This window comes from Streptomyces sp. NPDC059564 (assembly GCF_042735575.1).
Lineage (GTDB): Bacteria > Actinomycetota > Actinomycetes > Streptomycetales > Streptomycetaceae > Streptomyces.
Genome location: NZ_JBHWBP010000009.1, coordinates 1 through 54,933, shown reverse-complemented (window position 1 = coordinate 54,933; position 54,933 = coordinate 1). Strand labels below are relative to the sequence as shown.

The window sequence follows — 54,933 nt, the reverse complement described above, 5'->3', positions numbered from 1 at the left end:
GGACCGCGTTTGACCTCGAGGCCAAGCTGGAGGCCCGGCTGGACCGCCAGCGGATCCTGGAGCGCGAGAACCCGCCACTGGTGTGGGTGGTGCTGAGTGAGGCTGCTCTGCACCAGGAGATCGGCGGTCGGGAGGTCATGCGGAACCAACTGGCCACCTTGTTGTCCCTGCGGGAACGGGATCAGCCGCAGGTGCAGATCCTGCCGTTCGAGGCGGGCGCCCACACCGGATTCGCGGGCGCGTTCACGATCCTGCGGTTCGACAAGGACGCGGACGTTCTCTACACCGAGGACTTCATGCACGGGTACAGGACGGCCAATCGGCAATCTCTCAAGGAGGGTTATGTCCGATACGATCACCTTCGGGCCGCTGCGCTCTCCATGGAGGAGCCGGCGGCACGGATCGTCCGCGTGACGGAGGAGCGCTATGGACACCAGCCGGAGCTTGTCGGGCGCGGTGGCGTAAGTCCTCGTACAGCACGGACATCGGGGGCGACTGCGTCGAGGTCGCCGCCCAGTACGTACGCGGTGGCGAAGATCGGCGGGATCCACTGTTCGACCTGGGTCAGCGGCAGGTACGTGCGCCAGTCGCGGCCCTGGCCCAGGACGGACCACTCCGCCTCCGAGTAGACGAAGGCGGGGAGCTTCTTCTCCAGCGCGCCGATCACGGCGTACTCGGCGGCATTGAGCTGCCGGTAGGGCCGCATCGTCACGAACCAGGTGAAGCACTGGGTCAAGAGGATGAGCAGCCCCGCCAAGGGCGCCAGGACCGACACGCCCTGCCAGCTGCCTCCGTTCAGGGCTGCCTGCCGCCGTGGCCACGGCGGCGGTGTTGATGGACAGGAAGAACGTGTTGGCGAGGCTGCGCCGGGCGCTGACCCGGACGGCCATCTCCACGTACGTCTTGTACTGCTCCACTTCTCCTCCCTGAGCCGCCGCTTCCGGCGTGCGCGGGGGGCCGGCCAATCCGGCAGCGCGGGCATCGCCGGCCAGCCCGGGGCGGGCTCGGCGGTCGCGGAGCGGCCCGAGCGGTCGGTGTACTCGCGGGCGGCGGCCAGGCGGAAGGCGTCGTAGACCTCGGGGCCGGAGTAGATCAGCAGGACCAGGCGGGTCGGCGGGAGGGTGCGCAGGGCCTCGGTGAACTCCCAGACCGTGCCGGGGCCGGGCGCGGCGGACAGTGCCACCACGTGGGCGTCCCGGATCAGCTCGCTCACCGTGCCCTGCCAGTCGTCGAGGGGGAGGTAGCCGCGTGCCGCGCCCAGCACGGGCAGCCGTTCGCCGGGCTGTCCGATGGCTACGACCCGGCCGAGGCGGTGGAACTGCCGGACCAGGAAGTCCTCCTCCGTCAGCCAGGGCAGCTCGTAGGGCGAGCGGAACAGCCAGCCGGGTGCCTCGGCGGGCGTCCTGGACATGCGCCCGTCGAAGAGGAAGGGGCGCAGGTAGAGGACGTACGTCGCACCGCGGAGCTGGGCGAACGAGGTGATGACGGGCGCGAGGTGCTGCCTGCCGCGCACGCGCAGACGGGACCCGACGCGGTAGGCCAGGCCGCCGGAGCCGATGACGGCGGCGGTGATCGCGATGCGCACTCCGAGGGGCATCCGCTCGGTGTCCCGTGCCGGGGAGGGCCAGGGGCGCAGGTGGCATTCGGGGTCGACGCAGGTCGCTCGGGGGCGGTCTAGTCGGTGTCGCCGTCGCCGCCGCTGCCGCGGATGCCTCGGCGGCGGCGCTTCGCGCCGCGGCGCAGCAGTTCGCCCGCGCCGAGGGTGGCCGCCGCCACGACGCGGACCCAGCGCGGTCCGCCACGCTGGGCCCACACCACGCAGGCGCAGCCGCCGAGGGCGAGCGCCAGCACGACGAGCAGTACCAGAACCGTCATGTTCCCCACCTCCGTGTTCGTACCCGTCCCCGGATTCTGTCAGGCCGGGACCACTCGGTGCCGTGTCGGCCGCCCTTGCCTTCATCCTGCAACCAATTGCCCTTATTCTGTGGCGGGTTCGAACGGCCGGGTGGTCGGTTCGGGCGACCACAGGGGATCACCGGGGGGCGGTCGGGATGAGCAGTGCGCTGAGTGACGACGACAACGTCGACGGGGGCATAAAGCCACTCGCGGCCGGGGATCCGAGCCGGATCGGGCCGTACCTGTTACTCGGGCGGCTCGGCGCCGGGGGCATGGGGCGGGTGTACCTGGCCCGGTCCGGGAGCGGGCGTACGGTCGCCGTGAAGGTGGTGCACGAGGAGCACGTCTCGAACGCGCAGTTCCGCGCCCGCTTCCGCCGCGAGATCGACGCCGCCCGGCGGGTCGGTGAGCGGTACACCGCACCCGTCCTCGAAGCGGACCCGGACGCCGACCGGCCCTGGGTGGCCACGGGGTACGTCCCCGGGCTCTCGCTGGAGCAGATCGTGCGCCGGCACGGCCCCTTGCCCGTGGACTCCGTGCACGCCCTCGCCGACGGGCTGCTGCGGGCGCTGAAGGACATCCACTCGGCCGGGATCGTGCACCGCGACCTGAAACCGTCGAACGTGATGCTGACCGTCGAGGGCACCCGCGTCATCGACTTCGGCATCTCGCGCGCCCTGGAGACCTCCGTCGAGTCGCTGCTCACCAGCACCGGCATGGTCGTCGGCTCGCCCGGGTTCATGTCGCCCGAGCAGGTCCGCGGGCAGCGCGCCGGGGCGAAGAGCGACGTGTTCACCCTCGGCTGCGTCCTGACGTACGCGGCCACGGGCGAGCTGCCGTTCGGGCACGGTGCCAGCAACCAGCACGCCGTGATGTTCCAGATCGTGGAGGGCGAGCCGGGTCTGGAGAAGGTCGGGGACGAGGCCCTGCGGGCGTTCATCCGGCGCTGCCTGATCAAGAGCGTTGACGAGCGGCCCGGTGTGGAGGAGCTGCTGGAGGATCCCGAGCGGGTCCGTCCGGAGAAGCTCGGCGGGGCGTGGCTGCCTCCCAAGGTGGTGGCGCGGCTGGCCGGGCAGGCGGCGCGGCTGCTCGACGCGGAGGCGGCGCCCGAGCGGGAGGGTGCGGGGGAGGGCGGCTCCGGGCCCGTCGACCGGGCGACGCTCGACCTGCGGCCGAAGGCCGGGTCCGATGAGCCGGTGGCCGGCCCGGTGGCCGGCCCGGTGGCCGGCCCGGCGGCCGGGGGCGCCACCTCCGGGGGTGAGCGGCGGGATCGGCGGCGTTGGACCGTCGCGGTGCCGGTCGTCCTCGTGTTCGCGGTCGGCGGCGGCACGGTGGCGCTGATCCAGCCCTTCGGCCATGGCGGCGGTGACGCCGGGCAGGCGTCGCCCCCGGCGGCGAGCGGTCCCGTGACCCCCGGCGGCGCGGGTGGCACCCCCTCGGGGGCGGGCGGTTCGCCGACCCCGGGTGCGCCCGGTTCCCCGGGCCCCGCCGCCCCGGGGCAGCCGCAGGGCCAGACCGGCGGGACTCCGGACCCGGGCGGCGCGGCCGCACAGGGCGGTGCCGCGCAGGGTGGCGCGGCGGCGGGTGGCGCGGCCGTGGGCGGCGCGGGAACGCCCGGCGGCGGCTCCGGCAACCCGGGCGGCTCCGGCAATCCCGGCGGGGCCGGCAGCCCGGGCGGAGCCGGTGGTACGGGAACCAGCCCGACCAAGGGCTCCGGCGCGGCCGCCGCGGGGGGCGCCGCCGGGGGAGCCCCGGGCGGCGGCTCGGGCGCGACTCCGGGCGGATCCGGTTCGCCCAGCGGCGGGGGCTCCTCCGGCGGTGACGCGGTCCCCTCCTACTTCGTGGGCTCCTGGTCCATCAAGGCCGACTTCAACATCGGCCAGCCGGACACGGTGACCTTCACCCGCTCCGGCGGCGTCCGCCTGATCGCCGACACCCAGGTGGGCCACTGCGAATACACGGCCAAGGTGGTGTCGGTGACCAACGGCGGCGCCCGGATCAACATCGGCGCGGGGACGGTGGACCAGGGCCGGACCACCAGCCAGCTCTGCGGTGGGCTGGACCCGTCGTTCTTCACGAGGAGCGATCCGAACGGCCTCCAGCACAACGTGGGCCCCGCGAGCGGCGACGGCTGGTACTACGAACGGTCCTGACCCGCGGGCTCACCCCACGTGCGCCGAGCGTGCCACCAACTCCAGATCACGTGCCCCACCAGAGCGAACGCAGCGGCAACGGCGGTGAACCGAACGGCACTCCAGGTAATGATGACAACCGAACTTGGTCCATGCGTCTCCCCGGTCAAGCGCATGGAGGTCTCGTAAAAGGCTATGAGCGGAATGAGCAGCCGAAAGAAGAGGCCGCCAACACCTGGCACTCGTGCCACGTTGCCCAAGAATCCAACAGGCGCCCCGAATGCAAACGCCAGCGTTCCCCACACCAGGATTCTAGAGAGCGTTCCTTCGCCTGAGGCGCCGGCCCCCAGTCCGTTCGGGGCGACGAGGATGAAATCTTTGAACAGGTAGTAAGCAGTCACCCCGATGGCCAGCCCGAAAGAGGAAAGAAGGGCTGATTCAATTTTAGATTGACGGAAATAGCCCACCAGGAATGCGAAACAGGCCCATGACCACCCGCCAGCGAAAACGGCATTCACGACCACGCTGACGGGATTGTCCCATTTTTCGGAAATGGGACCCAGCAGGCCGAGCGCCAGACCAGCTCCGAGTGGCACCGTCAGTGACGCGGTACGAGCGCGCGGAAAGTTTATGATTTCTCTTCCCCGTCCATAGTTGGGAACCGTCCGATTTTCTCACGTCGTATCCCCCTCCCCGACCCCCTCTGCGGGGTTTTCGGAGGAATCCTCGACGAAGGAATGGCGGCAGTCAATCCCATTAAGGGTTGCCGAAAATATTCTGGCCAGCATGGCGGGAAGGGGCTGAGTGTGTCGGCGACCACGCCCCGCTTCCTGCCGGCCATGTGGCGAAGTGGCCGTGGATCGTGTTCCAGTGTGGCCGACGGCCGAACCGGCCGATAAGCGGGCAATACTGGTGAGAACGACCTCTGGGGACGCGTTTCGTTTCTGACCTTCCGTCAGAATGGAACGTGTTCTACTCTGCCGCGCATGGGCATCGGAATCACGCAGGAACAGCGGGAGTTGGCCGACGCCGTGCGCGGCTGGGTGGCGCGGGCCGTACCGCCCGAGGAGGTGCGCAAGCTGCTCGACGTCCCGCCCCAGGCGGGGGCGCGGCCCGGCTACTGGGACGGGCTCGCCGCGGCCGGACTGCTGGCGCCCCACCTGGAGGGCGGGACGCTGCTGGATCTGGCCGTCGTGGTGGAGGAGGCCGCCCGGGCGGCGCTGCCCGGGCCCTTCCTGCCGAGCGCGCTGGCATCCGTACTCCTGGACCGGGCCGGGGCCCAGCCGCTCGACGGCCGGGTCGGGGCGGTCGCCCTCGGCCCCGGCAGCCTCACCGCCGTCGCCGTCGAAGGCGGCGGGTACCTGCTCGACGGGACCGCGCCGCCGGTGCTCGGCGCGGGAGAGGCCGACCTCGTGCTGCTCGCCGCCGAGGCCGCGCACGGCACCCGCTGGTTCGCCGTGGACGCCGCCACCCTGGACATCCGCACCCACGAGAGCGCCGACCCGACCCGTCCCACCGCCGAAGTGCGGGCCAGCGGCGCCGTCGTCCCGCCCGGCCGGCTGCTGGAGCTGGACGCCGCCCTGGTCCGGGACCTGGCCTGCGTGCTGTTCGCCGCCGACGCCTGCGGCACCGCCGCCTGGGCCGTGCACACCGCCGCCGAGTACGCGAAGGTGCGCGAGCAGTTCGGGCGGCCCATCGGACGGTTCCAGGGCGTCAAGCACCTGTGCGCCGACATGCTGGTCCGCCTGGAACAGGCCCGCGCCCTCGCCTGGGACGCGGCGAACAGCGCGGCCGACGGCGACGCCGACGGCGACGCCGACGGCGAAGCCCCGCCGGTGCGCTCGCTGGTCGCCGCGCTCGCCGCCGGAACGGCCCTCGACGCCGCCTACTCCTGCGCCAAGGACTGCATCCAGATCCTCGGCGGCATCGGCTTCACCTGGGAACACGACGCCCACGTCTACCTGCGCCGGGCCCTCGTAGCCCGCCAGCTCCTCGGCCCCGGCGACGGCCACCGCATCCGCGCCGTGCGCCTCGCGGCGGACGGCGCCCGGCGCGAGCTGCGCCTGGAGCTCCCCGAGGGCGCCGAGGCCCACCGGGCGGCCGCCCGCGCCGCCATCGAGGACGCGCGCGGCCTCGGCCCGGCCGCCGCCCGCCGGGTGCTGGCCCCGACCGGCTACGCGGCCCCGTACCTGCCCCGCCCCTACGGGCTCGGGGCCGGGCCCGTCGAACAGCTGGTGGTGCAGCAGGAGCTGAAGGAGGCCGGGGTCGTCCTCGCCGACCTCGGCATCGCCACCTGGGTCGTGCCCTCGCTGCTCGCCTACGGCACCGACGCGCAGCGCGAGGCCCACGTCCTGCCCACGCTGCGCGGGGACACGACCTGGTGCCAGCTCTTCTCCGAACCGGGCGCCGGCTCCGACCTGGCCTCCCTGCGGACGAAGGCCGAGCGGCTGGAGGACGGCTCCTGGAGGGTCAACGGACAGAAGGTGTGGACGAGTTCCGCGCACACCGCCGACTTCGGGATCCTGCTCGCCCGCACCGACCCGGACGCCCCCAAGCACAAGGGCCTCGGCTACTTCGTCGTCGACATGAAGAACACCCCCGGCATCGACGTCCGCCCCCTGAAGGAGATCACCGGGGAGGCCCTCTTCAACGAGGTGTACTTCGACGACGTCCTGCTGCCCGCCGACGCCCTCGTCGGGGCGCCCGACGGCGGCTGGAAGGTCGCCCGCAACACCCTCGGCAACGAACGCGTCCACATGGCCGACCAGATGACCTTCGACACCGGCCTGGAAGCGCTCATCGCCCGCTCCGCCGGCCTCGACGGCTCCTACCGGGCCCGCGTCGGCGCCCTGGCCGCCGAGGCCCACGCCCTCGCCTGCATCGGCCTGCGCACCACCCTCCAGCAGGTGTCCGGCCTGGAGCCGGGCGCGGGAGCCTCCGTACGCAAGCTCGTGCAGACCCCCCACCAGCAGCGGACCGCCGAGCTCGCGCTCGAACTGCTGGGACCGGCGGGCGCGGTGCGGGAGGGGGCGGGGGAGCGGGCCGTCCACGGCATGCTCATGTCCCGCTGCCTGACGATCGCCGGGGGCACCACACAGGTCCAGCTCAACGTCGTCGCCGAGCGGATCCTCGGCCTCCCCAGGGACTAGGAGTCAGCGGAATGAAGTCGTACATCGTGGGCGTCGGCATGACGAAGTTCGAGAAGCCGGAGTCGCGGGACTGGCAGTACTGGGACATGGTCAAGGAGGCGGGCACCGCGGCGCTCGCCGACGCGGGCGTCGACTACGGGCTGGTGGAACAGGTGCCCGTCGGCTACTGCTTCCAGGCCTCCACCGCCGGGCAGCGCGCGGCGTACGAACTGGGCCTGACCGGGGTCCCCGTCTACAACGTCAACAACAACTGCGCCACCGGCTCCACGGCCCTGATGATGGCCCGCCAGTTCGTCGAGGGCGGCCTCAACGACTGCGTCCTCGCCCTCGGCTTCGAGAAGATGAAGCGCGGCGCGCTGGGCGGCGGCGCCGACGGAGGGGACTTCAAGACCTCGCCCGTCGCCCGCCACTACGGGATCATGGCGGCCGCGCACGGCTTCGAGATGTCCCCGCCCACCGCGCAGATCTTCGGGAACGCGGCGCGCGAGCACATGGAGCGCTACGGGACCACGGCCGCCCAGCTGGCGGCGGTCGGCGCCAAGAACCACCGGCACTCCGCGAACAACCCGAACGCGCAGTTCCAGGACGTGTACACGGTCGAGGAGATCCTCGCCGCGAAGACCATCCACGACCCGCTGACCAAACTCCAGTGCTCGCCCACCTCCGACGGCGCGGCGGCCGCCCTCGTCGTCTCCGAGCGGTTCGTCGTCCGGCACGGACTGCACGACAAGGCGGTCGAGATCGTCGCCCAGGCCATGACCACCGACACCGCGGACAGCTTCGCCGGCTCCTGCATCGACGTCGTCGGCAAGCCGATGACCGCGGCTGCCGCCCGGCAGGTCTACGAGGCCTCCGGGCTCGGCATCGAGGACGTCGACGTCGTCGAGCTGCACGACTGCTTCTCCGTCAACGAACTGCTGACCTACGAGGCCCTCGGCATGTGCGCCGACGGGGCCTCCGGCAAGCTCGTCGAGAGCGGCGCCACCACCTACGGCGGCCGCTGGGTGGTCAACCCGTCGGGCGGGCTGATCTCCAAGGGCCACCCCCTCGGCGCCACGGGCCTCGCCCAGGCCGCCGAACTGGTCTGGCAGCTGCGCGGCGAGGCCGGACCCCGCCAGGTCCCCGGCGCCGGGGTGGGACTGGCGCACAACATCGGGCTCGGCGGCGCGGCGGTGGTCACCCTGCTGCGCCGCTGACGGGCGGGCCCGCCCCGGCGGGGGCCGGGGCGGAGCCTCAGACGCGCACCAGCCGCGGCATCAGGCGCAGCGCGTTCTCCCGGTTGACGGCCCGGCGCAGCGCCGGGGTGAAGGCGGGGTCGGCGGCCAGGGCGGGCACCGCGACGTCCGTGACGACCGGGGCCGGGCAGGCCGGCCAGTCGCTGCCGAAGAGGATCCGGTCCGGGGACACCGTCGCCAGCAGGGTGCCCGCCGGGGAGAGCGGGCCGGCGGTGTCGTAGTAGAAGCGCCGCAGATGGTCCCGTACCGCCGCGGGCTCCACCGGCGGGTCGAAGGTGTGCGCGAAGGCCTCCATCCGGGTCGCGATCTGCGGGAGGAAGCCGCCGCCGTGCGGCAGGATCACCGACAGGTTCGGGAAGCGGTCCAGCGTCCGGGTGCGGATCATGTTCGCGGCGGCGCGGGTGGTGTCCAGGAGGAAGTCGCACAGGAAGTTCGGCAGCCCCGGCACGGTCACCGCCCCGGGCGGGCCGCCCGGCAGGTTGTGCGGATGCGTGTCGACGACCGCCGACCGCTCGTCGAGCTCGGCGAAGATCCCGTCGTAGGAGGGGTCCCCGAGGTAGACGCCCCCGTAGTTGGCGGTCACGTTCACCCCGACCGCGCCCAGCTCGTCCAGGCCGCGCCGGAGCGTCCACGACGACACCTCCAGGTCGTCCAGGAACAGCGGGGCGTGGAAGAAGAACCGGCCCGGATGCGCCTCGCAGGCCTCCACCGCCGCCCGCAGCGTCACCGTGACCGCCTCGCGCAGCTGGGCGGAGCTCTCGTAGCGGGCGGGCAGCATCGGCTTGAGCACGGCGGTGGCGATCCCGGCCCGGTCCATCAGCCCCAGGGCGGTCTCCGCGTCCCAGCGCGCCCACGGCGGCAGCGCCTTCGGGTTCACCAGCCCCTGCTTCTCGGCCCACTCGCGCCAGGCCGGTGCGCAGAAGTGGTGGTGGACGTCGATCACCGCCCGGCTGCCGTCGTCCTCCCCGCCCGCCGCGTTCTCGCCCGGCACATCCGGCCGTACCGTTCCGCCAGCGGTGATACCGCTCGCACCGTATTCCGGCATACGCGCATTCCCCTTCGTCGGGCCGCGGACTGGGATCACCGCACACCCTAGGGCGGGCTCCCGCCGCAGTGCGCCGGACATTCCCCGGAGGGGCCCGCAGACTCCGAACGGGTCAATGCGGTTTTGCTTTCGGCGCCCGGAGGGAAAGGAGCCGAACGTCAATTCCGGGACATCCGAAAGGTCTGGCCGCGTGACGACTGAACCGACTGCGGCGGTGAACGACGGCCTCGCGCTGGAAGAAGCGGTGAAGGCGGCGACCCTGAGCACGCCGGAATACCGGCAGTGCCCCCATCCGTACTACCGGGTCCTGCGCGAACAGGCCCCCATCGCCCGGCTGACCCCCCGCCACGGCGTGGACACGTACCTCATCACCCGCTACGAGGACGCCCACGCGGCCCTGGCCGATCCGCGCATCGGCAAGGACATGCACGAGGCCATCGACCTCTACCACGCGCTGTTCGGGGACGCGTGCGAGACGCTCGACGACAACCTCCTCTTCTCGGACCCGCCCCGGCACACCCGGCTGCGCCACATCGCGAAGACGGCCTTCACCCCGCGCCACGTCCGGGACCTGCGCCCGCACATCGAGGAGCTCGCGAACGAGCTGCTGGACCGGTGCCCGACCGACGCGCCCGTCGACCTGATGAAGGCCTTCGCGCTCCCGCTGCCCGTCCAGGTCATCTGCGAGCTGCTGGGCATCGTCGGGAACGAACGCACCGAGGTCCTGAAGTGGTTCTCCGTGGTGACGCGCTCCCGGTTCAGCAAGGACATGAAGGACGACCTGGTCCAGGCCGAACACTGGCTGCGGGACTACTTCACCGACCACATCCGGCGCACCCGTGAAAACCCCACGGACGACTTCCTCACCATGCTGGTGCAGACGCCGCACGAGGAAGAGCCGCTGTCCGACGACGAACTCGTGTCGATGATGTGGGTGCTGCTCTTCGCCGGGCACAAGACGACGACCCTGCAGATCGGGAACTGCGTCTTCAACCTGCTCACCCACCCCGAACAGCTCAGGGCCCTGAAGGAGAACCGCGAACTCCTGCCGCAGGCGATCGAAGAACTCGTCCGCTACGAAGGCTCCGTGGAAACCTCCACCTTCCGTTACGCGCTGGAGGACGTGGAAATCGGCGGCACGGTCATTCCGCAGGGCGCGATCGTGCAGATCGCCCTGACCTCCGCCAATCGCGACCCGGAGAAGTTCCCCGACCCTGACACCCTCGACATCACGCGCGAACACCTCCAGCGCAGCCACGTCGGCTTCGGTTTCGGCCCGCACTTCTGCCTGGGCGCCCCGCTGGCCCGGCTGGAGCTGGAGATCTGCCTGACGGCGCTGCTCGACCGCTTCCCCGACATGGTCCTGGCGATGCCGGAGTCGGAGGCGGGGGACTGGCTCAAGGGGCCGTTCCCGGCCTTCCGGGGGCTGGAGAAGCTGCCGGTGGCGCTGGATCCGTCGCGGACGGTGGACGACTGGACGTCGTAGGGGACGGGGGAGTTCGCAGGGCCTCGTAGGGCCTCGTAGGGCCTCGTGGGACCTCGTAGGGCCCCGTGGGACTTCTCGTGGCACCCAGCCCTCCGCCGGTCGCCGGCGGAGGGCTTCGCCGTCGCCGCGCTACGGGCCCGCGAGCGCCGGGTCCACCACCGTCTCGCCCGTGGACGCCCGGCGCAGGCACTCCGCCAGCTCCTCGACCGGGCCGTCCCGCAGGACCAGCCCCGCCGCGCCCGCCGCCAGGGCCGCCTCCCGCAGTCCCGGATGCGCCGAACCCGTGGCGAGGAGCACCCGGCACTCCGGGTCCTCGGCCAGCAGGGCCGTCACCGTGGCGAGCTCCTCCACCAGCGCCACCGCCGGCCGGGCCAGCGTAGAGGTCACCACCTCGATGTCCGGCTGCAGGCCCAGCCGGATCGCGAGGGCCGGGTTCGGCGGGTCCAGCAGGACGCGCAGGGAACGGGCGGGCCGGTGCGTCACGGGCATTTCGTCCACCGGCGCAGCGTAACCGCCACCGCCCTGGTCAGGGAGCAACACGCCACCTCGTGAGTGGGTCTGACGTGAAGTCAGGAGTCTTCCCAAGTGATCGGGCGTGCGTTATACATGCCTTCGACCGGCCCGCTAGAACGCGTTCTAGAACCGGTTCCGCGTACGACCTCGGTGCGGCTGACGGTGCGGACGGCCGCACCGAGGTCTTCCAAGGCAGCGGTGCTCGCGCAGGCCGCGGCGCCCCGAGACAGGGAGCAGCTTCCCCATGCCGATCGATGCCGCCAAGGCCCTCGCCGCCGAACCCCGCCAGGGGGAGATCGGCTGGGACCACAAGGACATCCAGCTCTACCACCTCGGCCTCGGCGCCGGGCGTCCGGCCACCGACCCCGACGAGCTGCGCTACACCCTGGAGTCCAGGCTCCACGTGCTCCCCAGCTTCGCGACCGTCGCCGGCGCCGGCATGGCCATGCTCGGCGGCCTCGCCGCCCCCGGCATCGACGTCAACCTCGCCAACGTCCTGCACGGCGGCCACTCCATCGAGCTGCACCGCCCGATCCCCGTCAAGGGGCACGCCACCTCCACCTCCAAGGTCGCCGCCGTCTACGACAAGGGCAAGGCGGCCGTGATCGTGCTGCGTTCCGAGGTCGCGGACGCCGACGGACCGCTGTGGACCAGCGACGCGCAGCTCTTCGTGCGCGGGGAAGGCGGTTTCGGCGGCGAGCGCGGCCCCTCCGTCAAGAGCGAGCTGCCGCAGAGGGCCCCCGATCGCGTCGAGGAGCGCGCCATCCGCGAGGAACAGGCCCTCCTCTACCGGCTCTCCGGCGACTGGAACCCCCTGCACGCCGACCCGGAGTTCGCCAAGCTCGCCGGCTTCGACCGGCCGATCCTGCACGGCCTGTGCTCGTACGGGATGACCCTCAAGGCCGTCGTCGACACCGCACTCGGCGGCGACGTCTCCCGGGTCCGCGCCTACCGCACGCGCTTCGCCGGGATCGTCTTCCCCGGCGAGACGCTGCGCATCCGGATGTGGCAGGAGACCGGCCGCGTCCTGGTCGCGGTGACCGCCGTCGACCGCGACGACGCGCCGGTCCTCGCCGACACCGTCGTCGAACACGCGTAGCTCGGCACGCGTAGCTCAGCACGCGTAGGTCAGCACGCGCAAGACAGTCCGCCCACCGAAGGAGCCGCACCGTGCGCGCAGCACTGCAGAGCGAGATAGGCCAGGACAAGCTCGAGGTCGTCGACGACATGGAGGCCGTGGGCCTGGGCCCCGGCAAGGTCAAGATCCGCATCAGGGCCACCGGCCTGTGCCACTCCGACCTGTCCGCGATGAGCGGCGTACTGCCCCAGCCCGCACCCTTCATCCCCGGCCACGAGGGCTCCGGGGTGATCGCCGACGTCGGTGACGGGGTCACGCACCTGGGGCAGGGCGACCGGGTCCTCGTCTGCTGGCTGCCGCCCTGCGGGCACTGCGCGGCCTGCAAGCGCGGCCAGGGCCACCTCTGTCTGGAGAGCCTCGTCAACGCGGGCACCCCCAACTTCCGGCGCGCGGGCGGGGACATCTTCGGCTTCGCCGCCACCGGCACCTTCGCCGAGGAACTCGTCGTCGACGCCAAGTGCGCCGTCCCGATCCCCGACGACGTGCCCTTCGACATCGCCGCCCTCATCGGCTGCGGAGTCACCACCGGACTCGGCGCGGCCATCAACACCGCCAAGGTGGAGGCCGGGTCCTCGGTCGCCGTCATCGGCTGCGGCGGCGTCGGCATCTCCGTCATCCAGGGCGCCAAGCTGCAGGGCGCCGCGCAGATCATCGCCATCGACACCGTCGAGTCGCGGCGCGGGGCGGCCCTGCGCTTCGGCGCGACGGAGGCCGTGGCCCCGGACGCCTTCGACGATGCCAAGAACCGGATCACCGCCGGGGAGGGCTTCGACTACGTCTTCGAGGTCGTCGGCAAGTCCGTCACCGCGCAGACCGCGTACAAGATGACCCGGCGCGGCGGCAGCGTCGTCATCGTCGGCGCGGGCGCCCTCGACGACACCTTCCAGATCGACATGTTCTCGCTGTTCTTCGACGAGAAGAAGATCCTGCCGTCGATGTACGGCGGCGGGGACGTGCTCCGTTCCTACGAGCGCACCATCGCCCTGTGGCGGGCCGGCCGGGTCGACCTGGCGAGCCTGATCACCCACCGGGTGCGGCTCTCCGAGATCAACGACGCCCTCGACCAGATGCGTACGGGTGTCGCGCTGCGCACCTGCATCGAAATCTGACTCCGACCCGCTCTGAGAGGAAACCGGTAGATGTCACTGCCACTTGAGGGGCTCAGCGCCATCGTCACCGGCGCGGGCCGCGGGCTCGGCCGGGCCGAGGCGCTCGAACTGGCCCGCCTCGGCGCGAGCGTGGTCGTCAACGACTTCGGGCAGCCCGGCCGCGACGGCTCGGGGGAGGCCTCGGCCGCCCCGGCGGAGGAGGTGGCCGCCGAGATCCGCGCGGCGGGCGGGCAGGCGGTGGCGCACCTCGGTGACGTGGCCGACTTCGAGCAGGCGCGGGAGCTGGTCGCCCTGGCGGTCGCCCGCTTCGGCAGGCTGGACGTCCTGGTCAACAACGCCGGGATCCTGCGGGACCGGATGGTCTTCTCGATGTCGGAGGAGGAGTGGGACTCGGTGATCCGGGTCCACCTCAAGGGCCACTTCAACACCACGCACTTCGCCTCCGCGCACTGGCGGGAGCGGTCCAAGGCGGCGGGCGGCCCGGTCTACGGCCGCATCGTCAACACCTCCTCCGAGGCCTTCCTCGGCGGCTCGGCCGGCCAGCCCAACTACGCGGCCGCCAAGGGCGGCATCGTGGGCCTGACCACCTCGACCGCCCTGGCCCTGGCCAAGTACGGGGTCACGGCGAACGCCATCTGCCCGCGCGCCCGCACCCGGATGACCGAGGACGTGTTCGCGGGCTTCCAGGTGCCGGAGGAGGGCAAGCTCGACGCCCTCGCCCCCGAGCACGTCGCCCCGCTCGTCGGCTACCTGGCCTCGCCCGCCTCGGCGAAGGCCAACGGGCAGCTCTTCGTCGTGCACGGCGGGATCGTGGCCGTGATGGAACGGCCCAGGGTGGCGGCCAAGTTCGACACGGCGAAGGAGGCCTTCTCGTACGAGGAACTGGACGGCCTCCTCACCCCGCACTACGACTCCCGCCCCCCGAACGAAACCTTCGCGGCGGCCGAGGTCCTGGGCCTCAAGCACGACTGACCCCCGCGGGGGTGACGCCGTACGGGCGGGTGCGGTGGGGCCGGAGTCGGATTCCGGTCCGCCCCGCACCCGCCGTCGGGGTGTGGGACGTGGGGCGTTGCTACATGCCCTTCCCCGCCGGATTGAGGAGGAGGGCCACGTAGCGGCTGCCCTCGTTGAAGTCGTGCAGCGGGAGTCCCCCGAGATCGAAGGTGCCCGGGTTGGAGGTGCCGTTGGCCCGGTACATGTAGTTCGACACCTGGCCCCAGTCGTTCTCCTCGGCGGCCTCCTGCTCGCTGACCGTGTCGGCGCCTCCGATACCGCTGCGCACCCGGTTCTCGATGTTGCGGAACCGGGCGGCTTCCGCTACCGCTCCGATCGCCGTCAACAGGTCGGCGTGGATCTCACCGCCGGGGCGCCGGGCGTAGTTCGCGAGGTTCCGCATGTGCTGGACGAAGCCGTGCTGGGTGATCCACAGCCGGCGGGAGTTCGGGTCGGAGTAGCCCAGGCCGCCGCCGCCGTAATGGCTGCTGTAGGTCAGCGTGGTGGCGTTGCGGCCGAGGGCCGAGCCGAGGTTGAAGTCGTTGAACTGCACGACGTTCCCGGCGTTGCCCGTGGAGAAGCCGCGCAGGTACAGGTTGTTCGCCGTCAGGTAGAGGGTGAGGCGCACGTCGTCCGGCAGTACGGCGTTCACCGCGATGATGTCGGTGCTGGCCCTCGTCTGCAGGACCGACCAGTCGCTGCGGCCGGGCAGGGGCTCCCCGGTCGCTCTGCGGAGGTTCCAGATCATGCGCGAGTACTCGCTGCGGAGGGTGTCGGGGTTCTCGGAGTTGACGTTCCATTCGACGTCGCGGACCGTGACCCGGGCGGCGGCCGCCGAAGCGGTCTGGGGGGATTCGGCCGCCTGGGCCGGGGGCAGGGCCACGCCCAGCATGGGCAGGCACAGCAGTGCCATGGTGAGGGGCTTGCGCATGGGGATGTTCCTTACGGGAGGGGTCGCGCGGTTCGGTTCGGAGGCCCGGGAGGGTCGGGTCAGTTCACGGTGAAGACGACCTCGGCGTTCTTGCCGCCACCGCCCGCCGTCGCGCAGGAGTGGGTCGCGGGGACCTCGCAGGCGTAGGAGTTGCTGCCGGAGAAGGGGTTGTTCCAGCGGAAGACGACCTTGCCGCCGCCCGCCAGGACGTATTCGGCCGAGCCCTCCGTGCCGGTCATGAACCCCTCGGACTCGGTCTGCCAGTCGGCGCGGGCGTTCGGGTTGATGAGCGACGGGGGCAGGCTGTCGCCGCTCCAGATGCCCCACTTCAGCTCCGCCCCGGTCCGGGCCAGCAGCGTCCCCGACCCGTTCACGACCTTGACGCGGACGCTGCGGACGGGCGTGACCGCGCTGACGCTCTGCGAGGCGGCCTTCGCCATCCGGTCGCGGGGTCCGCCCGAGAGGGTGAAGCTGACCGAGGCGTTGTTCCCGCTCCCGCCGCTCCAGTTGCACGAGTACCCGGAGGGGGCGTCGCAGCTGTAGGAGTTGCTGCCGCTGAAGGGGTTGTCCCAGCGGAGCGTCACCTCATCGTTGGTTCCGGTGATCTTGTACGTGGTGTGGCCCTGGGTGCCGGTGGCGAACCCGCAGGACTCGCTGGTCCACGAGGTGGCGACGCCCCGGGCGATGTAGTCCGGCGGCAGGCTGTTGGTGGACCAGCAGCCGTGGTCCAGGCCGGACCGCAGGCGCGTCAGGTGCTGGGTGGTGCTGTTGGTCAGCGCCACGGCGGTGCTGCGGGCGGGCTGCCCCGACGCGCTGACGGGGGCGGGGGCGGGGGCGGCCTGTGCGGCCGGGGCGAGGGCGGTCGCGCCCCCGGCCAGCGAGGCGATGGCGGCGGCCGTGGCGGCCCAGCGGGACGCGGAACGCCGGGTGAATGTCGTGAGCATGACAGAAACTCCCTTGGGGGTGGGGGTCGTCGGAGGGGTGCGCGTGTGTGGGTGTGCGGGCGGGTCAGTCGACGTAGTAGAGCTCGAAGCGGTCGCCCCAGGTGGGGTTGCATTCGTAGCGGCTGTACAGCCCCAGACCGATGCTGAGCGAACCGGCCTGGACGCACTGATCGGAATTCGCGTACGACCCGCCGTAGACCCGGTAGCCGGCCGCCTGCGCGCTCCCGGCGCCGGCGGCGAGCACCGCCACGGCGCTCGCCGCGCACAGGCCGGCCGCCAGCAGCCGCCGAGTACCCTTGCCGCATCTGTTGAACGTCACGGTGTTTCCTTCCACTTGATGGGGTTCGTGCACGTGTGCAACGGAGACCGAGGTCGGGCCCACACCACCCAACCGGCGGCGGATGGAGTCCGCCGCCCCCTCACCCGGTCTCCCGGGCGGCTCAGTTGAGCGGCCTGCCGGGGCACATCCCCTCGCCCCAGGCCGTCGTCACGGCACACTGGTCTCCGTCTCGCCCTCCCCAGGAGGCGCTCGCGGCCGACGTCCTGTCGGGGGCGCCGCCGCCGCCGTACGCGGCTGCGCCGTACGACCCGAGGCCCGCGCCCAGTACCAGTGCGACCAGTGCTCGTACCGCGACCAAACGCATAGCGTCAACTCCTAGCCATAAGGGAGGGTTTCGGCCGAACCTCTCGGCCGATGCCACCACCCTGGCAGTCGGTGGCTCTTGCCGACAGATCCGCAGTGGATCATGTGTGTGCCATGCACGTTTAGGAGGCAACGCCATGGAGTCGAAGGCAGGAGCCGACGCCGGAGGCTGCATTCCCGGTCTCGACAGTGCGGCGGTCACGCTCTACCGCTGGACGATCGTGCACGAGCTCCTCGCGCCGGCCACCCTGGCGCGGGCGGCGGCGGAGACCGGCTTGAGCGAACAGGCGTGCCGCGAAGCGGTGCGGACCCTCACCGAGGCCTGTCTCTTCAAGCAACTGCCCGACGGCGAAGGGCAGGAGCCCTCGGGCTGGCAGCCGGTGAGCCCGCAGGCCGCCGCCGCGCGGCTGCTGTCCGACAGCGACGCCGCGCTGCGCGCGCACGAGGAGGTCCTGCGGGAACAGCGTCAGCGCATCCAGGACCAGCGCGAAGGGCTGGCCGCGCTCCTTCCCGTCTACCTCCAGGCGCGCCAGCACGCCTTCCCCCAGGGCACCATCGACCACCTGCCGGACCAGTTCGCCGTCCGGGCGCTGCTGTGCGACGTCATCGATTCGTGCCGCAGCGAGGTCCTCGTCTCCAAACACGGCGGCGCGTTCCCGCCCGCGGCGCTGCGGGAGGCGCTGCCCCGCGACGTGGCGCTGCTCGGCCGCGGCATCCGCATGCGCAGCCTCTACCAGCACGCCACCCGCTTCGACCAGGCCACCCGCAGCCATGCCACGCAGCTCATCGAGGCCGGTGCGGAGATCCGCACCCTCCCCGAAGTCCTGCCGCAGATGATCGTGGTGGACTCGGCGCTGGCGCTGCTTCCCGCCCGGTCCGGTGGAGCCCTGCTCATCCGCGAACCCGACCTGCTCGCCTACCTGCTGGACGTCTTCGAACGCGACTGGCAGCAAGCGACCCCCTTCGCCACCGGCCCGCAGGCCGCGCACGACATCTCCGAGACCATGAAGCAGAGCATCCTGCTCCTGCTCACCAAGGGGCTCAAGGACGACTCCATCGCACGCCGTCTCGGCATCTCCCTGCGCACCTGCCGTCGCCACGTCTCCGAAATCCTGGACGGCCTCGACGCGCGCAGCCGCTTCCAGGCCGGTGTCATCGCCGAGCGGCAGGGTCTGACCGGCTACTGCGTCCCGGACGAGACCGCTCGTCCGGGGCCGGAGTCCGGGCCCGGGCCGGAGTCCGGGCCCGGGCCGGAGTCCGGGCCCGGGGCGGAGTCCGGAGCCGAGCCGGAGCGGGAGCCGGGGGCGGAGCCCGGGCCGGAGCCCGCCGGGGAGTCCGGGGCCGCGCCCCGCTGCGCCGGCTGCGGCGGCGCACTGGCCGTCCCCGCCCGTCGTGAGGCCCGCCCGGCCGGCCGCCCCGCCCGGTACTGCTCGCCCCCTTGCCGTTCCCGGGCCTACCGCGCCCGGGTGAAGGACCGGACCGCGCGTCCCGAAGACGCCGCCCTGGCCTGAGCGCCGTCACGAAACGCGTCGGGCGTCACGAAACCCCGGTGGCTCCGGCTCAGCCCAGCGGGGCTTGTTGCAGGGGGACCGGGCGCAGGGGCGGGTGTGGCTGGGGGGCCATGGATGCGGGCGGGTCGATGCGGACCGGCGGGGGCGGGGCCTCCGGCTGGTGCAGGCCGACCAGTCCGCAGGGCACCTCCGGGGTGGCGTACGGGAGGTGCAGGCGGCCCTCCGCGGTCCACAGGCCGGTGCCGAGCCAGCCCACCGGGGTGCCGAGCCGGAACACGTGCCGGTCGGCGGGGCGCCACAGGGCGAGGCCCGTCCCACCGACGCGCAGCGCGACCCCGCAGGTCTCCGGCATCAGGGCCTGGCCCGGCTGCACCGCGAAGGGGTGCGCGTCGTCCAGCCGCAGGCACTCCGGGAAGCGCACCGGGCGGGCACTGCCCAGCACCCCCCAGCCGAGCCGGGGCTCGCCCGGGGCGTCGGAGCGGATCAGCAGCAGCCCGCTGTCCGGGGCGGCGAGCAGGAGCCGGTCGTCGCTGTCCTCGGCGATCTGGAGCAGCGGGCTGACCTCGCCACCCCGCTCCAGGTCCACGGCGACGGCCTTGGTGCGGCCGTCCAGCTCGCGGTCCAGCGCCAGCAGCCGGCCGACCCGGTCCAGCCAGACCCCGCCGGAGCAGCGGCCCGCCAGCACGGCCACCCGGCGCGGCCCGCCGGGAACCCCGGCCACCTGCCAGACGGTGCTCTGCCCGGGGCCCACGGCCAGGGCGTAGGCCCCGTGTCCGTCGGGGGACGGCGGCAGCAGGCGGACCCGTACGCCCTCCTCGGCGCCCACCGAGCCCAGCTGCAGCTCCCCGGTGCGGGGGCCGGCGGCGGCGCCCGAGGGGTAGAGCAGCGCGAAGGCGTGCCGGTCGGCGACCCGGCGGTGGATCAGCACCCGCCCGTCGGTCAGCGCCAGCACCTCGCTGTCGGCCTCCTCCGGCTGCGCGAGCGGCAACGGCACCGCGTACGGCTCGGGCCCCCCCAACGTCCACCGCTCGGGGTACCGCGCCTCCCCCACCCCGGCCAGCCGCGCGGCATACGCCCCGTCGGCGGCGATCGTGAACGGGGCGGTCGTCGTGATCTCGATGGCGCAGACAGTCATCCGGGCCGTCACCTCCGGGTCAGGAAGCTAGTTTTCGTGGTCCCCGGTGGCCCGCACGACTCGGCTCGCTTCACACGTACGGGTGGCCCCGGGCCGGTTCGGCTGTGGGGGAGGGCGGGATTGTGCTGTTGCATATCGGGGCGTTTGGGGTAAGGGGGCGGTCGGCCCTGCCGGCTCGCAGCCCACACGAGGCGAAGGAGCCCCCTGAAAAAGGGACGGTAGCCTTGGCCTGTGCCCCGTCTCTCTGAAGTCATCGCCGCGCTGGACGCTCTCTGGCCCCCCTCGCGGGCCGAGGAGTGGGACGCCGTCGGCACCGTCTGTGGCGACCCCGACGCCGAGGTCACCCGGGTGCTGTTCGCCGTGGACCCCGTACAGGAGATCGTCGACGAGGCGGTGAAGCTGGGCGCCGACCTGCTCGTCACCCACCACCCCCTCTATCTCCGCGGCACCACCACCGTCGAAGCCGGCACCTTCAAGGGCCGCGTCGTGCACACGCTGATCAAGAACGACATCGCGCTGCACGTCGCCCACACCAACGCCGACAGCGCCGACCCCGGGGTCTCCGACGCCCTCGCCGGAGCCCTCGACCTGCGCGTCACCGGCCCCCTCGTGCCCGACCCCACCGACCCGGCCGGCCGCCGGGGCCTCGGCCGGATCTGCGAGCTGGACCACCCCGAGACCCTGCGCGAGTTCGCGGCCCGCGCCGCCGGCCGGCTGCCGTCGACCGCCCAGGGCATCCGCTTCGCCGGCGACCCGGACGCGTTGATCCGTACCGTGGCCGTCAGCGGCGGCTCCGGCGACAGCCTCTTCGCGCAGGTCCGCGCCGCGGGCGTGGACGCGTACCTCACCGCCGACCTGCGCCACCACCCGGTGTCCGAGGCCCGCGGGCAGAGCTCGCTCGCCCTCGTCGACGCCGCCCACTGGGCCACCGAGTGGCCCTGGTGCGAGCAGGCCGCCGCGCAGCTCGACGCGATCTCCGAGCGCCACGGCTGGGGTCTGCGGACCCACGTCTCGCGCACGGTCACCGACCCGTGGACGGCGCACGCGCCGTCCGTCACCTCCCCCTCTATCTCTGGAGCCCCCAACTGAACGCCGAGCCCGCCGACCAGATCCGACTTCTCGACGTCCAGGCCCTGGACGTCCGGCTGTCTCAGCTCGCCCACAAGCGCAAGTCGCTCCCCGAGCACACCGAGGTCGACTCCCTGACCAAGGACCTCAGCCAGCAGCGCGACCTGCTCGTCGCCGCGCAGACGCAGGCCAGCGACGCCGCCCGCGAGCAGACCAAGGCGGAGCAGGACGTCGACCAGGTCCGTCAGCGCGCCGCGCGCGACCAGGCGCGGCTGGACTCCGGCGCCGGCATCTCGGCCCGGGACCTGGCGAACCTCCAGAGCGAGGTCGTCTCCCTCGCCAAGCGGCAGGGCGACCTGGAAGACGTGGTCCTGGAGGTCATGGAGCGCCTGGAGGCCGCGCAGGAGCGCGTCACCGGGCTGACGGAGCGCGTCGCCGCGCTGGAGGCCAAGCTCGTCGACGCCACCGCGCGCCGCGACGCCGCCGCCGGTGAGATCGACACCGAGGTCGCGAAGATCGGCAAGGACCGCGAGGTCATCGTCGGCTCCATGCCGGCCGACCTGATGGCCCTGTACGAGAAGATCCGCGTCAAGCAGGGCGGGGTCGGCGCCGCGCGCCTGTACCAGCGCCGCTGCGAGGGCTGCCGGCTGGAGCTCGACCTGGCCGAGGTCAACGAGATCAAGGCCGCGGCCCGCGACCAGGTCGTCCGGCACGAGAACTGCGGCCGCATCCTGGTCCGTACGGCGGACTCGGGCATCTGATGCCGCGTTTCGTCGTGGAGGCGGACGGCGGATCCCGGGGCAACCCGGGGCCCGCCGGCTACGGCGCGGTCGTCCTCGACCCGGCGACGGGGGAGACCCTGGCCGAACGCGCCGAGTTCATCGGCGTCGCGACGAACAACGTCGCCGAGTACAAGGGCCTCATCGCGGGCCTGAAGGCGGCGCGCGAGCTGGCGCCCGACGCGGTGGTGCTGGTCCGGATGGACTCCAAGCTCGTCGTGGAGCAGATGTCGGGCCGCTGGAAGATCAAGCACCCGGACATGAAGCCGCTCGCGGCGGAGGCGGCGAAGATCCTGCCGCGCGCGCAGATCACCTACGAGTGGATCCCGCGCGAGCGCAACAAGCACGCGGACCGGCTCGCCAACGAGGCGATGGACGCGGGCAAGCGCGGCGCCCAGTGGGAACCGTCCCGCTCGACGGCCTTCGCCCTGGCCGGGTCTTCCGGGGACGACCGCGCCCCGGCCGGACCCCCCGGTGACGCGGCCAAGGGTGCCGCGGCGGTCCGCGCCGCGCTGGCCTCCGGCGGTTCTGCGGGGGCCCGCGCGGCCGACGCTGCGGACGTCCGCGCCGCCTCTGCGGCGGCCGGGGCCGACACGCTGTTCGGCGACGCCGTCGCCTCCGGCGGTGGTACGGGGTCCCGTGCCGCCGATGCTGCGGCCGACCCGGCCGCCTCCGCGCTGTCCGGCGGTGCCGCCGGGGTCCGTGCGGCCGGTGCGGCCGGATCCGCCGGCGTACCGGCCGGGGCGGCGCGTCCCGCGGGGGCTTCCGCCGGGTGGGGGCCCGACATGGGGGCGCCCGCCACCTTCGTGTTGCTGCGGCACGGGGAGACCGCGCTGACGCCGCAGAAGCGGTTCTCCGGGAGTGGGGGCACCGACCCCGAGCTGTCCCCGGCCGGCCGTCGGCAGGCCGCCGCCGTCGCCGAGGCGCTGGCCGCGCGGGGCACCGTACAGGCCGTCGTCAGCTCCCCGCTGCGCCGCTGCCGCGAGACCGCCCAGGCCGTCGCCGACCGCCTCGGGCTGCCCGTGGCCATCGAAGAGGGCCTGCGCGAGACGGACTTCGGCGCCTGGGAGGGCCTGACCTTCGCCGAGGTGCGCGAGCGCTTCCCCGACGACCTCCAGGCCTGGCTGGACTCCCCGAAGGCGGCCCCCACCGGCGGCGGCGAGAGCTTCACCGCCGTCACCCGCCGGGTCTCGGCCGCCCGTGACCGGCTGCTGGCGGCCCACGCGGGCCGCACCGTACTGCTGGTCACGCACGTGACCCCGGTCAAGACGCTGGTCCGCCTCGCGCTCGGCGCGCCGCCGGAGGCCCTGTTCAAGATGGAGCTGTCCGCGGCCTCCCTCTCGGCGGTGGCCTACTACGCCGACGGCAACGCCTCGGTCCGGCTGCTCAACGACACCTCCCACCTGCGGTAGACGCGGACCCGGACACACGAAGGCCCCCATCACCCATAGGGCAGCGGGGGCCTTCGCGGTGCTGGTCAGGTTGATCCTCTTGAGGATCTTCGGATCGGCCGTTGCCCAGTAGGTGTACTGGTCCCAGGCGCGGCCGGAGAACACCGCCTTCACGCGGCGGACTCCTCGCCATCCGTCGTTTCGAGGAGCTCGCGGGCCTGTCCGTGGCCGGCGTCGAGTTCGGCGATGGACTCCATGAGGATCTGCGCGTTGCGCGGCGAGCGCAGGAGGTGAACCGTCTCCTGCCAGGACCGGAGGTCCTCGGCGGTCATCGGCATGGCTGACCTCCCGTACTCATGAGTCGTACGGATCTACCGTACAAGCCGTGTGCGCGCGGGGTGCGAGGGCGAAAAAAGAACCTCCCCGGATCCCGCGTACGCGCGGGTCGGAGAGGTGCAACAGACGAGCCGGCCTGTACGCCGGGTTCTTGAGCCGCCCCCGCTTTGACCAGCAAAAACAGGGCGCAGACCGGGTGTGACCTGCAAGGATGGGTCACAGAGGTGCACGGAGGGACACGGAGGGTCACACCCCCGAACGCCCCGGGGTCGTAGCTCACGCGGAAGGCGACGGAGTCGCTTCCCGGAAAGCAGAACAGGCCCTCGGCTTGGAAACCGAGAGCCCGTCTGAACTGCCGAGGGCGGAACTCCCCGACGTTCCACCCCTGAAGACTTAGGTCGGCCAGACGGGGCGGTACTCGGCACCGAAGAACCGAGCGCCTTCATGGTCGGACCGATCGAGAACGTCAGAGTCGATCATCAGCAATCGGAAAATCAACCGGAGGAAGCCGAGCGAGTGACTCGGTGCCAGCAGTGCAGCCCCTACGGGATGGCGTACGGCGAGGTGGGCTGGTGAATGGGAGAGCAACGGCGATTCCCCCGGCGACGACCACGCGGAGACGTCCAGTGCAGCCGCAACCACTTCGCCCATCATTCACCCAATCGAGTGAGTCAAGGTTGATCGATCCCGCTCAATCACTTGATCGTTTAGCGTGCGACACGCACGGCGATGGACCGTTGACAAGGGAGGGGCAACCCCATGGGGTACCTGCGTAAGAACAGTTTCCTGATCTTCTCGGACGAGGGCGCGCCGACGGAGGTGAAGGAGCTCGACCCGCAGAAGATTGCGGAGATCGAGGCCGCGCACGAGGCAGGCAAGAAGGAACGCGTCGACAGCCTGATCCGCCGGACCCTGAATGTCACCATTCCCACGGTGACGCCGGAGGGGGAGAGCGGCTACGAGGAGGCCGACGGGGAGCTGGAGGCCGAGCTGACAGAGCTGGACGAACTGTCTGGCGAGGAGATATTCCTGGAGGACCTGGACGAGGCCTTAGAGCTGTTCGCGGACAGCTTCCCCGCGCGTTCCGGCAAGGTCACCGAGGAGGATGTGAAGGCTGCCGAGGCGGCGGCCAGGGAGAAGGAGGCCGGGCCCGAAGGCCAGCTTCTGCGGAAGATCGTCCAGGGTGTGCAGGCCGTCGGCTCCGACGAGCCGACCCTCAGGAAGTACATCCGCGAGAACAGCAAGCTCAACGGACAGGGCGACTTCCACCTCCGCCAGTTCGCTTGGGCTGTCTTCGAGATCCAGACCTCCAAGGCCGCGCTCCCCGACACCCGCTACCGCCCGTACCGAACCGGCGAAGCCACCGTGCGGTTCAAGGACGGGGGCGCCTCGCGACTGGGCGTGAACGAGGTCGGCAGCCGCACGAAGTGGGACGGCTCGAAGGGGGAGTACGTCGACCTGGGCGAGACCGCGAAAATCCACTCGCAGGGCCCGACTCTGTGGGTGAAGGTCGCCGACGGCGCGTGGTCGAAAGACGGGAACTGGGGCGGGTACCTCCGGGTTACGTGCCGCACGGAGAACGGGCAGTGGATCGACTCCCGCGACGGATGGGTCAAGCTCGTGTCCGCCAAGGTCGACAAGGTCACGTTCTACGACATGGGCAACTACTACGAGATTTGGCAGAAGGACCGCGAGACCGGCCGTCCCCTGACCCTCACATCGGACGGTCTGCTGCGGTTCAACCACGGTGCCACCCCGGGCAAGTTCAACCTCCAGGACTCCACCTGGGACTGACGGAGCCGGAGGGCGCGTCGCAACAGAGCGGACGCTGCCCGGTGCAGCCCTGGCAGCACGAGAACCAGCCCCCGCCCCCGGCAGCAAGTCCGGACCAGGCGGGGGCTTTCTGCGTAGGTGGGCCGGGCGCGTGGTGACCCCCACGCCTAGAATCGGATCAGCGGACTTACATCCAGTAGTCATCCAAAATCATTCCCTGACATCGGATCCTGCACCGAGATGCCAGCGTCAGGAGAAGAAGTGCAGCGTCTCTTCCGCCCGCGTCACCGGAGCGGGATACCCGAGGCCCCGCCTTCGCCTTCCGGGATCCCTACGGCCCCTGGACGATCGCGGCCCGCTGTCCGTGGTGCTGCTCGCACCACCTTCACAGTGGCGGTGTCGGTCTGCCCCCCCTCTACCTGGATGGCGCAGTCCGGTGCAGCGGGCGCGGTTACTCCCTCATGCCGCCCGATCCCGCAGCGTCTTGACCATCACCGCGCACACGGGGGAGTCGTCGGAGGGATTGGTCTCGTCCCGCTTCTCGTAGCCCCACTTCTCGTACAGGGCTTGCACCTTCGGGTGCGTGGAGTCGACGAGGAGCGTCACGTAGTCGACATCGAACGATTCGACCAGCGCGTCATGTATCTGCTGCGCCCGGCCGGTGCCCTGCCACTGAGGCAGCACCATCAGCTCGGACAGGGCGAGGATCCGGCCGAGCACGCCCCGGGGCCGATCCGATCCCTTCCACCAGCCGCCCGGCTTGAACTTCGAGCCGTACGCGTATCCGACTGGGCCGCCGTCCTCCCACCCCGAGACGCAGCTCCAGTCCGCGCGCCCTGACCACGTGTCGACGAAGTACGAGAACCGCTCGCGCGAGGTGAACGGGTCGGGATCGTTGGCGTACACCTCGTCGTGAATGTCCAGGAGAAAGGAACGGACGTCCCGTGCGTCGGCGTGCGCGTACCACTTCAGGTCCATTGGCGTGACTCCTCAATCCAGCTCAGAACCTCGGGCGCCTTCGTGCCCGTGGCCGCGATGACTTGGCGCGTTCTGGCAAGCGTGTTCGTCGTGCGCTGCGACCCGGACTCAGGCAGCAGCATCCCGTAAGCCCGCCTTCCGGTTGCGCACGCCAGTTCCACCTCCCCCTGCCTCACCTGGGACAGCGAAAGGTGCGCCGTGAAGAGCGCCTTGTTGCGGACCATGTCGTCAGGGAGAGCGGCGAGGGTGCGGTGAAGGCAGGACTCGGCCCGCGCGTGATCGCCAAGCGCTGTCCAGACGTACGACGACAGGGCGCCGAACTCGGCTGGGCTGTAGAACGCGATCCACTCCGCCGACTGTTCGCCCCGAGCCCGGCCGAACGTCTTCTCCGCGAGGTTCAAGGCCCGCAGCGACTCCGCAGGCTGATGCAGCCTGGCCAGGGCGTTCGCGTGCCGCATGTACCCCAGCGACGCGTACAACGGGTCGCGCCGGGCCACCGAAGAGCTCTTCATCACCTCCGCGCTGGCCGCCGCCTCGGCGTGATTCTCCCGCTGGCTGGAGGCGAGCATCAGGTGGTCCCAGACCCGGTACATGGCCTCGCCGTCGCGCGCGAGACCCGCGAGGGTGAGGGCCTTGTCGAGGTGGGCGCGTGCACGCTGCGGGGCGCGTGCGTCGATGGCGGCGAAGGCGGCCAAGCACGTGACGTCGGAGGCGAGCCGGTACATCTGACGCCGGATGCGGTCCGAACCGCCGCCGCCGGCGAGCGATGACTGGATCCGCGCGGAAAGCTCGACGGTCTTGTTCTCCATGCGCAGCGTTCCGCCGAGCCGCGAGTCGTCGCGCAGCAGTTCCGTGTACTCCAGGCGAAACCTGTCGGCGTCGGACTGGCCCAGCCGCAAGGGGCGTGCAGGGATGGCAGCGGCAGTTCCGGTAGCTGCGAGAAGGAAGGTACGGCGGAGCACGGGGTCCTCCGGTGGTACGGCGGTACGTGGTGGGCTGAACCCTAAATCCGCGACCGTGCAGCCGAACACCGCTTCCAGTGCGACACATGTACGGCCGATCGGCCGCCGGGTCGTGCCGTTCAGCAGGTTCCTCACCGTCCGCGCGGACACATCGCCTGGCTTGCCGCCGAGCTTTTGGAGTGCGGCATTCATCTGACGTGCCAATTCGTCCTGGGTGAGGCCGAGTTCGCTCATCTGGGCTTTCAGGACGGCGTTCGCTGCCATGCGACAGAACGTAGCCGCACGGGCACTGTCCGCACCACCCGTCGGGTAATGCGGGCGCAAAGTTTTCCGGTCTGCTGCGGGCATCGCGACGGCAGTCTTTCCTGTTCGGGCACGCCTGGCGGTCGTTGACTGGTCACAGCACCTCGGAGCACCGACGAATCCGGGCAGTGCTCCCCCTCGCAGCGGGGCACCGACCGTCCCCTACGTCGCGCGGTGTTCCGCTGCACCCCTTCGGATAGGAGCGAGTGCCATGACCGAGCCCCTCCCTCACCGAACCCCTCTGACCCGACAGCTCGAAGACCAGCCCGACGAGCACATTCCGTGGGATGCCTTCGCTGTCGAGGCCGATGTCACCGGGGTATACGGCCAGCCGTCCGCGGCTCTGATGGCGAGAGCGAAACGCGGTTGGCGGAACCTCGGGGCCCTGCACGCCCGTGTCGACCCGGCCGGCGAGGACAGCACGGCCGAAGGAGGTCCGGTATGAGCAGGCGTCCCTCCTGGATTCGGGAAGGCGAACGCGTCCTGGACCCCGCCAGGGACTGCGAGGGGATCATTCAATTCGTCGGCGAGTGGGTTGATCCGATCACGCGGCGGACCATCCCCGAAGCGATCTTCTTGCGGCCCGAAGGCGGCGGCAGGGAATGGGTCGTCGTCGACCACCAGGCTCTGCGCCAGGCCGACGCCCGATGACCACGAGCGGCTTACGCGAGCGCGACCCGTGGGGCTGGCGCCAGCAGCTTGCCGTGGCGTCCTATGTGATCGCGGTCAGCGCCCTGGTCATCACGCTCGCCCTCGCCGGTAGCGCCGGCAGATAGCCCACAGACTCCCGCCTGGCACTTCCTACCGCATCACCACCCCGGGCGGGCGCACCACCCCTGCACCACCACCTGCACCACTCGCATGCACCGAAAGGAGCACCACCATGACCAGCATCACCCCGATCGACAACCTGACGCGGCGTCTGGACCACTCCGTCCCGGACGGCGACTTCGCCCCGGCCGCGGCCGTCGAGTCCCTGACGCGTCGGCTGGACCACTCCGTCCCGGACGGCATCTTCGAGCCGGAGGGGACCGAGGTCTGACCTCGGTACGGAACTGATGCCGCCTGGTTGACGGCATGGCGGGTCGGCTCGGGGTGCTCATCCTGGGCCGACCCGCCGCTATCTGCACACCGCAGCCGATGGGGAGGACCCAATGCAGACCGCCATTTCCACCCTCGTGACGTCAGGTTCCTTCTTCGATCTCGAAAGGAAGGAGCCGGCGCTGCTCCGTCTGCGCGAGGAGGGCGCTGAGCAGGCGCTTCCGTTCGCCCTGATGGAGCAGCTCGTGAAGTCCGGCGTCCCCTACGCCGAGCACGCCCGCCTCCTGCGCAGCGACAGCGTGCACGCGTCCGGAGTCAGCTTCGACTGGTTCGACGGCGAGCTGCCCCAACAGATCGCCGACGAGATCAACCTGGCGGACTACGAGATCGCCGAGCACACCGACGAACGCGTCACCGCGCTGACCGGGGCACTGGACCGGCTGGCTGCGGTCCACCCCGAAGGCTTCGCCCGCGTGCGGGAGTTCGTCCGGGGCCTGCTGTGGGTGGGCCTCAAGCCCGGCGTCCGCGCCTCGTCCCTGACCAGCTCCAGCGACCCGGCGCTGCCCTACGTCATCGTGTTCTCCGACAAGGCCCGGCACCACATCCCGCCGAACACCGTCAGCCCGGAGCCGTCCCAGCTGTTCCTGGCGGAGAACATCCTGCACGAGGCCGTCCACCAGTCGGTCAGCTTCCACATCCTCCAGCAGCAGGTCTTCGCCGACGGGTACTCCTCGAAGACCTCCCCCAAGATCGAGATCGCGTGGCGCGCGACGCAGGGGGTGGCACGCAACCAGTACTGGGAGGTGGACCGGGCTTTCCACGCGACCTGCGTCTACAACCAGCTGCTGCGGTTCCGCCGGACCGAAATCGACCGCGACGACCTGACCGCTGGCGAGCGTACGAGTTTCGAAGCCGCCTACGCCGACGGCATCCCGGCCGTCCGCTACCTCATGGACCAGCTCGACCTCCTGGGCGAGCACTTCACCGCGCACGGCAGGGAACTGCTGGCTGACCTGCGGCGCCAGACCGACCGGCTCTAGCCTCGGTGACCGGACCGGGAATCGGACAAGGAGGGGCGAGTGCTCCAGCACCTCATCACACAGGATGAAGACCTTCGCATGGTCCCCATCGACCACGATCAGCTGACCAGCGCCGTAGCGGAGACCCGCGAGGAACTCCGGACGCTCCCCGAGGGCACGGACGCCGCCAGGGCGCGGATCCTGGCCCGGTGGACCGGCATCGGCCTAATGACCCTGGGCGACTACGACAACGCGCTCGTGTTCCTGCGGCAGGCGCTCGACCTGGCCACGGCCAGTGGGAACACCGGAGCCGTCATCGCCACCGAACTCAACCTCGGCGACGCATACCGCTACGCCGGTGAGACGGAGCCCGCCGATGGGCTCTACCGCAGGGCCCTGGAAAGCGCCCGGAACCAGCACCCGGAGCTCGTGGATTTCGCCCTCCAGCACCTCGGCAAGCACCTCATGGAACAAGGAGACCTGGAGGCGGCGCGCACCCATCTGCGGGAAGCGCTGGAACTCCGGACCGCCAAGGGTGACGCCGGGCTGATCGAATCCACCAGGGCCGCACTCGACCGCGTCGAGCTGCTGATCGGGCAGACGGTCCCGATCACCGAGCAGCCGGCGTCCGAGCTGGCGCAGTGGAGTACACGGTGGACCGCGTGGCTCCAGTCCCGCACCATGGCCAGGAGCCGAGACAGGTGGGCTGAGGAGTTCCCCGATCTCCGCGACAGCGTTCGCGCTCTCACCGCGCACCAGCGCGTACAGCCCTGCCACCTGCGTGGTGGGGAGTTTCCCGTCGAGATGGTCTCCGCCATGGCGGAAGAGGCCGAGAAGGCCCTGGCCGCCAACGGCTATCTGCACAACGGGAAGTGGAACGCCGCTGTCGGGGACGCCGCGAACCTCTTCGCCGGCCAGGTTGATCTCGCCGCGGTCGTGGGGCGGTCCACCGGCCTTGCGGTCGAGCAGCCGCACACCGGCGTCTACATCGCCTACCTGAAGGAGGGACAGTTCCTCGACTTCCACGTTGATGAGTTCGGCTTCGGCGAGGCCAACCTGATTCTGTGCCTCAAGCACGAGCGCCTCACCGCGGCCCCCACGGTGAGCTGCACCGTTTTCATCACCGCCGACGGCTACCTCGAATGCGACCTCGCACCTGGAGACTGCGTCGTGTTCGACGGTGCGTTCACGCCGCACGGCCGGACGCCCCTCGGTGCCGGAGAGCGTGTCATCCTCGTCAGCTTCGGCTTCCGTGCAGGTGATGAGGCCACACGTTCGGCCGCATTCCTCCCACCGGCCCCACGCAAGCTGGAAGACCACCTTGAGACGGAGCGCACACCGTGAGCAAAGCCCGCCGCATCGCCTACTTCACCGACCCCTACGAGCACATCGTGCAGATCAGCGGCGTGGTCATCGTCGCCCAGGACCACGACGACCGCATCGCCCTGATCAGGCACAGGATCCCCCTGCACGGCGGCGTCCTGACCCTCCCCGGGGGCGGAATCGAGGACGGCGAGGACCCGCTGACCGCGGCGAAGCGGGAACTTGAAGAAGAAGCCGGGATCACCGCTGCCGTGTGGACATCCCTGGGTACTACGGTGCCCATGACCCGCAGCACCATGAAGCTCCACATGTACGCGGCCACCAACCTCTCTGCCGGCGTCCAAGCCCTCACCGCCACCGAGGCCGAGCAGGGCCGCACCGTCGAGTGGATGCCCCGCAAGGACGCCGTCCAGGCCGTGCTCGACGGACGTATCCAGCTCGCCGGAGCGGCGCTCGCGCTGCTGCTCGCCGACCGGATCTGAACCCGCACACGACGAAGCCCCCTCCGAGCACCAGGAGCTCGGGGGCTTCGTTGCGTGTCGGGCTACTCCTCCAACCACCATGGCTGCGCTGGGGGCGTGGGCGAAGGGTGGCGTCGAGCCGGGGCCCGAGGATTCCGCGTAGGGGAGTGGATCTCCCCAGATTCCGCCCAGAGGCCTGGGGGATCTTGAAAAAAGAGGCCCCTGAGCAGGTCAGGGGCCTATACAACAGACGAGCCGGCCTGTACGCCGGGTTCTGTCGCCCGGAGACCTCGCGGTCGCCGGGGAGACGGCCATCCATCTAGGGCCGGCGTTGCCACCGGCCTCGTGCGGTCTACCCGCGAACATCGGGCGGGCAGCCCTCGAGCGTTCGCGCAGACCCGTCCGGGGACGGATCCTCTTGACCTTGCTCCGGGTGGGGTTTACCTAGCCGCCTGAGTCACCTCAGGCGCTGGTGGTCTCTTACACCACCGTTTCACCCTTACCGGGAACCGAAGTCCCCGGCGGTCTGTTTTCTGTGGCACTGTCCCGCGGGTCACCCCGGGTGGCCGTTAGCCACCACCCTGCCCTGTGGAGCCCGGACGTTCCTCGGCGGGATCCGGGGACCCCGACGCGGCCGCCCGGCCGACTCGTCTGTCGTGGTGGCCATGTTACCCGCACCGTGTAAGCGCTTGACCTTGACGCAGCGGCAGGGTTTCTACTGGGGCCCATGCGGATCGGAGAGATCGCCGCGCTCGTCGGGGTCACGACCCGGGCGATCCGGCACTACCACCATGTCGGGCTGCTCCCGGAGCCGGAGCGGCGTCCCAACGGCTATCGCGCGTACAGCGTGCGCGACGCCGTCCTGCTGGCCCGGGTGCGGCGGCTCACCGAGCTCGGGCTGAGCCTCGACGAGGTGCGCGACGTGCTCGCGGACGACGCGGGGCGCGAGCTGGCCGAGGTACTGGCCGAACTCGACGCCGACCTCGCCCGCCAGGAGGCCGACCTCGCCGCCCGCCGACGGCGGCTCGCAGCGCTGCTCGCCGCCGGACCGGGCGACGGCGAGCCCGTCTCGCCGGGGCTGGCCGCGCTGCTGGCGAAGGCGCCGCCCACCACGTCCCCGGCCGCCGCCAAGGACCGCGAGCACCTCACCCTGCTCGACGCCACCGGCGCCGCCGGCGAAGAGCTCTACGCCGCGCTCGCCCCCGTGGCCGCCGACCCGGCCGTCCTCGCGCTGTACGAGCGGCTCGACGAGCTGGCCGGGGCCCCCGTCGACGACCCCCGCATCGGCCCCCTCGCCGACGCGCTGGTCGCGGCCGTCCCCGCCGGGGTCTTCGACGCGATCCCGGCCGACGGGCCGGTCGTGCCCGGCTTCCAGGAGGCGCTGCTCGCCGAATTCGCGCCCGCCCAGGCCGAGGTCGTCCGCCGCGTGATGGCGGCCTTCGTGGACCGGGGCCGGGCGTGAGCGCCCTGCGCGCGGCCCGGATCGCGGCCGCCGCGGTGATACCGGGCGAGCTGGTCCTCGTCCTCTGCCTCGCCGCCGGACCGCGGCCGCCCGGGTGGCTGCTGGCGGGCGCCGAGGTGCTGGTGCTCGGGGTGCTGCTGCTGGAGGCGCGGGTGCTGTGGTCCCTGTACGCGGCCGCCCGCGCGCGGGGCCTCGCCCGTCCGGCGGCCCGCCGGGACGCGGTCCGCGCCGCCGTACCGGAGCCCGTACGGCGGCTCCTGCTGCACGAGCTGCGGGCCGTCGGCTCGCTGGGCCGCTGGGTGCTGCGCCGCAGGCACGGGGTGCGCCCCGGGGACCTGGCCGGCGCGTACACCGGACCGCAGACGGCCATGATGTACGGGCTGCTCTTCGTGTCGGTGATCGAGACCGTCGGGCTGGCCGTGCTGATCCCCTGGCCGGCCGTGCACCGGGTGCTGCTCGTCCTCGACGTGTACGGGGTGCTGCTGGTGCTGGCGATGCACGCCGCCTGCGTGACCCGGCCGCACGTGGTGCGGCCCGACGGGACGCTGCGGATCCGCTACGGGGCCCTGTTCGACCTGACCGTCCCGCCGGACGCGGTGGCCTCGGTCCGGGTGGAGCGGCGCTACCCGGAGGGCCGGCTCGTCTCCCTGTCCGACGAGGGGGTGCTCGACCTGATCGTGGGCAGCCAGACCACGGTGACCCTGGAGCTGAACCGGCCGCTGGACTTCCGCAGGCCGCTCGGGGCCCGCGCGTCGGCCCGTACGATCCGCTTCCACGCGGACGACCCCCGCGCGCTGGTGAACGCGGTACGGCAACCCGCACCCCCGTGACGGGCTGCCGCACTGCGTGGGGACTCTCCGGGGGGAGGAGGAGTCGTACGCCGAGCGTGACAAGCGGGAACCGGCCTGTCTTGCAGAAAACGGCGGCGGGAACCGGTCGGTCAGCCCGTCTCGGGCGGGAGCAGCACGCTCGTGATCCGGCCCGGCATCCGGTCCAGCGCCGAACCCGGCGGCAGGCCGCCGCGCAGGGCCGCGAACCGGGCGGGCGGCAGCCCCGTCATGGCCTTCACGTCCCGGCCGAAGTGGGCCTGGTCGTGGTAGCCGCGGGCGGCCGCGACCTCGGCGGGGGCCACCCCGGCCGCGAGGGCGCGCAGCGCGTGCTGGAGCCGGAACACCCGGGCCACCGCCTTGGGCGGCAGTCCCACCTCCTCACGGAAACGGGCGCGCAGGTGGCGGGCGCTCCAGCCGGTGTCGACGGTCGCCCGCGCCAGGGCGCCCGGGCCGCTGTCGGTCCACAGCCGGGCCAGCGCCCCGCGCACGCCCGGGGTGACGTCCGGCCCCCGGTCCAGGCGGGCGGCGAAGACGGAGTCGAGGAGGTCGAAGCGCTCGTCCCAGCCGCCCAGGGACCGCAGCCGCTCGGGCAGGTGGCGGCCGACGGGCCCGAGCACCTCGCCGAGGTCCACGAGGCTGTCCTCGAAGTGCACCATCGGCACCCCGAAGAGCCGGTACGCGCCGAGCGGGCTCATGTTCACCTCCAGCCCGTGCACCGCGCCCGCGTGCACCCCGATCGCGGGGACCGTGCGGGGCCCGGCGACCAGGGCGCGGGAGACGACGGCGGGGCGCAGCCGGGCGGCGGCGAGCTCGCCGGTGCGGGTCACCCACAGGCCCTCGCTGAAGGTGAAGACGAGCGTGACGAAGCCGGTGGGCAGTTCCAGGCGCCGCCGGGGGGTGGGGAAGCGGGTGTGGAACCCGGTGTAGCCGGCCACGTGCGGCCGCAGCACGGCCGCAGGCCGCCGCGCCCCGCTCGCGGGTACGGCGGACGGCCGCGTGGACGTGTCGACGTGACCCATCTGCGCCGCCTCCCCCGGGTGCCGGTGCGCAGATGATGACAGCCGCCGGGCGGGGTGGCCAGGGACGACGCGGCCCGGCGGGACTAGGCCGGGGTGAAGAGGATCTTCGAGGTGCCCGGGTCGGCGTGGGTGAGGCGGACGCGGATGCGGTCGCCGAGGGGGAGCGGGGCGGCGGGGGACTCGACGCGGCCGACCACCGCCGGGTCCTCCAGGTGGACCGTGCCCACCGTCGGCTCCTGTTCCCTGACGTCGATGACCGTCGCCTCGAAGGTCTGCCCGACGCGGTCCTTGAGCAGGGCGGCCTCCACCAGGTCGACGCACTCCCGCTCCACGGTGTTGGCCAGCCGGGTGCCCTCCGCCATCTCGCGCGGCAGCGCGTCCAGCGCCCCGGTCACCCACGCCGGCGGCTCGGTCCCGGCGACGGCGGCCACGCACAGCTCGCCGGTGTACCGGTCGACGAGGCGGCGCAGCGGGGCGGTGCAGTGCGCGTACGGGGCCGCGACCGCCGCGTGCAGGGCGCGGTCCGGGGTCTGCCCGCCGGTGAAGACGGTGTACCCGGCGCCGCGCAGCAGGGCGGTGCACTCCTGGAGGAAGGCGGCGTGGGCCGGGAGGTGCGGGTCGAGGGAGCGCACGAGCCGGGCGTACGGGACGTGGTGCGGCCAGTCGATCCGCAGGGCCGTCGCCGCCCGCCGCAGCCGGCCGACCGCGCCGTCGGGGGCGGCGGGGAGGGTGCGCAGGACGCCGGTGCCGGAGGCGAGCATCAGGTCGGCGGCCGCCATGCCGGTCATCAGGGAGATCTGGGCGTTCCAGCCGTCGGCGGGCAGCGGGGCCCGGTAGGCCAGTGCGTACGAGCCGTCCTGCGCGACGACCTCCTGTTCGGGGACGTCCAGGGAGATCCCGCCGCGTTCGGTCTCCAGCACCTCGCGCAGGGTTCCGATGTCCTTCAGCAGGGCCAGGGAGGGCTCGGCGGTGCCGGAGTCGATGGCCTTCTGGACGCCGTCGTAGTCGAGCTTCGCCCGGCTGCGGACCAGGGCGCGGCGGACCTCGGCGGTCTCGACCCGGCCGTCGGAGTCCAGGTCGAGCCGCCACAGCAGCGCGGGCCGGGTCCGGTCGGGCAGCAGGCTGGCGGCGCCTTCCGAGAGCACGGGCGGGTGCAGGGGGACCCGTTCGTCGGGGAAGTAGAGGGTGGTGACCCGGCGGTGGGCCTCGGCGTCGAGGGCGCCGCCCGGGGTGACGAAGGCGGCGACGTCGGCGATGGCGTAGTGCACGCGGTAGCCGCCGGCCGGGCGCTTCGCCAGGTGCATGGCTTGGTCGAGGTCGACGGAGGCCGGGGGGTCGATGGTGAAGAGGGGGAGGTCGGTGGCGTCGTGGTCCGGGAGGCGGGGAGCGGCGGCGGCCCGCCCGGCCTCGGCGAGGACCTCGGGCGGGAACCCTTCGGGCACGCCCAGCCGCGTGCGCAGGGCGCGCAGCGCGGTCCGCAGGGCGGCCCCGTCCGCTCCGGTCATGTGCAGGCGACGGCGTGGCATGGGTCGAGCGTATGACCGGCGGGCCGGGGCGGCGCGGCGAGCCGTCTACCCTGGCTCGGGGGCCGCACCCCCTGCGCCGCGTCTTGTCGAAGGAGAACCACCGTGCTCGTGCTGCTGCCGCCCTCCGAGGGAAAGGCCGCCGGCGGCTCCGGCGCACCGCTGGAGCCGGGGTCCCTGTCGCTGCCGGGGCTGGCCGCGGCGCGGGCCGCCGTGCTGGAGGAACTCGTCGAGCTGTGCTCCGGGGACGAGCTGAAGGCGCGCGAGGTGCTGGGCCTGAGCGAGGGGCTGCGGGGCGAGGTCGCGAAGAACGCGGGGCTGCGCGGGGCGGTGGCCCGTCCGGCGGGGGAGATCTACACCGGGGTGCTCTACGACGCCCTGGGCCTGGCCGGGCTCCCGGCCGGGGCGCGGGCGCTGGCGGAGCGGTCGCTGCTGGTGTTCTCCGGGCTGTGGGGCGCGGTGCGGGTGACGGACCGGATCCCGTCGTACCGCTGCTCGATGGGGGTCAAGCTGCCGGGGCTCGGCGCGCTGGGCGCGTACTGGCGCACGCCGATGGCCTCGGTGCTGCCGGAGGCGGCGGGCGACGGGCTGGTGCTGGACCTGCGGTCCTCGGCGTACGCGTCCGCGTGGAAGCCGAAGGGCGAGACGGCGGGGCGGACGGCGACGGTGCGGGTGCTGCACGCGCAGATCGTGGACGGGGTGGAGAAGCGGTCGGTGGTGAGCCACTTCAACAAGGCCACGAAGGGCCGTCTGGTACGGGACCTGCTCCTGGCCGGCGCGGTCCCCGCCACGCCGGGGGAGCTGGTCACGGCCTTGCGGGACCTGGGTTACGCCGTCGAGGCGCAGGCCCCGGCGAAGTCGGCGAAGTCCTGGTCCCTGGACGTGGTCGTCACCCAGATCCACTGACCGCTGGCCCGGGTCCGCTGCGCGGGGCTCTCCCCGCCCCGCCCTTCCACCGTTCCCTGGGCTCTGCCCGGACCCGCGCCTCGAACTCCCCCAGCTACCGCTGGGAGGTGCCCCCTGGCGGGGCTGGATGGGGCGGGGCTGAAATCAGCCCCGGCCGGGGTCAGTGGCCGAGGGGCCAGGCCAGGGCGGCGGGGGTCTGGGCCGTGGTGCCGGCGTAGGTGGCGCAGGCGTCCGTCAGGGTTTCCAGGAGGGTCAGGGGGTCCGGGAGGGGGTGCGTCATGTCGCGCAGCCAGGTCACCGCGAACTCGCCGGGGAGGGCCGCCGGGGGGAGCAGGACGTAGCTGCCGCGGCAGTGCCACCGCAGGCCGGGGTGTTCGTCCATCGTCTCGGGGTGGCAGTCGAGTTCGCAGGGCCACCACTCGTCCTCGTCCTCGGGCGTCCCGCGGGTCGCCGTGAAGAAGAGCATCCGCGCCTGGTCGCCCGTGCCGCCCGATTCGGCGACCGGTCCGACCTCGATGCCGGCGGCCAGCAGCCGCTCCAGCGCGCTGCGGCCGGCTTCCAGAGGGACGTCCAGGACGTCGTGGACCATGCCGGTGGCGGTGATGAAGTTGGCCTGGGGCTGGTTGCGGGCCCAGCGTTCGATCTGCGCGCGGTCGGTGGTCGACTGGGTCTGCCAGGCGAACGAGACGGGGTGGCGCGCGGGGGTGGGACAGCCGATGCGGTCGCACGAACATCGGTAGCCGGCGGGATGCGCGGCAGGGGCGACCGGGAGTCCGGCGGCGGCCACGGCCACCAGGAGTGCCTCGCGCAGCGCGCCGGGGTCTTCGGGAGCGGGTTTCGGGCGGCGGCGCAGCCACTGGGAAATCCTGCTCTGCTCGCCGCGTTTGACGCGGCCGGACTCAGACCCCATCTATCCCCTCACATCGAACCGTTGCCCCGGAAGACCCTCCCATGGTCCCACCATCCTGCGTCCCGGGTGACCGCACCCCCCGATCGGGGTCCCCACATAACCATAGAATTCGGCCATATGTTCTCGGCCGTGGGGGTCAGCCCTGGTCGGCGGCCGGGAGGGTGGTGACGTATCCCACCCCGCGCAGCACCGCGTCCACGAGGGCGTCCGCGTGCGCGTGCGCGAGCGGAGCGGTCCGCATCAGCCAGCGGTACGTCAGCGGCCCCACCAGCATCTCCACCATCAGGCGCAGGTCGGTGTCCGCCGGGAGCCGCCCGGCCTCGCGGGCAGTGCGCAACCGGCCCTCGTAGAGCGCGAGCTGGGGTGCGAGGAGCTGCTCGGTGAAGCGGGCCGCCAGCTCCGGGTCGGTCGCCCCGGCGGCGGTGAGGGCGCGCGCGGGAGCCGCGAACCGTTCGTCGGCGAAGTCGTCCACCGCGGCCCGCAGGACCGTCTTGAGGTCGGCCGCCAGGTCCCCGGTGTCGGGGAAGGTCCACCCGCCCTCCACGGCCGCCTCCCCGGCCAGCGCCAGCGAGGCGTCCAGCAGCACCGCGGCCTTCGAGGGCCACCAGCGGTAGATGGTCTGTTTGCCGACGCCCGCGCGGGCGGCGATGGCCTCGATGGTCAGCTTGTTGTAGCCGACCTCCCCGACCAGCGCGAGCGCGGCGTCGAGGATGGCGCGCCGGGAGCGGTCGCTGCGGCGGGTGGCGTCGGGGGACTTGCTCATGAAGCCAACGTATCAATGCGAGACGTCTCGTCTTCCAGCCATTCTGAAAACCACCCCATCAGTTCACTGCGCGGTCCCCCTTGAGGAGAGACGATTCTCTTCACATACGAGTCGTGAGGAGCCTTCTTTGCGCAGAGACGCCACACCCCGGCGCTACCTGATGTGCCCACCGGCACACTTCAAGGTCACGTACTCCATCAACCCGTGGATGGATCCCACGAAACCGGTGGACCTGCCCCTCGCACACGCCCAGTGGGAAGACCTGAGGGACCGCTACCGCTCCCTCGGCCACACCGTCGAGACCCTCGTACCCGACCCGGGCCTGCCCGACATGGTCTACGCCGCGAACGGCGCCCTCGTCGTCGACGGCCGGGTGCTCGGCGCCCGGTTCGCCTACCCGGAGCGCTCCGCCGAGGCGGAGATCCACCTCGACTGGTTCCGGGAACACGGCTTCACGGACATCCACGAGCCGTCCCACGTCAACGAGGGCGAGGGCGACTTCGCCGTCACCGCCACCTACATCCTGGCCGGCCGGGGCTTCCGCTCCAGCCCGCTCTCGCACGACGAGGCACAGGAGTTCTTCGGCCGCCCCGTCATCGGACTCGACCTGGTGGACCCGCGGTACTACCACCTGGACACGGCGCTGTGCGTCCTCGACGGCGACGAGATCATGTACCACCCGCCGGCCTTCTCGCCGGGCAGCCAGGCCGTTCTGCGGCGGCTGTTCCCGGACGCCCTGATCGTGGACACCCGGGACGCGGCGGCCTTCGGCCTGAACTCGGTCTCCGACGGGCGGCACGTGCTGCTCCCGCAGGCCGCGACCGGGCTCCTGGAGCCGCTGCGCGACCGCGGCTTCGAGCCGGTGCCGATGGATCTGGGCGAGCTGCTCAAGGGCGGCGGCAGCGTGAAGTGCTGCACCCAGGAGCTGCGGCCCGCGCCGTAGCGGCCTACGGGGCCTCCGCGGGCGGCCACTGGCGACCCCAGTCCGCGTCGCGGGCGGCCTTGTAGAGGTCGCCGTGGCGCTTGGTGACGGTGGCCCGCGTCAGGCCCTCGCCCTCGGGACCGCACAGGTCCAGCAGGACGAGCCCCTTCCGGATCTGCGGCTTCCGCGTGATCCGGGAGGGGACCGGCGTCACCGGGAACCGGGTGGCGGCGACGTAGCTGAACTTCTCGTCCTCGTACGGGAGCGAGCCGCCCTTGACCTGCCGGTGCAGGGAGGAGCGGCTGACCCGCGCCGAGAAGTGGCACCAGTCCTGGCCGACCTCGATCGGGCAGGTGCCGTCGTGGGGGCAGGGCGCGGCCACCTTCAGCCCGGCCGCGATCAGCTGGTCGCGGGCCTCGCGGATGCGGAGGTAGCCCTCGGGGGTGCCCGGCTCGATCAGCACCACCGCCTGCCCGGCGCGGGCCGCCTCGGCGACGACCGCGTGGCGGGCCTTCGGGGTCAGTTCGCCGAGCACGTACGACACCGTCACCAGGTCGGCGTCGGGGAGGCCGATGCCGGTGCCGATGACGGCCCTGCGCCAGTCCGCCCCGCGCAGCGCCTCCGAGGACGAGCGGCCCGCCAGCTCCCGGCCGAGGGCCAGCGCCGGCTCCGCCCAGTCCAGTACCGCGGTCGTACGGGGCCCGTCCCAGGTGGCGTCGACCGCCCAGGTCGCGGCGCCCGTGCCGCCGCCCACGTCCACGTGCGAGCCCGGGACCCAGTGCGGGGCGGCCTCGGCGAGGGCGTCCAGCGCGGACCGGACGGCCTCGAAGGTGGCCGGCATCCGGTAGGCCGCGTACGCCGCCACGTCGGAGCGGTCGCGCAGGACGGGGGCGTCGGTGGGGGTGGTGCCCCGGTAGTTGGCGATCAGCCGCTCGACGGCGGCCGCGGCCTGCTTCGGCGGGAGCCCGTCGAGCAGGCCGGCGAGGGCGCGGCGGAGGCTTTCGGCGGTGGTGGGGGCGGAGTCGTTCACCAGCGAAGTTTACGGCGGTCCGGCCCCGCCGCAGCCCGGGCTTCCTGGGGCTCCGCCCCGGACCCCGCGCCTCAAACGCCGGCGGGGCTGGATGTGGCCCGCCACGGGCGGCACATCGTGAGGAAGCAGGTCACCGCCAGGAGGGAGCAGGTCAGCTGGACCAGGGCCATCGGGACCGCCGTGTGCTCGCCCGCGATGCCGACCAGCGGGGACGCGACCGCGCCGACCAGGAAGGAGGAGGTGCCCAGCAGCGCGGAGGCCGATCCGGCGGCGTGCGGGGTGCGCATCAGCGCCTGCGCGTTGGTGTTCGGCAGCACCAGGCCCATCGCCGACATCAGCACGAACAGCCCGGCGGCGACGGGGACCAGCCCGACCTCCCCGAACACCCTGGTGGACATCAGCAGCAGGGCCACGGACGCCACCGTGATGACCCCGAGACCGGCGCCCAGTGCCTTGTCCAGGCTGACGCGGCCGACCAGCAGCTTGCCGTTGACCTGGCCGATGACGATCAGCCCGACGGAGTTGAGGCCGAACAGCAGGCTGAAGGCCTGCGGTGAGGCCCCGTAGATCTCCTGCACCACGAACGGCGAGGCGGATATGTAGGAGAAGAGCACCGCGAAGGCGAAGCCGCCCGCCAGGGTGTACCCCGCGAAGACCCGGTCGCCCAGCAGCCCCCGCATGGTCCGCAGCGCGGAACCCACGCCGCCGGTCTGCCGCCGCTCGGGCGGGAGCGTCTCCCCGAGCCCGCGCCAGACCACCACGGTGAGCGCGAGGCCGACGGCGGTGAGCACGACGAAGACCCCCCGCCAGTCCGCGAGGCGCAGCACCTGCCCGCCGATGAGCGGCGCGATGATCGGGGCGACGCCGGATATGAGCATCAGGGTGGAGAAGAAGCGGGCCATCTCGACCCCGTCGTACAGGTCGCGCACGACGGCCCGCGCGATGACGATCCCGGCCGCGCCGGCCAGCCCCTGGAGCAGCCGGAAGCCGATCAGCAGCCCGGCGTTCGGGGCCAGGGCGCAGATCGCGGTGGCGAGGACGTAGACGATCATGCCGGTCAGCAGCGGCCGCCGCCGGCCCCACTTGTCGCTCATCGGGCCGATGACGAGCTGGCCCAGGGCCATGCCGGCCAGGCAGGCGGTGAGGGTGAGCTGGATGGTCGCGGCCGGGCTGCCCAGGGCGGTGGTGACCTCCGGCAGCGCCGGCAGGTACATGTCCATGGACAGCGGGGGGAGCGCGGTGAGCCCGCCCAGGATGAAGGTGACGAGCAGGCCGGTGCGGCGCGCGGCCGTCAGGGGGACGGCCGAAGACGGGGCGGGGGAGGGGATTTCGGGCGTGGCGCCCTGCGAGGGGGCCGTCGAGGGGCCTCTCTCCGACATGCGGATCTCCAGTCTATTGATCTGCTTTACGCACCCCTGACCGACCCATGCTCTCAGCTGTCGGAACGTCCGGGACCCGACGTGCGCTGTGACGTAGCCTGCGGCCCCATGAACGCTCGCCTGAAGAAGATCGCTGTTGTGACGGGAGCCGGCTCCGGCATCGGCCGCTCCGTGGCCCTCGCCCTCGCGGGGGCCGGCTGGTCGGTGGCCGTGGCCGGGCGCCGGACCGGGCCCCTGGAGGAGACGGCCGCGGCCGCCGGGGAGGGCGCGGACGTGCTGCCCGTACGGGCGGACGTGAGCGACCCGGACGACGTGGCCGCGCTCTTCGCCGGCGTCCGGGAGCACTACGGGCGGCTCGACCTGCTCTTCAACAACGCGGGCACCTTCGGCCCGGCCGGGGTCCCCCTGGAGGACATCTCCTACGAGGCCTGGCGGCAGGTGGTCGACGTCAACCTGACCGGGTCCTTCCTGTGCGCGCAGGCCGCCTTCCGGATGATGAAGGCCCAGGACCCGCAGGGCGGCCGGATCATCAACAACGGCTCCATCTCGGCCCACGTGCCGCGGCCGAACTCCGTCGCCTACACCGCGACCAAGCACGCCATGACGGGCCTGACCAAGTCCCTGTCGCTGGACGGCCGCCCGTACCGGATCGCCTGCGGCCAGATCGACATCGGCAACGCGGCCACCGAGATGACCGAGCGGATGCGGAGCGGGATCCTGCAGGCCAACGGGCAGCTCGCGGTGGAGCCGGTGATGGACGCCGCCGACGTGGCCCGCACGGTGCTGCACATGGCGGAGCTGCCGCTGGAGGCCAACGTCCAGTTCGCGACGGTGATGGCCACGGCGATGCCGTACATCGGGCGCGGCTGAGGGGCCGGGAACCGCGCCCCGCGAGGGGAATGCCGCGGACGGGCCCCCGGTTGTGCCGATCATGACGACTGACGCGACGCCCGACGCGACGACGACCGCCGTACTGCGCTACACCGCCTTCTCCCGCGACCCCGAAGGCGGCAACCCCGCCGGGGTCGTGCTCGACGCGAGAGCCCTGGACGACGCCGGGATGCTGGCCATCGCGGCGGAGCTGGGCTACAGCGAGACCGCGTTCCTCACCGCCCCGCCCGAGGACCTGGGCGGGGAGCCCGGACGCGCCTTCACCCTGAGGTTCTTCAGCCCGAAGGCGGAGGTCTCCTTCTGCGGGCACGCCACCGTCGCCGCCTCCGTGGCGCTGGCCGAGCGGATCGGCCCCGGCGAGCTCCTCTTCGCGACCCCGGCCGGCACCGTGCCGGTCACGGTGGCCGGGGACGGGGGCGTCCTGCGCGCCACCCTGACCAGCGTCGCACCGCACACCGAGGAGATCTCCGCACCGGACCTCGCCGAGGCCCTGGCCGCACTGCGCTGGCCCGCCGCCGACCTGGACGCCGACTTCCCGCCGAAGATCGCGTACGCCGGGGCCCGCCACCTGGTGCTCGGTGCCGGCAGCCGGGAGCGGCTCGCGGACCTCGACTACGATTTCGGCCGGCTGGAGGCGCTGATGCGGCGCCTGGACCTCACCACCGTCCAGCTGGTGTGGCGGGCCGGGCCGGAGCTGTTCCACGTACGCGACCCCTTCCCGGTCGGCGGCGTCGTCGAGGACGCCGCCACCGGAGCCGCCGCGGCCGCCTTCGGGGCGTACGCGCGGGAGCTGGGCCTGGTCCCCGAGGAGGCCGTGCTCACCCTCCAGCAGGGCGAGGACATGGGCCGCCCGGGCGTCCTGACGGTGGATCTGCGCGCGGGCGACCCCCGCGTCCGGGTCGGCGGCACGGCCGTCCGGATCCCCTGATGCGGCTGCTCTCGTACCCGCAGGAGGCCCTGCCCCCGCCGCTCGCCGCGCAGATCGAGGCCACCGAGACGCGGGTGTGGCCCGGCAGCGCGCCCGGGCACGATCCCGCGCTGCGGCCGCGCGTGCTGCTGCTGGTGGACGACGCCGGGACGGTCGGCGCCTCCCTGGCCCTGCTGCACAAGGAGATCCCCTGCGGGGGCCGGACCCGGCGGGCCGCCGGGCTCAGCGCGGTGGTGACCCGGCCCGAGCTGCGCGGACAGGGGCTCGGCGGCCGCCTGGTGGCCGGGGCCCGCGCGGCCCTGGCCGCCGATCCGGCGGTGGACCTGGCCCTGTTCAGCTGCGACCGGCCGCTGGCGCCGTTCTACGAGGCGGCCGGCTTCGAGCGGCTGCCCGGCACGGTCCTGGTCGGCGGCACCCCGGCCGAGCCGCTGGCCACCGACGAGCCCGGCTTCGACAAGGAGGTGCTGGCGGCGTTCTTCGCCCCCGGCCCGGAAGCCGGCGAGGACCGGGCGGCCCTGACCGGCGGCCGGATACCGCTCCACCCGGGCACGGTCGACCGGCTCTGGTGACCGGCAACGCGAGACGCCCGGCTGCATCCCCGTGAACGTGAGGGGGAGCGGCCGGGCGTCGGACGGATGCGGTGTCAGCCGCGGGGCGGGGTGCCCGCGGACTGCTTCGCCGGGGCCGGGGCGGCGGACCCGCGGCCGGAGCCGGCCGGAGCCAGGAACAGCCCCAGGACGACCACCAGGTACAGGCCCCACACCACCAGCTGGTAGACGGTGGGGTCGGGCTGGAAGTTGAACACGCCCTTGAGCAGGACCCCGTACCAGCTGTCCGGCGGGATCGCCGAGCTGATGTCGAAGGCCTTGTCCCGCAGACCGCCGAGGAACCCGGCCTCCTGCAGGTCGTGGACCCCGTACGCGAGCACGCCCGCGGCCACGATCACCAGCATGCCGCCGGTCCACCGGAAGAACTTCGCCAGGTTGATCTTCAGGGCGCCCCGGTAGAAGAGCCAGCCCAGCAGGATCGCCGTGGCGATGCCGAGCAGCACCCCGATCAGCGGCGCCGAGGAGCCCTCGCCGCTCGCCCGGACCGAGGCCCACACGAACAGCGCCGTCTCCAGGCCCTCACGGCCCACGGCCAGGAAGGCGGTGGCCACGAGCGCGCCCGTGCCCATCGCGAGGGCCGCGTCGAGCTTGCCCTCCAGCTCGCCCTTCAGGTGCCGCGCGGTGCGCTTCATCCAGAAGACCATCCACGTCACCAGACCGACCGAGATGATCGACAGGCTGCCGCCCAGCAGTTCCTGCGCCTCGAAGGTCAGCTCCTGCGTCCCGAAGGTCAGCAGGGCGCCGAACGCCAGCGAGATGGCGCAGGCGATGCCGATGCCGAGCCACACGGGACGCAGCGCGGCCCGGTTCTCCGTCTTCACCAGGTACGCGACGAGGATGCAGACGACGAGGCTGGCCTCCAGGCCTTCGCGCAGGCCGATCAGATAGTTGCCGAACACGGCGTTTCCTCTCCGGCGGGGACTACGCGAACAGCGTCCGGCCCCACCAGTCGTCCTTGTCGCGGACGCCCGGCGGGACGGCGAAGACGGCCGAACCCACGTGCTGGATGTATTCGTTGAGCGCGTCGTTCTTGGCGAGCTGCCGCTGGATCGGCACGAAGCCCTTGCGGACGTCCCGCATGTAGGCCAGGAAGAACAGCCCCGCGTCGAGCCGCCCGAGGCCGTCCGTACCGTCGGTGAAGGAGTAGCCGCGGCGCAGGATCGTCGCGCCGTCGTTGGAGTCCGGGTGCGCGAGGCGTACGTGCGCCTCCGGCTTCATCGCCTTCAAGAAGGGCTCGTCGCGCTCCTTGGACTTGCCGACGGGCGCGCCCTCGCCCTTGTCGCGGCCGAAGACGTCCTCCTGCTCCTGCAGGGAGGTCCGGTCCCAGGTCTCGATGTGCATCCGGATGCGGCGGGCGACCAGGTACGAGCCGCCGGCCAGCCAGCCGCCGCCCTCGTTCGCGCCGACCCACACGTGCTTGTCGAGGGCCGCGGTGTCGGTGCCCGCGATGTTCCGGGTGCCGTCCTTGAAGCCCATCATGTTGCGCGGGGTCTGCGCGTCCGGGGTGGTGGACGAGGTCTTGCCGAAGCCGAGCTGCGACCAGCGCACCGCGACCTTGCCGAAGCCGATGCGGGCCAGCTGGCGGATGGCGTGCACCGCGACCTGCGGGTCGTCGGCGCAGGCCTGGACGCACAGGTCGCCGCCGGAGCGGGCCGCGTCGAGGTTGTCGCCGGGGAAGGCTTCCAGCTCCACCAGGGCCTCGGGGCGCTTGCCCTCCAGGCCGAAGCGGTCCTTGGCGAAGAGGCCCGGGCCGAAGCCGATGGTCAGGGTGAGCCGGGAGGCCTTCAGGCCCAGCGCCTCGCCCGTGTCGTCCGGCGGGGCCTCCGGGAGGCCGCCGAAGCCGCCCTCGCCGACCGGCTGTCCGGCCGTCATCCGGCGGGCCGCCTCGGTCCAGTCCTTCAGGAGCTTGACCAGCTCGGCGCGGTCCTTCGTCTTCACGTCGAAGGCCGCGAAGTGCAGCCGGTCCTGGACGGCGCTCGCGATGCCCGCCTGGTGCTCGCCGTGGAACGGCACGGCCGCACCGGCGGAGGCCGCCGGTGCGATGTCCGAACTGCCGTTGAACGCGGCGACCGCGCCGCCGGCCGCGGCGGCGCCGAGCGCGAGACCGGCTCCGCCCCAGCCCAGCACGGAACGCCGTGAGGGCTCGGTGGCGGTGTCCTCGGGCTCCTGGGACGTCTGGTCGGTCATCTTCGCTCCCACTTCTCCGTGACCGTGATTACTTGGCGACCGCGGCGGCGAGCTTGGAGAGCGGCTCGGCCAGGGCGTTGACCCCGTCCGAGAGCTCCTTGCGCTCAGCGTCGGCGACCTTGTCGTAGGAGGTGAACTCGTACCCGTTCTTGTCGGCGCGGTACTTGTCCAGGAGCGTGCTCAGGGCCGCGAACTGGGTGTCGAGCTGCTTGACCAGCTCCGCGTCGTTCTTCTGGGCGGTCGGCTTGAGGAGCTCGTACGCCTTCTGGGCGCCTTCGAGGTTGGCCTTGAAGTCGACGAGGTCGGTGTGCGAGTAGCGCTCTTCCTCGCCCGTCACCTTGCCGGTGGCGACCTCGTCGAGCAGCTCCTTGGCGCCGTTGGCCATGGAGGTCGGGGTGATCTCCGCCTGGCCGACCTTCTTCTGCCAGTCGGTCAGGTCGGTGATCAGGGTGTCGGCGAGCTTCTTGTCGCCGTCGGTGATCTTGCCGTCCTGGAACAGGGACTTCTCCAGGCGGTGCCAGCCCGTCCAGTCCTTGGCCGGGTCCTGGCCGGCCTCCAGGCCGTCCTCGCGGACGTCGACCTTCGGGTCGATGTCGCCGAAGGACTCGGCGACCGGCTCGGTGCGCTCCCAGCCCAGGCGCGACGGCGCGTACGCCTTCTTCGCCGCCTCCAGGTCGCCGGCCTTCACGGCGTCGGCGAAGGCCTGGGCCTTCGGCAGGGTCTCGTCGGCCTGCTCCTGCGCGTACTTGCGGTACGAGGCGACCGCGGCGTCCAGCTCGGGGCTGCGCTTCTCGCCGCCGCCCTGGCCGGTGGCCTTGACCTGGGTGCGGATGCCGTCACCCTTCATGCCGGGCTTGCAGGCGAACGCGTACTCGCCCGCCTTGATCTCGGCGGTGATGGTGGCCTTGGTGCCCGGGCCGATGTTCTCGCGCTCGGCGACGATGCGGTCGTCCGGGAAGAGCACGTAGAGCTCGGTGACCTTGGAGCCCTTGTTCTCGACCTCGATGGAGACCTTGCCGGCCGGGAACTCCGTCTTGGAGAGCTCGCAGGCGGTGTCCGTCGCGTTCACGTGGATCGCGCCGTCCCCGCCCTTGTCGCTCTTCTCCGCGCAGCCGGTGACGGCGGTGAGTGTGGCGACCACAGCGGCCGCGGCGAGGACGGTGAGACGGGCGGGACGCATGGGGGCTCCTGGCGAGGGTGGAGGCTGAGTGGAGAAGGGGTGGAGCTGGGTGAGGCGGACCTAACTTAACCGAGGCTTACCTGACCGATACCCACTCGTCCAGTGATTCAGCTCTCACCTTCCGACCCCGGACACGAGGCCGTCACGGGTCCTCCATGGCAGCCTCAAGTGCAGGTCAAGCGCTGGTCAAGTCGCCGTCCGTGTTCCGTCCGCCGGAACGGCCGCCGCCCGGCTCCCCCTTGGTCCCTCCCCGTACGGGAACCACCAGCGGGGCCCCGGTGCGCGGGTGCGGGAACACCTCCACCGGCTGCCGGTAGACGCGGGTGAGCAGTCCGTCCTCGAACACCTCGGACGGGGGGCCGGCCACCGCGATCCGGCCGTCGTGCAGGACGGCCGCCCGGTCGGCGTAGGCCGCCGCCAGCCCGAGGTCGTGCAGGACGACGACCACCGCGTCCCCGGCCGCGGCCCGCTCCCGGCAGATCCGCAGCACCAGCTCCTGGTGGCGCAGGTCCAGCGCCGCCGTGGGCTCGTCGAGCAGCAGCAGCGGGGCCCGCTGGGCCAGTACGCGGGCCAGCGCGACCCGGGCCCGCTCGCCGCCGGAGAGGGCGGAGAAGGGCCGCCCGGCGAAACGCGTGACCTCGGTGGCGGCCATCGCGGCGGCCACCGCCTCCTCGTCGGAGCCGGCCAGCGGGGTGCCCGCCCAGGGGGCGCGGCCCATCCGGACCACGTCCGCGACCGGGAAGGGGAAGGACAGTGCGGCCGACTGGGGCAGCACGGCGCGGCGCAGGGCCAGTTCGGGCGCCGACCAGCCGGCCGCGGGGCGCCCGTCGATCCGTACGCTCCCCGAGGCGGCGGGCAGGTCGGCGGCCAGCGCCGAGAGCAGGGTGGACTTCCCCGCGCCGTTCGGGCCGACCAGGGCCAGCACCTCGCCCGCGTGCGCGCTCAGTTCGATCCCGGCGAGCACCTCGCGCTCCCCGAGCCGTACGTGGAGGTCCTTGGCCCGCGCGTAGGCGTCGCCGGGGGCGGGGCGGGCGGGGACCGTCCGCCTGTTCCGGGTGAAGAGGCCGCCGAGGCCGGTCAGCGCACCGGTCACGCCCAGCCTCCTTGTTTGCGGCGGGTGCGGCGCAGCAGCCAGAAGAAGAAGGGGCTGCCGATCAGGGCGGTCAGTACGCCGAGGGGCAGTTCGGCGGGCGCGGCGACCGTCCGGGCGGCCAGATCGCCCGCGGCCAGGACCACGGCCCCGGCCAGCGCGCTGCCGGGCACCAGGAAGCGGTGCCCGGGGCCGTTCGCCATGCGCAGCAGGTGCGGGACGAGCAGGCCCACGAAGGTGATGACCCCGGCCACGGCGACGGCGGCCGCGGTCAGCAGGGCCACGACCAGGATCAGGGCCAGGCGCAGCCGTTCCACGTCGATCCCGAGGTGGCGGGCGGGGCGTTCGCCGAGCGAGAGGAGGTCGAGGCGGCGCGCGTAGAAGGGGGCGACGAGCAGTCCCGCGAGCGCGCAGGGCAGGACGGCGAGCACCTTGGGCCAGGTGGCCTGGGCGAGGGAGCCGAGCTGCCAGAAGGTGATCTGGTTGACCTGGCCGCTGTCCGCGAAGAAGACGAACAGGCCGATGAGGGCGCCCGCGAAGGCGTTGACGGCGATGCCGGTGAGGATCAGGGTGACCACCTCGGTCCGGCCGCCGTTGCGGGACAGCAGGTAGACCGAGCCGACCGTGATCAGCCCCGCGACGAAGGCGCAGGCGGTGATGGTCCAGTTGCCGAGGAAGCCGAGGCCCAGTCCGATGGCGGCGACCGCGCCCACGGCGGAGCCCGCCGAGATGCCGATCACTCCGGGCTCGGCGAGCGGATTGCCGAACACCCCCTGCATCAGGGCGCCGGCGCAGCCGAGGCTGGAGCCGACGAGCAGCGCGAGCACGACGCGGGGGAGCCGTACGTTCCACAGCACGCTCTCCCCGACCCGGTCGAGGGGGGCGCCGCCGAGGCCCGTGCGGTGCTGGACGGAGGCGAGTACGTCGGCGGTGGGGATGCGGTACGCGCCGGCTCCTGCGGAGAGCAGGGCGAGCACCAGCAGGCTGCCGACCAGCCCGGCGGTGAGCCACAGGACCTTGCGGCCGCGCGGCTTCCTGGGGCTCCGCCCCGGACCCCGCGCCTCGAACGCCGGCGGGGCTGTATTTCGGCTGATGCCGTCCGCCTGGTGGGCGCACGAACCAGCCTCGCCGCCGCGCGGGGGATCGTAGGGGAGGGTCACGTCAGGCGCCCTTGCCGTAGAGCTGCGCGACCAGCGAGGAAAGCACCTGGTCCGTACGGGGGCCGTAGTTGAGCAGGACACCGTCGTCGACGCTGACCACCCGGCGGTCCATGCCGGCCGGGGTCTGGGCGACGCCCGGGATCCTGACCAGGCCGTCGATGCCGCCGACCGATGCGAGGCCCTTGGACATGACGAGGATCGCGTCGGGCGCGGCGGCGGCCAGCGCCTCGCTGGTGATCGGGGTGAAGTCCTTGCCGAGTCCGGACTCCTTGCCGGTGTCGACCGCGCCCGCCGCCTCCAGCAGCGAGGCCGCGCCGGAGTCGGAGCCGCCGAGCAGGTAGACGGAGGCGGTGCCGCGCAGGTAGAGGAAGGCCACGCGCGGCTTCTTCGCGGAGGCCGCCGGAACGTCCTTGCGGGCGGCGGCGATCCGGTCCGCGGTGCGCTGCTTCAGCTGCGTGCCCGCGTCCTTGACGCCCAGGGCGGCGGCGACCTCGTCGATCCGTTTCGGCACGTCCTCCAGGGCCTTGGCCGGGGAGACCACCAGGACCGGGACGCCCGCGTCGCGGATCTGCCGGACGGCCTCGCCCGGGCCGGTGGTGGCCTCGGCCAGCACCAGCGTCGGACGCAGCGACAGGACGCTCTCGGCGGAGACGTCGTGTCCACGTGTCACCACCGGCAGGGACGCGGCCTGTTCGAAGGTGGCGGTGATGTCGCGGGCGACGACCTGCCCGCCGAGACCGAGGGTCTGCACGATCTCGTTGAGGCCGCCACTCAGCGGGATGACCCGCTCGGCGGAGCCGACGGTGACCTGCGTGCCGTCGGCCGAGGGAACGGTCACCGGCAGCGCCGGCCGCGGGACCGCCGCGAGGGGTTCCACCCGGTCGGGGAGCGCGGGGGCGCCGTGGGCGGGGGAGGAGCCCGCGGGGGCGGCCGTACCTCCGCAGCCCGTCACGGCCAGTGCCAGTGCTGCCACGGCGAGGGCGAGACGGGGAAGGCGGGGGAGGCGGGGGACGCGGCGTGACGCGGCGGGCGTGGGCACGAAGGCACCGTCCTGATCGGCCGACTGGGAGCTGGAGCGTGGTTTTCCGTCGGCACCGGGGGTTCCCCGCTCGACCGGGATAGCTTAGGTTAGCCTAACTTAAGTTGCTAGACCCTGGAGGGGACCTTCATGTCCGCAAGACCCGCCCGTGCTCTCGCCGTCGCCGTACTGGCGGTCCTGCTCGGTGCCCTGCTCCCGGCCACCGCCGCGCAGGCGGCGGGCCGTGCCGTGCAGGGGGGCCGGCTGGACTGGGGCATCAAATCCTCCTTCCAGAGTTATGTCACGGGGCCTGTCGCGAAAGGCGGTTTCAAGCTGAACAACGGCGCCGCCACCGTCGGGGGCAGCCTGTTCCGCTTCCACTCCGCGACCGGCTCCTACGACCCCGGCTCCGGGGAGTTCAACGCCTCCTTCTCCGGCGGGGTGACCTTCCAGGGCCACCAGAAGCCCGACGGGTCCCACGAGCTCGACATGACGGTCAGCCGCCCCACCGTCCGGATCTCCGGCGGCAGCGGCACCCTCTACGCGGACGTCTCCAGCAAGGCCAAGGACACCGGCGCCGTCACCAGCGAGGAGCAGGTCCCCTTCGCCACGCTCGGCCTCGGCGGCGTGAACACGAAGGGCGGCGGCACCCCCATCGCCCTGAGCGGCATCCCCGCCACCCTCACCGCGCAGGGCGCCAAGGCCTTCGCCGGCTACTACCAGGCCGGCGCCGCCCTCGACCCCGTCTCCCTGTCCGCCGACGTCAAGGACCCGGCCGCCGGTGACGGCGCCCAGCAGCCCCCGCAGCCGCCGAGCGCCCCCGCGCAGGAGCCGCGGACGCAGGGCGGGTTCGCCGACGCAGCCGTGGACTGGGGCGTGCGCCGCACCTTCCGCGAGTACGTCACCGGCTCCATCGGCCAGGGCGAGTGGACCCTGACCGACGGCGCCCAGGACGGCGGCGCGCGGTTCCGCTTCCCACAGGGCAAGGGGACCTACGACGGCCAGAAGGGCACCCTGGACGCCGCGTTCGCGGGTACGGTCCACTTCACCGGCGCCCATCTCGACCTCACCTTCGGCAAGGTGAGCGTCACGATCGAGAACGGCAAGGGCGTCCTGTCCGCCGACGTGACCACCGGCGGGCAGACGAAGGACGCCGTGGCGCTCGTCGCGTTCGACGCCAAGGGCCTGAAGACCGAGGGGAAGCTCGCCACCTTGACCGAAGCCCCGGCCACCCTCACCGAGGGCGGCGCCCAGGCCTTCAACTCCATGTACCGGACGGGCACGGAGATGGACCCCGTCTCCCTCGCCATCGCCCTGGACGCCGACGCGCGGCTGCCGGCCCTGCCCGACCTGGGCTCCACGGCCTCCCCGGCGCCCGCGTCCCCGGCCGCCCCGCCCTCCGCCGCGCCCGTTCCCGCCTCGCCCGTTCCCGCCGCCGCGCGGGCGAAGGACTCCTCGGACACCGGGCTGTACCTCGCCCTGGCCGTGGCCGTCCTCGTCCTGGCCGGCGGCGCGGCCTTCCTGGTCATGCGGGCCCGCCGCACCAAGGCGGCCGGCGCCGCGGCCGCCCCCGGGGCGCCCGCGGCCACCGACGCGCCGTAGCGCCGCCGCCCCGCCCCACCGTCCCTTCCCCTCCCGGACCCTCAGGAGTTCCCACCCATGTCGTCCCACCGTCGCCCGATCGCCGTCGCGGCCGCCATCCTCACCGCCGCGGCCCTCGGCACCACCGCGTTCGTCCTGCCCGCGACCGCCGCGGGTCCCGTCGGGGCCCCGCCGCAGGCCGGCGAGGCTCCGACCGCCCCGATGAAGGTCATCGGCGGCACCCTCGACTGGGGCCTGCTCGCCGACTACCGCGCGTACGTGACGGGCGCGGCCAAGGGCACCATCACCGTCGCCGACGGCGCCAAGGCCAACGCGGACGGCAGCCTGCGGTTCGGCGAGGCCACCGGCGAGTACGACCTGGCCGGCGGCAGCGTCCTGAAGGCGGCCTTCAAGGGCAGCGTCACCTTCTCCTCGCCCGCCCGGCCCGTCGGCCACGGCTTCGAGGTCAAGCTCTCGGACTTCCGCGTCGACACCGGCACCAAGCAGGTCACCGCCGACGTCACCAAGGACGGGAAGACCGACCAGGACGTCCCGCTCGCGAACGTCGCCTTCGGCAAGCCGCCGATGGAGAAGCTGGCGACCGTCCTCACCAAGGAAACCGCGGACGCGCTCGGTGCGACCCGTTACGAGAAGCTGGCCGGCGACCCGCTCACCGTCAACGTCGAGTTCGAGGAGCCCCGGCCCAGCACCTCCCCGAGCACGAGCACCAGCCCGAGCACCTCCCCGAGCACCTCCGTGAAGCCCTCGGTCCCGGCGGACGGCGCGCAGCAGCTCCTCGCGGGCAGGCTGCGCTGGGGCGTGAAGGAGACCCTCCGCTCGTACGTGACCAGCGTGACCCCGGCGGGCGGGGCCGCGAAGGACGGCGAAAGCTTCTCCTTCGCCTTCGGCAAGGGCGAGCTGGACACCAAGAAGCAGAAGCTGAACGTCTCCTTCGAGGGCAACCTGCGCTTCCAGCGCGCCGACCACGGCATCGACATGACCTTCGCCAACGTGCGCGTCAACGCCGAGGGCGACAAGGGGACCCTGGTCCTGGACGTCACCACCCCCGACGGCACCAAGAAGGACGTCCCCTTCGCCGCCCTCAGCCTGCCGAAGACGGACTACAAGACGCAGAACAAGGTCCTCGCCCTGAACGGCGTCCGCGCCGCCCTCACCGCCGAGGGCGCGGCCGCGTTCTCGTACAACGGCAAGCCCATGTACGAGACCGGCGTGCGCCTCGACGACATCAACCTCGCGGTGGGCACGGACAAGGACGTCACCCTCCCGTCCACCGGCGGCACCGGCACGACGGGCGGCACCGGCACCACCGGCACCACCGGAACCACGGGCGGCACCGGCACCACCGGCGGTACGGGCGGCACCACGGGCGGCGCCACCAGCGGCGGTTCGGCCGGCGGCTCCGTCGGCGGGAACCTCGCCTCCACCGGCGCCGAGATCCCGGCCGGAGCCCTGCTCGGCACCTCCGGCGCGGTGATCGCGGCCGGCGCGGGCGCGGTGTACATCGCCCGCCGCCGCCGCACGGCCGGGAACTGACCCGTGTTTGAATGCCCGGGTGAACGATCTCGATGTCATCAAGGTCTTCTGCGCGGGTGACGGCCGGTTCGGCAACCTGCTCGGAGTCGTCCGCGACGGCCGGACCTGCCCGGACGACGCGGACCGGCAGGCCCTCGCCGCCGAACTGGGCTACAGCGAAACGGTGTTCGTCGACGACCCCGAGCGCGGGGTCGTCGACATCCGTACGCCCGGCACCCGGATGTCCTTCGCGGGACATCCGCTGGTCGGCGTCGCCTGGCTGCTCGACATAGAGGAGCTCCAGCCGCCCGCCGGATCCGTATGGGCCCGCGGCGACGGGGAGTTCACCTGGATCACGGCCCGCCCCGAGTGGGTGACCGGCAAGCGCACCGAGCAGTACGCGAGCGCCGCCGAGGTCGACGCCCTGCCCGCCCCGCCGCCCGGCGAGGGCTGGCTGTACGCGTGGGCCTGGGAGGACGAGGCAGCGGGCCGGATCCGTGCCCGGGGCTTCCCGCGCCGCCCGGACGGGGCCATCGCCGAGGACGAGGCCACCGGCTCGGCGGCGATCCTGCTGACGGCCCAGCTGAACCGCGCCCTGAACATCACCCAGGGCGCCGGCTCGCAGATCCTCACCGCCCCGGGCCCCGACGGCACCGTCGAGATAGGCGGCCGGGTCCGCTTCGCCTCGTAGGCGTACGGGGAAAGGGCCGGTCCGGCGC

Annotated in this window: 51 protein-coding genes, 1 other RNA gene and 1 pseudogene (1 of these 53 only partly in view); 29 read left to right on the top strand and 24 right to left on the bottom strand. The window is 72.5% G+C overall.

The genetic code is table 11. The annotated features are described in order from the left end of the window. Both ACFV0Q_RS03940 and ACFV0Q_RS03935 read left to right on the top strand, forming a co-directional pair. Positions 1-392 (top strand): annotated as a pseudogene (locus ACFV0Q_RS03940) (DUF5753 domain-containing protein); its annotated part reaches 121 nt to the left of the window's first position; the annotation flags it as partial. Next, the gene (locus ACFV0Q_RS03935; protein ID WP_385000078.1) at positions 326-835 is read left to right on the top strand and encodes a DUF397 domain-containing protein; all 510 of its coding nucleotides are present in this window, start codon (positions 326-328) and stop codon (positions 833-835) included. The pseudogene ACFV0Q_RS03940 and the gene ACFV0Q_RS03935, both read left to right, overlap by 67 nt. A gap of 839 nt (positions 836-1,674) precedes the next feature. Here ACFV0Q_RS03935 and ACFV0Q_RS03930 read toward each other — a convergent pair. Continuing rightward, a complete protein-coding gene (locus ACFV0Q_RS03930) occupies positions 1,675-1,875 on the bottom strand; it encodes a hypothetical protein (RefSeq protein WP_385000015.1) in 201 nt (66 codons plus the stop codon). Between the two features lie 176 nt (positions 1,876-2,051). Here ACFV0Q_RS03930 and ACFV0Q_RS03925 point away from each other — a divergent pair, with 176 nt between their 5' ends. Next, complete coding sequence (locus tag ACFV0Q_RS03925) at positions 2,052-4,049, top strand: serine/threonine protein kinase (protein ID WP_385000012.1); 1,998 nt, start codon at positions 2,052-2,054, stop codon at positions 4,047-4,049. Here ACFV0Q_RS03925 and ACFV0Q_RS03920 read toward each other — a convergent pair. Continuing rightward, on the bottom strand, positions 4,034-4,624 hold the full coding sequence (locus ACFV0Q_RS03920) for a hypothetical protein (protein WP_385000009.1): 591 nt from the start codon (positions 4,622-4,624) through the stop codon (positions 4,034-4,036). The genes ACFV0Q_RS03925 and ACFV0Q_RS03920 overlap by 16 nt on opposite strands. 390 nt (positions 4,625-5,014) lie before the next feature. On the opposite strand from ACFV0Q_RS03920, the gene ACFV0Q_RS03915 reads away from it, so the two are divergent. Together ACFV0Q_RS03915 and ACFV0Q_RS03910 are read left to right on the top strand one after the other, a co-directional pair. After that, positions 5,015-7,177: an acyl-CoA dehydrogenase gene (locus ACFV0Q_RS03915; protein WP_385000006.1), complete on the top strand. Its 2,163-nt coding sequence runs from the start codon at positions 5,015-5,017 to the stop codon at positions 7,175-7,177. An 11-nt stretch (positions 7,178-7,188) separates the two neighbouring features. After that, entirely contained in the window at positions 7,189-8,373 is a 1,185-nt protein-coding gene (locus ACFV0Q_RS03910; RefSeq protein ID WP_385000003.1) for a lipid-transfer protein, read from the top strand. 37 nt (positions 8,374-8,410) lie between these two features. On the opposite strand, the gene ACFV0Q_RS03905 is transcribed toward ACFV0Q_RS03910, so the two are convergent. Beyond that, positions 8,411-9,403 carry an amidohydrolase family protein gene (locus tag ACFV0Q_RS03905; RefSeq protein ID WP_385000000.1) on the bottom strand — a complete coding sequence of 331 codons (993 nt, stop codon included), beginning with the start codon at positions 9,401-9,403 and terminating at the stop codon, positions 8,411-8,413. Between the two features lie 244 nt (positions 9,404-9,647). On the opposite strand from ACFV0Q_RS03905, the gene ACFV0Q_RS03900 reads away from it, so the two are divergent. Beyond that, complete coding sequence (locus ACFV0Q_RS03900) at positions 9,648-10,943, top strand: cytochrome P450 (RefSeq protein ID WP_384999997.1); 1,296 nt, start codon at positions 9,648-9,650, stop codon at positions 10,941-10,943. 129 nt (positions 10,944-11,072) lie between these two features. On the opposite strand, the gene ACFV0Q_RS03895 is transcribed toward ACFV0Q_RS03900, so the two are convergent. Beyond that, positions 11,073-11,432 (bottom strand): DNA-binding response regulator, encoded by a 360-nt coding sequence (locus ACFV0Q_RS03895; RefSeq protein ID WP_385000075.1) that lies wholly within the window; start codon positions 11,430-11,432, stop codon positions 11,073-11,075. Between the two features lie 268 nt (positions 11,433-11,700). Between ACFV0Q_RS03895 and ACFV0Q_RS03890 the strand changes: the two genes are divergently transcribed. The 3 genes from ACFV0Q_RS03890 (at position 11,701) to ACFV0Q_RS03880 (ending at position 14,675) form a co-directional block, all read left to right on the top strand. Next, positions 11,701-12,555, top strand: a complete 855-nt coding sequence (locus ACFV0Q_RS03890; protein WP_384999994.1) for a MaoC/PaaZ C-terminal domain-containing protein — start codon at positions 11,701-11,703, stop codon at positions 12,553-12,555. 71 nt (positions 12,556-12,626) lie between these two features. Then, the gene (locus ACFV0Q_RS03885) at positions 12,627-13,703 is read left to right on the top strand and encodes a Zn-dependent alcohol dehydrogenase (RefSeq protein WP_384999991.1); all 1,077 of its coding nucleotides are present in this window, start codon (positions 12,627-12,629) and stop codon (positions 13,701-13,703) included. A 30-nt stretch (positions 13,704-13,733) separates the two neighbouring features. Continuing rightward, positions 13,734-14,675, top strand: a complete 942-nt coding sequence (locus ACFV0Q_RS03880) for a 3-oxoacyl-ACP reductase (protein WP_384999988.1) — start codon at positions 13,734-13,736, stop codon at positions 14,673-14,675. 100 nt (positions 14,676-14,775) lie between these two features. Here ACFV0Q_RS03880 and ACFV0Q_RS03875 read toward each other — a convergent pair whose 3' ends face one another. The 3 genes from ACFV0Q_RS03875 to ACFV0Q_RS03865 form a co-directional block, all read right to left on the bottom strand. Beyond that, positions 14,776-15,627 (bottom strand): ribosome-inactivating family protein, encoded by an 852-nt coding sequence (locus ACFV0Q_RS03875; protein WP_384999985.1) that lies wholly within the window; start codon positions 15,625-15,627, stop codon positions 14,776-14,778. 59 nt (positions 15,628-15,686) lie between these two features. Continuing rightward, entirely contained in the window at positions 15,687-16,571 is an 885-nt protein-coding gene (locus ACFV0Q_RS03870) for a Crystal protein ET79 (protein ID WP_384999982.1), read from the bottom strand. Between the two features lie 64 nt (positions 16,572-16,635). After that, positions 16,636-16,890, bottom strand: coding sequence for a hypothetical protein (locus ACFV0Q_RS03865; protein ID WP_384999979.1), 255 nt, complete (start codon positions 16,888-16,890; stop codon positions 16,636-16,638). A gap of 461 nt (positions 16,891-17,351) precedes the next feature. Here ACFV0Q_RS03865 and ACFV0Q_RS03860 point away from each other — a divergent pair, with 461 nt between their 5' ends. Beyond that, positions 17,352-18,725, top strand: coding sequence for a LuxR C-terminal-related transcriptional regulator (locus tag ACFV0Q_RS03860; RefSeq protein WP_384999976.1), 1,374 nt, complete (start codon positions 17,352-17,354; stop codon positions 18,723-18,725). Positions 18,726-18,774: 49 nt separating this feature from the next. Here ACFV0Q_RS03860 and ACFV0Q_RS03855 read toward each other — a convergent pair whose 3' ends face one another. After that, positions 18,775-19,860: a hypothetical protein gene (locus tag ACFV0Q_RS03855; protein ID WP_384999973.1), complete on the bottom strand. Its 1,086-nt coding sequence runs from the start codon at positions 19,858-19,860 to the stop codon at positions 18,775-18,777. A gap of 231 nt (positions 19,861-20,091) precedes the next feature. Here ACFV0Q_RS03855 and ACFV0Q_RS03850 point away from each other — a divergent pair, with 231 nt between their 5' ends. From ACFV0Q_RS03850 to ACFV0Q_RS03840, 3 genes are read left to right on the top strand one after another with little or no spacing between them, the layout of a single operon-like run. Then, entirely contained in the window at positions 20,092-20,949 is an 858-nt protein-coding gene (locus ACFV0Q_RS03850) for a Nif3-like dinuclear metal center hexameric protein (protein WP_384999969.1), read from the top strand. Then, positions 20,946-21,689, top strand: coding sequence for a zinc ribbon domain-containing protein (locus tag ACFV0Q_RS03845; RefSeq protein WP_385000072.1), 744 nt, complete (start codon positions 20,946-20,948; stop codon positions 21,687-21,689). Before ACFV0Q_RS03850 ends, ACFV0Q_RS03845 begins: the two co-directional genes overlap by 4 nt. Beyond that, positions 21,689-23,119 (top strand): bifunctional RNase H/acid phosphatase, encoded by a 1,431-nt coding sequence (locus tag ACFV0Q_RS03840; RefSeq protein ID WP_384999966.1) that lies wholly within the window; start codon positions 21,689-21,691, stop codon positions 23,117-23,119. Before ACFV0Q_RS03845 ends, ACFV0Q_RS03840 begins: the two co-directional genes overlap by 1 nt. 149 nt (positions 23,120-23,268) lie before the next feature. Here the strand turns inward: ACFV0Q_RS03840 and ACFV0Q_RS03835 are convergent, their stop codons facing one another. Then, complete coding sequence (locus tag ACFV0Q_RS03835) at positions 23,269-23,436, bottom strand: type II toxin-antitoxin system Phd/YefM family antitoxin (protein WP_384999963.1); 168 nt, start codon at positions 23,434-23,436, stop codon at positions 23,269-23,271. A gap of 757 nt (positions 23,437-24,193) precedes the next feature. On the opposite strand from ACFV0Q_RS03835, the gene ACFV0Q_RS03830 reads away from it, so the two are divergent. After that, the gene (locus tag ACFV0Q_RS03830) at positions 24,194-25,228 is read left to right on the top strand and encodes a hypothetical protein (RefSeq protein WP_384999960.1); all 1,035 of its coding nucleotides are present in this window, start codon (positions 24,194-24,196) and stop codon (positions 25,226-25,228) included. 438 nt (positions 25,229-25,666) lie between these two features. Here the strand turns inward: ACFV0Q_RS03830 and ACFV0Q_RS03825 are convergent, their stop codons facing one another. Further along, positions 25,667-26,185 carry a GNAT family N-acetyltransferase gene (locus ACFV0Q_RS03825; RefSeq protein WP_384999957.1) on the bottom strand — a complete coding sequence of 173 codons (519 nt, stop codon included), beginning with the start codon at positions 26,183-26,185 and terminating at the stop codon, positions 25,667-25,669. After that, positions 26,176-27,411: a helix-turn-helix domain-containing protein gene (locus ACFV0Q_RS03820; protein ID WP_384999956.1), complete on the bottom strand. Its 1,236-nt coding sequence runs from the start codon at positions 27,409-27,411 to the stop codon at positions 26,176-26,178. Before ACFV0Q_RS03820 ends, ACFV0Q_RS03825 begins: the two co-directional genes overlap by 10 nt. A gap of 480 nt (positions 27,412-27,891) precedes the next feature. Here ACFV0Q_RS03820 and ACFV0Q_RS03815 point away from each other — a divergent pair, with 480 nt between their 5' ends. The 5 genes from ACFV0Q_RS03815 to ACFV0Q_RS03795 all read left to right on the top strand — a co-directional run bounded on the left by ACFV0Q_RS03815 (position 27,892) and on the right by ACFV0Q_RS03795 (position 31,315). Then, the gene (locus tag ACFV0Q_RS03815) at positions 27,892-28,101 is read left to right on the top strand and encodes a hypothetical protein (protein WP_384999953.1); all 210 of its coding nucleotides are present in this window, start codon (positions 27,892-27,894) and stop codon (positions 28,099-28,101) included. 232 nt (positions 28,102-28,333) lie between these two features. Beyond that, positions 28,334-28,492, top strand: a complete 159-nt coding sequence (locus tag ACFV0Q_RS03810) for a hypothetical protein (protein ID WP_384999950.1) — start codon at positions 28,334-28,336, stop codon at positions 28,490-28,492. Positions 28,493-28,604: 112 nt separating this feature from the next. Beyond that, positions 28,605-29,531 carry a hypothetical protein gene (locus ACFV0Q_RS03805; protein WP_384999948.1) on the top strand — a complete coding sequence of 309 codons (927 nt, stop codon included), beginning with the start codon at positions 28,605-28,607 and terminating at the stop codon, positions 29,529-29,531. 39 nt (positions 29,532-29,570) lie between these two features. Beyond that, a complete protein-coding gene (locus ACFV0Q_RS03800) occupies positions 29,571-30,854 on the top strand; it encodes a tetratricopeptide repeat protein (protein ID WP_384999945.1) in 1,284 nt (427 codons plus the stop codon). Next, positions 30,851-31,315: an NUDIX hydrolase gene (locus tag ACFV0Q_RS03795; RefSeq protein ID WP_384999942.1), complete on the top strand. Its 465-nt coding sequence runs from the start codon at positions 30,851-30,853 to the stop codon at positions 31,313-31,315. The genes ACFV0Q_RS03800 and ACFV0Q_RS03795 overlap by 4 nt, the downstream gene beginning before the upstream one ends. A gap of 226 nt (positions 31,316-31,541) precedes the next feature. Here the strand turns inward: ACFV0Q_RS03795 and rnpB are convergent. After that, an RNA gene (rnpB, locus tag ACFV0Q_RS03790) (RNase P RNA component class A) lies at positions 31,542-31,944 on the bottom strand. A 77-nt stretch (positions 31,945-32,021) separates the two neighbouring features. Here rnpB and ACFV0Q_RS03785 point away from each other — a divergent pair. Both ACFV0Q_RS03785 and ACFV0Q_RS03780 read left to right on the top strand, forming a co-directional pair. Next, positions 32,022-32,756: a MerR family transcriptional regulator gene (locus ACFV0Q_RS03785; protein WP_384999939.1), complete on the top strand. Its 735-nt coding sequence runs from the start codon at positions 32,022-32,024 to the stop codon at positions 32,754-32,756. Next, positions 32,753-33,586 carry a hypothetical protein gene (locus tag ACFV0Q_RS03780; protein ID WP_384999937.1) on the top strand — a complete coding sequence of 278 codons (834 nt, stop codon included), beginning with the start codon at positions 32,753-32,755 and terminating at the stop codon, positions 33,584-33,586. The genes ACFV0Q_RS03785 and ACFV0Q_RS03780 overlap by 4 nt, the downstream gene beginning before the upstream one ends. 110 nt (positions 33,587-33,696) lie before the next feature. Here ACFV0Q_RS03780 and ACFV0Q_RS03775 read toward each other — a convergent pair whose 3' ends face one another. Both ACFV0Q_RS03775 and ACFV0Q_RS03770 read right to left on the bottom strand, forming a co-directional pair. Beyond that, entirely contained in the window at positions 33,697-34,605 is a 909-nt protein-coding gene (locus ACFV0Q_RS03775) for a helix-turn-helix domain-containing protein (protein WP_384999934.1), read from the bottom strand. A gap of 83 nt (positions 34,606-34,688) precedes the next feature. Then, positions 34,689-36,131 carry an RNB domain-containing ribonuclease gene (locus ACFV0Q_RS03770; RefSeq protein WP_384999931.1) on the bottom strand — a complete coding sequence of 481 codons (1,443 nt, stop codon included), beginning with the start codon at positions 36,129-36,131 and terminating at the stop codon, positions 34,689-34,691. 102 nt (positions 36,132-36,233) lie between these two features. On the opposite strand from ACFV0Q_RS03770, the gene yaaA reads away from it, so the two are divergent. Then, positions 36,234-37,034, top strand: coding sequence for a peroxide stress protein YaaA (gene yaaA / locus ACFV0Q_RS03765; protein WP_384999928.1), 801 nt, complete (start codon positions 36,234-36,236; stop codon positions 37,032-37,034). 160 nt (positions 37,035-37,194) lie between these two features. On the opposite strand, the gene ACFV0Q_RS03760 is transcribed toward yaaA, so the two are convergent. Together ACFV0Q_RS03760 and ACFV0Q_RS03755 are read right to left on the bottom strand one after the other, a co-directional pair. After that, complete coding sequence (locus tag ACFV0Q_RS03760; protein ID WP_384999925.1) at positions 37,195-37,944, bottom strand: bifunctional DNA primase/polymerase; 750 nt, start codon at positions 37,942-37,944, stop codon at positions 37,195-37,197. Positions 37,945-38,080: 136 nt separating this feature from the next. Beyond that, positions 38,081-38,707: a TetR/AcrR family transcriptional regulator gene (locus tag ACFV0Q_RS03755; RefSeq protein WP_384999922.1), complete on the bottom strand. Its 627-nt coding sequence runs from the start codon at positions 38,705-38,707 to the stop codon at positions 38,081-38,083. A gap of 43 nt (positions 38,708-38,750) precedes the next feature. Here ACFV0Q_RS03755 and ddaH point away from each other — a divergent pair, with 43 nt between their 5' ends. After that, the gene (gene ddaH / locus ACFV0Q_RS03750) at positions 38,751-39,650 is read left to right on the top strand and encodes a dimethylargininase (RefSeq protein ID WP_385000070.1); all 900 of its coding nucleotides are present in this window, start codon (positions 38,751-38,753) and stop codon (positions 39,648-39,650) included. Positions 39,651-39,654: 4 nt separating this feature from the next. Here ddaH and ACFV0Q_RS03745 read toward each other — a convergent pair whose 3' ends face one another. Then, a complete protein-coding gene (locus ACFV0Q_RS03745) occupies positions 39,655-40,659 on the bottom strand; it encodes a small ribosomal subunit Rsm22 family protein (RefSeq protein ID WP_384999920.1) in 1,005 nt (334 codons plus the stop codon). A gap of 71 nt (positions 40,660-40,730) precedes the next feature. Then, the gene (locus ACFV0Q_RS03740) at positions 40,731-42,038 is read right to left on the bottom strand and encodes a multidrug effflux MFS transporter (RefSeq protein WP_384999917.1); all 1,308 of its coding nucleotides are present in this window, start codon (positions 42,036-42,038) and stop codon (positions 40,731-40,733) included. Between the two features lie 108 nt (positions 42,039-42,146). Between ACFV0Q_RS03740 and ACFV0Q_RS03735 the strand changes: the two genes are divergently transcribed. The 3 genes from ACFV0Q_RS03735 to ACFV0Q_RS03725 all read left to right on the top strand — a co-directional run bounded on the left by ACFV0Q_RS03735 (position 42,147) and on the right by ACFV0Q_RS03725 (position 44,426). Further along, positions 42,147-42,908, top strand: a complete 762-nt coding sequence (locus ACFV0Q_RS03735) for an SDR family oxidoreductase (RefSeq protein WP_384999914.1) — start codon at positions 42,147-42,149, stop codon at positions 42,906-42,908. Positions 42,909-42,969: 61 nt separating this feature from the next. Further along, positions 42,970-43,857, top strand: a complete 888-nt coding sequence (locus ACFV0Q_RS03730) for a PhzF family phenazine biosynthesis protein (protein WP_384999911.1) — start codon at positions 42,970-42,972, stop codon at positions 43,855-43,857. Continuing rightward, on the top strand, positions 43,857-44,426 hold the full coding sequence (locus ACFV0Q_RS03725; protein ID WP_384999908.1) for a GNAT family N-acetyltransferase: 570 nt from the start codon (positions 43,857-43,859) through the stop codon (positions 44,424-44,426). Before ACFV0Q_RS03730 ends, ACFV0Q_RS03725 begins: the two co-directional genes overlap by 1 nt. A gap of 74 nt (positions 44,427-44,500) precedes the next feature. Here ACFV0Q_RS03725 and efeU read toward each other — a convergent pair whose 3' ends face one another. The 6 genes from efeU to ACFV0Q_RS03695 form a co-directional block, all read right to left on the bottom strand. Continuing rightward, on the bottom strand, positions 44,501-45,364 hold the full coding sequence (gene efeU / locus ACFV0Q_RS03720; protein WP_384999905.1) for an iron uptake transporter permease EfeU: 864 nt from the start codon (positions 45,362-45,364) through the stop codon (positions 44,501-44,503). A 22-nt stretch (positions 45,365-45,386) separates the two neighbouring features. Beyond that, positions 45,387-46,652 (bottom strand): iron uptake transporter deferrochelatase/peroxidase subunit, encoded by a 1,266-nt coding sequence (efeB, locus tag ACFV0Q_RS03715; RefSeq protein ID WP_384999903.1) that lies wholly within the window; start codon positions 46,650-46,652, stop codon positions 45,387-45,389. 28 nt (positions 46,653-46,680) lie between these two features. Continuing rightward, a complete protein-coding gene (gene efeO, locus ACFV0Q_RS03710) occupies positions 46,681-47,832 on the bottom strand; it encodes an iron uptake system protein EfeO (RefSeq protein WP_384999900.1) in 1,152 nt (383 codons plus the stop codon). Positions 47,833-48,007: 175 nt separating this feature from the next. Then, positions 48,008-48,913 carry a heme ABC transporter ATP-binding protein gene (locus ACFV0Q_RS03705; protein ID WP_385000067.1) on the bottom strand — a complete coding sequence of 302 codons (906 nt, stop codon included), beginning with the start codon at positions 48,911-48,913 and terminating at the stop codon, positions 48,008-48,010. 8 nt (positions 48,914-48,921) lie between these two features. Next, complete coding sequence (locus tag ACFV0Q_RS03700; protein ID WP_385000064.1) at positions 48,922-50,016, bottom strand: FecCD family ABC transporter permease; 1,095 nt, start codon at positions 50,014-50,016, stop codon at positions 48,922-48,924. A 67-nt stretch (positions 50,017-50,083) separates the two neighbouring features. Then, the gene (locus ACFV0Q_RS03695; protein ID WP_384999897.1) at positions 50,084-51,121 is read right to left on the bottom strand and encodes a hemin ABC transporter substrate-binding protein; all 1,038 of its coding nucleotides are present in this window, start codon (positions 51,119-51,121) and stop codon (positions 50,084-50,086) included. Positions 51,122-51,250: 129 nt separating this feature from the next. Between ACFV0Q_RS03695 and ACFV0Q_RS03690 the strand changes: the two genes are divergently transcribed. The 3 genes from ACFV0Q_RS03690 to ACFV0Q_RS03680 are packed head-to-tail and all read left to right on the top strand — an operon-like array spanning position 51,251 to position 54,905. Continuing rightward, the gene (locus ACFV0Q_RS03690) at positions 51,251-52,702 is read left to right on the top strand and encodes an HtaA domain-containing protein (protein WP_384999894.1); all 1,452 of its coding nucleotides are present in this window, start codon (positions 51,251-51,253) and stop codon (positions 52,700-52,702) included. A 57-nt stretch (positions 52,703-52,759) separates the two neighbouring features. Beyond that, the gene (locus ACFV0Q_RS03685) at positions 52,760-54,235 is read left to right on the top strand and encodes an HtaA domain-containing protein (protein WP_384999891.1); all 1,476 of its coding nucleotides are present in this window, start codon (positions 52,760-52,762) and stop codon (positions 54,233-54,235) included. A gap of 19 nt (positions 54,236-54,254) precedes the next feature. Continuing rightward, on the top strand, positions 54,255-54,905 hold the full coding sequence (locus ACFV0Q_RS03680) for a PhzF family phenazine biosynthesis protein (RefSeq protein ID WP_384999888.1): 651 nt from the start codon (positions 54,255-54,257) through the stop codon (positions 54,903-54,905). Positions 54,906-54,933 lie beyond the last annotated feature (28 nt).

Bases quoted from the DNA above. Each gene is read 5' to 3' on its own strand.
- ACFV0Q_RS03930 (WP_385000015.1), bottom strand. From the start codon at position 1,875: ATGACGGTTCTGGTACTGCTCGTCGTGCTGGCGCTCGCCCTCGGCGGC.
- ACFV0Q_RS03925 (WP_385000012.1), top strand. From the start codon at position 2,052: ATGAGCAGTGCGCTGAGTGACGACGACAACGTCGACGGGGGCATAAAG.
- ACFV0Q_RS03915 (WP_385000006.1), top strand. From the start codon at position 5,015: ATGGGCATCGGAATCACGCAGGAACAGCGGGAGTTGGCCGACGCCGTG.
- ACFV0Q_RS03910 (WP_385000003.1), top strand. From the start codon at position 7,189: ATGAAGTCGTACATCGTGGGCGTCGGCATGACGAAGTTCGAGAAGCCG.
- ACFV0Q_RS03895 (WP_385000075.1), bottom strand. From the start codon at position 11,432: ATGCCCGTGACGCACCGGCCCGCCCGTTCCCTGCGCGTCCTGCTGGAC.
- ACFV0Q_RS03890 (WP_384999994.1), top strand. From the start codon at position 11,701: ATGCCGATCGATGCCGCCAAGGCCCTCGCCGCCGAACCCCGCCAGGGG.
- ACFV0Q_RS03880 (WP_384999988.1), top strand. From the start codon at position 13,734: ATGTCACTGCCACTTGAGGGGCTCAGCGCCATCGTCACCGGCGCGGGC.
- ACFV0Q_RS03875 (WP_384999985.1), bottom strand. From the start codon at position 15,627: ATGCGCAAGCCCCTCACCATGGCACTGCTGTGCCTGCCCATGCTGGGC.
- ACFV0Q_RS03870 (WP_384999982.1), bottom strand. From the start codon at position 16,571: ATGCTCACGACATTCACCCGGCGTTCCGCGTCCCGCTGGGCCGCCACG.
- ACFV0Q_RS03860 (WP_384999976.1), top strand. From the start codon at position 17,352: ATGGAGTCGAAGGCAGGAGCCGACGCCGGAGGCTGCATTCCCGGTCTC.
- ACFV0Q_RS03855 (WP_384999973.1), bottom strand. From the start codon at position 19,860: ATGACTGTCTGCGCCATCGAGATCACGACGACCGCCCCGTTCACGATC.
- ACFV0Q_RS03840 (WP_384999966.1), top strand. From the start codon at position 21,689: ATGCCGCGTTTCGTCGTGGAGGCGGACGGCGGATCCCGGGGCAACCCG.
- ACFV0Q_RS03835 (WP_384999963.1), bottom strand. From the start codon at position 23,436: ATGCCGATGACCGCCGAGGACCTCCGGTCCTGGCAGGAGACGGTTCAC.
- ACFV0Q_RS03830 (WP_384999960.1), top strand. From the start codon at position 24,194: ATGGGGTACCTGCGTAAGAACAGTTTCCTGATCTTCTCGGACGAGGGC.
- ACFV0Q_RS03825 (WP_384999957.1), bottom strand. From the start codon at position 26,185: ATGGACCTGAAGTGGTACGCGCACGCCGACGCACGGGACGTCCGTTCC.
- ACFV0Q_RS03820 (WP_384999956.1), bottom strand. From the start codon at position 27,411: ATGGCAGCGAACGCCGTCCTGAAAGCCCAGATGAGCGAACTCGGCCTC.
- ACFV0Q_RS03815 (WP_384999953.1), top strand. From the start codon at position 27,892: ATGAGCAGGCGTCCCTCCTGGATTCGGGAAGGCGAACGCGTCCTGGAC.
- ACFV0Q_RS03810 (WP_384999950.1), top strand. From the start codon at position 28,334: ATGACCAGCATCACCCCGATCGACAACCTGACGCGGCGTCTGGACCAC.
- ACFV0Q_RS03805 (WP_384999948.1), top strand. From the start codon at position 28,605: ATGCAGACCGCCATTTCCACCCTCGTGACGTCAGGTTCCTTCTTCGAT.
- ACFV0Q_RS03785 (WP_384999939.1), top strand. From the start codon at position 32,022: ATGCGGATCGGAGAGATCGCCGCGCTCGTCGGGGTCACGACCCGGGCG.
- ACFV0Q_RS03775 (WP_384999934.1), bottom strand. From the start codon at position 34,605: ATGGGTCACGTCGACACGTCCACGCGGCCGTCCGCCGTACCCGCGAGC.
- ACFV0Q_RS03770 (WP_384999931.1), bottom strand. From the start codon at position 36,131: ATGCCACGCCGTCGCCTGCACATGACCGGAGCGGACGGGGCCGCCCTG.
- ACFV0Q_RS03760 (WP_384999925.1), bottom strand. From the start codon at position 37,944: ATGGGGTCTGAGTCCGGCCGCGTCAAACGCGGCGAGCAGAGCAGGATT.
- ACFV0Q_RS03755 (WP_384999922.1), bottom strand. From the start codon at position 38,707: ATGAGCAAGTCCCCCGACGCCACCCGCCGCAGCGACCGCTCCCGGCGC.
- ACFV0Q_RS03740 (WP_384999917.1), bottom strand. From the start codon at position 42,038: ATGTCGGAGAGAGGCCCCTCGACGGCCCCCTCGCAGGGCGCCACGCCC.
- ACFV0Q_RS03735 (WP_384999914.1), top strand. From the start codon at position 42,147: ATGAACGCTCGCCTGAAGAAGATCGCTGTTGTGACGGGAGCCGGCTCC.
- ACFV0Q_RS03730 (WP_384999911.1), top strand. From the start codon at position 42,970: ATGACGACTGACGCGACGCCCGACGCGACGACGACCGCCGTACTGCGC.
- ACFV0Q_RS03725 (WP_384999908.1), top strand. From the start codon at position 43,857: ATGCGGCTGCTCTCGTACCCGCAGGAGGCCCTGCCCCCGCCGCTCGCC.
- efeB (WP_384999903.1), bottom strand. From the start codon at position 46,652: ATGACCGACCAGACGTCCCAGGAGCCCGAGGACACCGCCACCGAGCCC.
- efeO (WP_384999900.1), bottom strand. From the start codon at position 47,832: ATGCGTCCCGCCCGTCTCACCGTCCTCGCCGCGGCCGCTGTGGTCGCC.
- ACFV0Q_RS03690 (WP_384999894.1), top strand. From the start codon at position 51,251: ATGTCCGCAAGACCCGCCCGTGCTCTCGCCGTCGCCGTACTGGCGGTC.
- ACFV0Q_RS03685 (WP_384999891.1), top strand. From the start codon at position 52,760: ATGTCGTCCCACCGTCGCCCGATCGCCGTCGCGGCCGCCATCCTCACC.